This is a genomic window from Serratia sp. CY83965 (assembly GCF_052166375.1).
Lineage (GTDB): Bacteria > Pseudomonadota > Gammaproteobacteria > Enterobacterales > Enterobacteriaceae > Serratia > Serratia marcescens.
This window is the reverse complement of sequence record NZ_JBJNOV010000001.1, coordinates 1,352,105-1,408,077: the sequence shown is the minus strand read 5'-3', so window position 1 is coordinate 1,408,077 and position 55,973 is coordinate 1,352,105. Positions and strand designations below refer to the sequence as shown.

Below are 55,973 nucleotides of genomic sequence, written 5' to 3'. Positions count from 1 at the left end.
CTATCCCAGTCATCATCGCGCAAATATCGCAAACCGCCATGGGCGTGGTGGATACCATCATGGCCGGCGCTTACAGCGCCACCGACATGGCGGCGGTGGCGGTCGGCACCTCGATCTGGCTGCCGGCCATTTTGTTCGGCCACGGCCTGCTGCTGGCGCTGACCCCGGTGATCGCCCAGCTCAACGGCGCCGGCCGTCGCGATCGCATCGCCCATCAGGTGCGTCAGGGCTTCTGGCTGGCCTCCGGCGTGTCCGTGCTGTTGATCGTCGTGCTGTATAACTGCAAGTTCGTCATCGACATGATGCACAACATCGATCCGCAGTTGGCGGATAAAGCCGTCGGTTATCTGCACGCCATCATGTGGGGGGCGCCGGGTTACCTGTTCTTCCAGGTGATGCGCAACCAGTGTGAAGGGCTGTCCAAAACCAAGCCCGGCATGGTGATCGGCTTCCTCGGCCTGCTGGTGAATATCCCGATCAACTACATCTTTATCTACGGCAAGTTCGGCATGCCGGAGTTGGGTGGCGTCGGCTGCGGCGTCGCCACCGGCAGCGTCTACTGGATCATGTTCCTGATGATGCGCTGGTACGTGAAGCGCGCGCCGTCGCAGCGCGACATCAAGCGACAGGCAGGCGATCTCGGCAGCCCGGACTGGGCGGCGCTGAAGCGCCTGATCGGCATCGGCATGCCGGTGGCGCTGGCGCTGTTCTTCGAAGTCACCCTGTTCGCCGTGGTGGCGCTGCTGGTGTCGCCGCTCGGGATCGTCGCGGTCGCCGGCCACCAGATCGCGCTTAACTTCAGCGCGCTGATGTTCGTGTTGCCGCTGTCGCTGGGCGTCGGCGCCACCATCCGCGTCGGTTATCGTCTGGGGGAAGGTTCGGTCGAAGGCGCGCGCGTCGCCGCTTACTCCGCCATCGGCGTCGGTATCACCATGGCCGTTTGCACCGCGCTGTTTACCGCCACTTTCCGCGAACCGATCGCCCTGCTGTACAACGACAGCCCGGCGGTGGTGGCGATGGCCTCGCAGTTGATGCTGCTGGCGGCGCTGTACCAGATCTCGGATTCGGTCCAGGTGATCGGCAGCGGCGTGCTGCGCGGTTATAAAGATACCCGCGCGATCTTCTTCATCACCTTTATCGCTTATTGGGTGTTGGGCCTGCCGAGCGGCTATCTGCTGGCGTTAACCGATGCGGTGGTGCCGGCGATGGGGCCAAGCGGTTTCTGGATCGGCTTTATCATCGGCCTGACCTTCGCCGCCATCATGATGGCGCTGCGCATGCGCTGGCTGCAGAAACAGCCGACCGCCGTCATTCTGCAGCGATCCACGCGCTGAACCCGCGCCCGGCCGGTTTCCTCCCCGGCCGGGTCGCGGTTTGCGGAAAAAAACGCCGGACTGCGCACAACCTCAGCAATCGCGTGAAATACCGAATAAAATTGCGCTTTTCCCCTTGCCAGCACGCAGGTAGCTCGTTAATATTCGTCCCCGCTGTCAGCCATGACAGACAGGAAAAGATGCGTCCGTAGCTCAGTTGGTTAGAGCACCACCTTGACATGGTGGGGGTCGGTGGTTCGAGTCCACTCGGACGCACCAAATTCCAGAAGCAGTACAGTGCGTCCGTAGCTCAGTTGGTTAGAGCACCACCTTGACATGGTGGGGGTCGGTGGTTCGAGTCCACTCGGACGCACCAAATTTCAGAAGCAGCGCAGTGCGTCCGTAGCTCAGTTGGTTAGAGCACCACCTTGACATGGTGGGGGTCGGTGGTTCGAGTCCACTCGGACGCACCATATTGCTGATTCATCTCTTCCCCTATCGCGTTATACTTCCCGTTGTTTCGTCTCTGCCCGACCGTTCGATTTTTCATGTCGATTGCGCCGAACTACCGCCATCAGCCATCAGGAACGCCACATGACCACCTTCACCGCCAAAACCGCCTTTTTACCGCTCGACAATGGCCTTGCCCGCCGTGAAGGCGTGATGAGCGACGGTTCGCCGGCGGCGGAAGTGCGTTTCGAGGCCGGCGCCTTCGGCCAACTGCAAAAGCCCGCGCACGCGCGGCAAACCCGGGTGATATCCGGCGAATTCGAGTTCACCCTCGGCGGCGACACCCGGATAGTACGTGCCGGCGAGAGCCTGACCCTGCCGGCCAACGTCGCCAGCGGCTGCTTCTGCCTGAGCGCTGGCGTGCTGCTGGAAATCCCGCAAACGCGCTAAGCCATATTTACAGCAAGGTTATTTGCGCAACAAGCGGTGCGCAACGCGTTGCATTTGCGCCACATTTGCCCCCGTTTTGACATATCCGCCACACCGCCGCGGTTTTTTATTTTGTTTCCCGCCGCTTAGCCTTTATAATGCGCAACGTCTATCAGTTGAATGGTTTCAGCCCTTGATCTGCGAAAACGCAATAACAACACGATGTGATCTCACCCCGTTGCGCAGCATCTCCGCGCCCCCGCGCGGGCTGAATTTTTCCGCCCCACTTCAACTGTCGTCACCTATCCTTAACTATGTTTTTCACCACCAGGCACGGCTCAAATTCCCTATCGGCGTAAACAACGCCGGTCAAATTCGTTTTTTTATCCATCACAACTTGTAGAAAACTCCGCCATGAAAAAGACCAAAATTGTTTGTACCATCGGTCCAAAAACCGAATCGGAAGAAATGCTGACCAACCTGCTTAATGCGGGCATGAACGTGATGCGTCTCAACTTCTCTCACGGCGACTATGAAGAGCACGGCAACCGCATCAAGAACATGCGCGCCGTGATGGCGAAAACCGGTATCAACGCCGGCATCCTGCTGGATACCAAAGGCCCGGAAATTCGCACCATGAAACTGGAAGGCGGTAAAGACGCCTCGCTGGTCGCCGGCCAAACCTTCACCTTCACCACCGACCAGAGCGTGATCGGCAACAGCGATCGCGTAGCGGTCACCTACGCCGGCTTCGCCGCCGACCTGAAGATCGGCAACACCGTGCTGGTTGACGACGGCCTGATCGGCATGGAAGTCACCAACGTGACCGAGAACGAAGTCATTTGCAAGGTGCTGAACAACGGCGACCTGGGCGAGAACAAGGGCGTCAACCTGCCGGGCGTGTCCATCCAGCTGCCTGCGCTGGCCGAAAAAGACAAACGCGACCTGATCTTCGGCTGCGAGCAAGGCGTCGACTTCGTGGCGGCATCCTTCATCCGCAAACGCTCCGATGTGCTGGAGATCCGCGAGCACCTGAAAGCCCACGGCGGCGAGCAGATCCAGATCATCTCCAAGATCGAAAACCAGGAAGGCCTGAACAACTTCGACGAAATCCTCGAAGCGTCCGATGGCATCATGGTTGCCCGTGGCGATCTGGGCGTCGAGATCCCGGTAGAAGAAGTGATCTTCGCCCAGAAGATGATGATCGAGAAATGCAACCGCGCGCGTAAAGTGGTCATCACCGCCACCCAGATGCTCGATTCCATGATCAAAAACCCGCGCCCTACCCGCGCGGAAGCCGGCGACGTCGCCAACGCCATCCTGGACGGCACCGATGCCGTCATGCTGTCCGGCGAGAGCGCCAAGGGCAAATACCCGCTGGAAGCGGTCAACATCATGGCGACCATCTGCGAGCGCACCGATCGCGTGATGCCTAGCCGCATCGACTCCCTGAACGATCGCCGCAAGCTGCGCATCACCGAAGCGGTGTGCCGCGGCGCGGTTGAAACCGCCGAGAAACTGGACGCGCCGCTGATCGTGGTCGCCACCAGCGGCGGCAAATCGGCGAAATCCGTGCGTAAATACTTCCCGAACGCGGTGATCCTGGCGCTGACCACCAATGAAACTACCGCGCATCAGCTGGTGCTGAGCAAAGGCGTCATTCCGCAGATGGTCAAGGAAATCGCCTCTACCGACGACTTCTACCGCATCGGTAAAGAAGCCGCCCTGGCCAGCGGCCTGGCGCAGAAAGGCGACGTCGTGGTGATGGTTTCCGGCGCGCTGGTGCCAAGCGGCACCACCAACACGGCCTCGGTACACGTGCTGTAATATAAAACGTGACATAATTGTCTTGATCAAAACGCCGCTTTGCGGCGTTTTTTTTATCAGCAGTAAACTATTTTTCTCAAAACGCAACCGCGATCCGCTCATTATTTAGCTAATAAAGAATCGGAGTAGTCCCATGGAAGCCGGCTGTTTTCCCTCGTTTTTTTAACTAATTTGTAAAACCAGATGCAAGTTTGAGCGAACGATCAAAATAAAGCACCTCAACACTAAAAAATTATTCTCTTTCGAAAAAAGTTTGTGTAATACTTGTAACGCTACATGGAGATTAACTCAATCTAGAGGGTGTTATAATGAATCGTACTAAACTGGTACTGGGCGCGGTAATCCTGGGTTCCACTCTGCTGGCTGGCTGCTCTAGCAACGCTAAAATCGATCAACTGTCTTCTGACGTTCAGACTCTGAACGCTAAAGTTGATCAGCTGAGCAACGACGTGAACGCAATGCGTTCTGACGTTCAAGCTGCTAAAGACGACGCAGCACGCGCTAACCAGCGTCTGGACAACCAAGCTCACGCTTACAAAAAGTAAGATAGCTTTGGTTATTGAAAACGGCGCACATTGTGCGCCGTTTTTTTTTGTCTGTCCGTCAGCACTGGATGTTGCCTGCACGGCAGGCAAAAAAAAGAGGTTCAGCACGCTGAACCCCTCTTCGACCGCTCAATCCTGCAAACTTAGTTCACCGAACTGATTGGCGCTGCCTTGAATGGGCTCTTATTCGCCGCAGGAGCCGCTGCAGGCGTCAAACTCACCGCCGACGGGCTCTCCCCTACGTTGACCAGCACCGGCATGCCAGAACGGCGTACAACCGCGCTATCGAATACGGCGCGATCGGTTTGCCCATCGGCCGCAAAGGCTTTCTCCGCTTTAGACAACGCGATCGGCATGGTCTGCGGATCATCACTTTCTACCCGCGACAGCGGCTGGTGCACTTCCACATAGCGTTTGCCGTCCGGCTCGACGGAAATCTTCACCGGATCGTTGATCACTTGCACCCGCGTGCCGCGCGGCACCATGTTGAACAGCGCCTCGATGTCCGTCGGACGCAGACGAATGCAGCCGGAGCTGACGCGCATGCCGATACCGAAGTTGGCGTTGGTGCCGTGGATCAGGTATTCACCGCGCCCCATCGCCAGACGCAGGGCGAACAGCCCCATCGGGTTTTCAGGGCCGGCCGGCACCACCGCAGGCAACGTCACGCCCTGGGATTGATAGCGCTTGCGGATGTTGGCGGTGGGCGTCCAGGTCGGATTAGGGATCTTCTGGCTGATGGAGGTCACCTCCAGCGGCGTGTGCATCCCGGTCTGGCCGATGCCGATCGGATAGACGATCACTTTGTTCTCGCCTTTCGGGTAGTAATAAAGGCGCAGCTCGGCCAGGTTGACGATGATCCCTTCACGCTTGGTGTCAGGCAGCAGCATTTGGGTCGGAATGGTCAGCACCGTACCCGGCTTGGGCAGGAACGGGTCAGTGCCAGGGTTGGCTTCCAGCATGCCCAGCAGACCGATCTTGTAGTCAGCGGCGATGGCTTCCAGCGGGCGGCCGTCGTTTGGCACGGTATAAGTGGTGTTTTCGCCGATCAGACGGCTGTCCGGCGGCGGCAGCGGGTACTCGGTCGCACTGGCGGCCTGCGTGCCGGCCAATACGGTGGCGAAGACCATGCCCATTAAACTCAACGCACGTTTCATTATCATCCCTATATTTTTTATGACGGTTCGCCCACAAGGCTAACGAGCGCCTGGTGGTGGGTAAATCAGACAATACCTGATTAATACTAGCAACGCTGGTATCAAAGGCAATAAGTCCTCTAAAAATCAACACGTTATAACGTAATCGCCGTCATTGATTGTCAACGAAACGTCAACAGATAAGCTGCTGAAATATCACTGAATTGGGCGCGTTGTTCGGGGGAAAACCGTGAATTGTAAAGACTCATTGACAAAGCGAAGATATCAATGAGTCTTGAGGATGAGGGCGTTATAGGTCAGGCCATCTGCGCCGCTTTACTGCGAATGGCGCGGATCATCGCCTCCAGCCCCTGTGAGCGCGAAGGCGTCAGATGTTGGCTGAGCGCCAGCTCGGTGAAAAACGGCCGCACATCGAGATCGACGATCTGCTGCGGCGTCAATTGACGATAAAGAATGAACACCACCGCCAGCAGCCCTTTGACGATCGCCGCGTCGCTGTCGCCGTGAAACTCGACCTGCCCCTGCTCATCGCGGCGCATCACGATCCACACCTGGCTCTGACAGCCGGAGATCAGGTTGCCGGCCTGCCGCTCGGCCTCGTCCAGCGGCGGCAATTTGGCGCCGAGTTCAATCACGTACAGGTATTTCTCCTCCCAGTTCAGACAGCGGGAGAAATTACGCACCAATTTATCTTTGTCCGGCAAATTCGCCATGGGGATCCTTTTGTACGCCGGGGACGCGCCCCGGCCTAGCCTAATAGCTGATGAATGCGTTGCAGCCCGGCCACCAGCCGGTCCACCTCTTCGCGGGTATTATATAACGCCAGCGAAGCGCGGCACATGCTCGGCACCTGATAAAACGCCATCAGCGGCATCGCGCAGTGATGGCCGGTGCGAATGGCGATACCGTACTGATCGAGGAAGCTGCCGACGTCATAGGCGTGGTGTTCCCCCAAATTAAAGGCGATCACCCCAGCGCGATGCGCCGGACCATAGATTTTCAGCGTTGGCACCTGCTTGAGCGCCTCGAGCGCGTAATGCATCAGCGACTGTTCATAATCGTGGATCGCATTCAGGCTCAAAGCTTCGACGTAATCAAACGCCGCGCCCAGCCCCATGATGCCGGCGGTGTTCGGCGAACCGGCCTCGAAGCGCCACGGCGGATCGGCGAAGGTGGTGCCCGCCGTCAGGCTGACCTGCCGGATCATCGAGCCGCCCCCTTCCCACGGCGGCATCTGCTGCAACAACGCCTGGCGGCCATACAGCATGCCGATGCCGGAAGGGCCATACAGCTTATGGCCGGAAAACACGTAGAAATCGCAGTCCAGCGCCTGGACATCGACGCGCTGGTGCATCACCGCCTGCGCGCCGTCCACCAGCACCGTCAGATCCGGTGCCAGGGTTCTGGCGCGGGCGATGATGTCGCGCACCGGGTTGACGGTGCCCAGCACGTTGGAGACCTCGGTCAGCGCCAGCAGTTTGCAGGACGCGTCGACCAGTTCCGGCAACCGCGCCAGATCCAGCGTGCCGTCCGGCTGCAGCGGCCACACCCGCAGCTGCAACCCACGCTCTTGCGCCAGCATCTGCCACGGCACGATGTTGGCGTGGTGCTCCATCTCGGTGATGAGAATCGCATCGCCCGGCTGCAGCAGGTGGCGGCCAAAGCTGTTGGCCACCAGGTTGATGCCTTCGGTGGTGCCCTTGACGAACACCATCTCTTCCGCCGAGGCGGCATTGATAAAGCGCGCCGCCTGTTCCCGCACCGCTTCCATCTGCTGAGTCGCCTCGGCGCTCAGGGTATGGATGCCGCGATGCACCGCCGCATAACCGTGGCGGTAGAACTCCAGCTCACGGTCGATCACCGCCTGCGGTTTCTGCGCGCTGGCGGCGCTGTCGAGATAGGCCAGCGGTTGGCCGTTCACCTCACGCGCCAACAGCGGGAAATCGCCGCGTACGCGTTCAATCGGATAACTCATGCAGCCTCCCCCGGCAGGCGCTGGGCGATGCGAGCCAGCACCCGTTCCCGGATGGTGTCGTTGGCGATGCCTTCGGTCAGCTCGGCGGCGAAGGCGAAGATGATCATCTGCTGCGCCGCGTGCTTGTCGATGCCGCGCGACTGCAGATAGAACAGCTGCTCTTCATCAATGCGCCCCACGGTGGCGCCGTGGCTGCACTTGACGTCGTCTGCGTAGATCTCCAGCTGCGGCTTGGTATCCACTTCTGCCACCTTGCCCAACAGCAGGTTATGGTTGGTCATCTGGCCGTCGGTTTTGATCGCGTGCTTGGCCACTTTGATCATGCCGTTGAACACCGCCTTGCCGCGATCGCTGACCACGGTTTTATGCAGCTGCCGGCTTTCGCAATAGCCCTTGTTGTGCTCCAGATAGGTGCGGGTGTCGCAAATCTCTTTGCCCACCGGCAGCACCAGGCTGTTGATCACCAGATTCGCGCCTTCGCCGTTCAACTGCGCGCTGGTGTTGTGCCGCGTCAGGCCGGCGCCCAGCAGGAAGCTGTCGCTTTTCACCCGCGCGTCGCGGCCGATAACCAGATCGTTGTGGGCAAAGTGGTAGCTTGGCTGGCTCTCAAACGCCAGCTTGCAGTGCAACAGCCCGGCGTTGTCCGCCACATTGGCGGTCAGGCGCGCGCCGGTGAAGTGTGCGGCCTCGCCCAGGCTGACGTAGTGTTCGATCACTTCCGCCTCAGCCCCGCGCCCGATCTCCAGATGATGGCGGTGATGCACGGTGTTCACTTCCCCGGCTGCGCCGCGTCCGCTGCTGATGTGCAGCAGATACAGCGGGCGTGCAGGGATCTTGCCGGCCGGCAAGCGAATCAGGCTGGTTTCCTGCGCCAGGCTTTCGGTCAGGTGCAGAAAAATCTCCGGCTGGATCGGCTCCGGCAACGCCTGAGGCGTGCCATAGGCGGTCAACTCGAACTGGTAATCGCCCAAGTCGCCATCGCTCAGCGCGGCGCTGTAGCGGCCGTCGATAAACACCAGCCGACAGGCATCGATGCCGAGCGCCAGCGCATCGAGCTGCTCTGCACTCACCGGGGCGGGCTGCGGTTCGAGGAATTGCTGCTCCAGCAGGCTCTCCAGCGGCGTGTATTTCCAGTTTTCATGCTTGCGCGTCGGCCAGCCGAGGCGCAGCGCCTGCTGCCAGTGCGCCAGCGCATGCGGCGAACGCTCGCCGCCGCGGCCTTCGAACAGGCGATACAGCTGCTGCAGCGCGTTTGAATTACTGTTGGTCGGTAAGCCAGCCATAGCCCTGCTCCTCCAACTGTTTCACCAGCGAGAAATCACCGGATTTGACGATGCGCCCCTGCGACAGTACGTGTACGTAATCCGGCTGGATATAGTCCAGAATGCGCTGGTAGTGGGTGACGATGATAAAGGCGCGCTTGCCGTCCCGCAGCGAGTTGACACCGTTGGCGACGATCTTGAGCGCATCGATGTCCAGGCCGGAGTCGGTTTCATCGAGAATGCACAGATCCGGTTCCAGCGCCGCCATCTGCAGAATGTCGTTGCGTTTTTTCTCGCCGCCGGAGAAGCCGACGTTGACCGAACGGGTCAACAGATCGGCCGGCATGTCCAGCAGCGCGATTTTCTCTTCGATGAAATCGGCGAAGTCAAAGCGATCCAGTGGCTCCTGTTCGCGGTATTTGCGCACCGCGTTGACCGATGTCTGCAGGAAGAAGTGGTTGCTGACGCCGGGGATCTCCACCGGGTACTGGAAGGCCAGAAACACGCCCTCGCCCGCGCGATCTTCCGGATCCAGCTCCAGCAGATCCTTGCCTTTGAAGGTGACTTCCCCTTCGGTCACTTCATATTCTTCACGCCCGGCCAACGTGGCGGACAGCGTGCTCTTGCCCGAGCCGTTCGGCCCCATGATGGCGTGCACTTCGCCCGGTTTGATCTCCAGATCCAATCCCTTGAGGATCTCGTTGCCTTCCACGCTGACTTTCAAATTCTTGATGCTTAACATGCTGTGTCCTCAGATAGCGCCGACGGCGCTAAAAATGCGGCGATTAACCCACGCTGTGTTCCAGGCTGATGGCCAGAAGTTTTTGCGCCTCGACGGCGAACTCCAGCGGCAGCTCGGAGAAAACGTCCTTGCAGAAACCGTTGACGATCATCGAAATGGCGTCATCCTCGCTGATGCCGCGCTGCAGGCAGTAGAACAGCTGGTCATCGCCGATCTTCGAGGTGGTGGCTTCGTGCTCCAGCTGCGCGCTGTTGTTGCGCGCTTCAACGTAAGGGAACGTGTGGGCGCCGCTGTCCGGCCCGATCAGCATCGAGTCGCACTGGGTAAAATTACGGGCGTTTTCCGCCCCCGGCAGGATTTTCACCAGGCCGCGATAGGTGTTCTCGCTGTGGCCGGCGGAGATGCCTTTGGCGATGATGGTCGACTTGGTGTTTTTGCCGATGTGGATCATCTTGGTGCCGGTATCCGCCTGCTGATGGCCGCTGGTCAGCGCCACCGAGAAGAATTCGCCGATCGAGTTATCGCCCTGCAAAATCACGCTCGGGTATTTCCAGGTGATGGCCGAGCCGGTTTCCGACTGGGTCCAGGACATTTTCGAACCGGCGCCTTCGCACAGCGCGCGCTTGGTGACGAAGTTGAGGATACCGCCCTTGCTCTCGCCGCCGGAGAACCAGTTTTGCACCGTCGAGTATTTCACTTCGGCGTCTTTATGCAGGATCACTTCCACCACCGCCGCATGCAGCTGGTAGCTGTCGCGCACCGGGGCGGAACAGCCTTCGATATAGCTGACGTAGCTGCCTTCGTCGGCGATCAGGATAGTGCGCTCGAACTGGCCGGTTTTGGCGGCATTGATGCGGAAATAGGTCGACAGCTCCATCGGGCAGCGCACGCCTTTCGGCACATAGACGAAGGTGCCGTCGGAGGCTACCGCGGCGTTCAGCGCAGCGAAGAAGTTATCGTTGGACGGCACTACGCGCCCCAGGTACTGACGCACCAGATCCGGGTATTCCTGGATCGCTTCGCCGAACGAGCAGAAGATCACCCCGCTCTCCGCCAGTTTTTCACGGTAGGTGGTGGCGACCGAGACCGAGTCGAAGATGGCGTCCACCGCCACCTCGCTGCCCTCGCGCACCGGCACGCCGAGCTGGTTGAACGCCAGCTCCACTTCGCTGGTCAGGTAATCTTTTTCCGTCGCCGCGCCCGGTTGCTGCTCGGCGCCGGGTTGCGAACCGCAGGCATCGTCGCAGCTGCCGCAGGACGGCGCCGAATAGTAACTGTAGTCCTGGTAGTTCAGGCGTTCGTAATTGGCCTTCAGCCAGTGCGGCTCCTCCATCTGCAGCCAGGCGCGGTAGGCCTCGAGGCGGAATTCCAGCATCCACTCGGGTTCGTTGCGCTTGGCCGAGATGGCGCGCACCACCTCTTCGTTGATGCCTTTGGCCAACTCATCGGTTGCCAGCTGGGTGAAGAAACCTTCTTTGTAGCGACCTTCGCTGACCCAAGCCTGCACTTCATTAGGCATTTCTACATTGCTTCGTGTCATGTTGATTGCATCGCTCAAACGCCAAAGCTCTCGCCGCACCCGCAGGCATGCTGAGCTTTAGGGTTGTTGAATTTGAATATCTGATTCAGCCCTTCGCGGACGTAATCTACCGTGGTGCCATCGATGAACGGCATGGCCTTCAGCGGCACGTAGAGTTTGGCGCCGTCGCGCTCAAACAGCAGATCGTCATCGGCGGGTTCGCGGGTCAGATCCAGCACATAGGCAAAGCCGGCGCAGCCGGATTGTTTCACCCCTAGCTGCAGCCCTTTCACCTGCGGATCCTGCTGCATCAGTTTGGTTATTTGTCGTACGGCGCTGTCGCTGAGCGAAATGCCTTGCCAGACATTTTCATCCAGAGAAAAAGTGCCGACATTTTCCGTTTGCATAGGGTCTACCTCACACTCGTGTTTGGCCACAGCCAATCTGGGTTGCTTATATGTTAGTGATAACGATTATCACTTCAACCGTTTGTTTTGCGGGGGTATCCGCCGCGAGCGCGGTTTTTCGCTGCGGCGTGCGGCAAGCCAGCGGGACATCCGTGGCGGCTTGCGGCGTCTGGCGGCAAGGTGTACATGCTATCCCTATGAATTTGTTCTTTATCCTGCATCACCGTACCGCACTCCCCGGTGGCCCGTCAGCGTTACAGCGCCGCGGTGCATTGCCGATCTAAACATTCATAGAAAATACCTATTTCTGCATTCTGTCTGTCGTAAATGTGCGTTTATCGGCATTTCGTGGCGCAGCGCAAGCGCGCACCCTCAGGTTAAAGTTTAGTCGCTCAGGCTCAAGTTGGGTCGTCGGCAGCCTTTTACACCTCACGCAATGAAAAAACGCCACGCCGGGGATTGATCGGCAACGCGGCAGTTTATATGATAATGATTATCATTCAATTGTAATTTGAGCGCGAAGCCAATGACTCTTTCGATCAACGCATGGTTGCTGGGCAAGATTGATGACTACAAATTCAGCGTGCGCGACGCCACGGTGGACTTTTACATGGCCGAAGCGGCGCTACGGCGCCCGGAATGCAATATCGACCACCTGAAGCGGTACAACAGCGTCAGCCTTACCATGGCCAATCTGTGTCTGGAGAACGGTGACGACGACAGCTACCTGCACGCGCTCAGCAAGCTGCACAACCGGCTGATCGTCGAGATCAACAATCCGCAGCGTTGCCAGCTGTTTCGGGTGCAAAGTTACCACTTCGCGCGCCATACGCTGACGCTGATCTGCCAAAAATACGCAATGGAAGGCACCTGGGAGAAGGCGAACGCGTTTCAGAAGGACTTCGTCAAACGCGTGCCGTTTCAACTGTAAAGCGAAAGGCTCCGCAGGCCGAGCGCCTGCGGAAACCGGCGGGGATCAGTCGATGACCGCCGTGGTCAGACGCGAAGTGCAGCACAGCCGATCGCGCGCGTCGAAGATCTCGATTTGCCATACTTGATGACGGCGGCCAACGTGCAGCGCGCGGCACACCCCGCGCACCTGGCCATCGAACACCGCGCGCAGGTGGTTGGCGTTGATCTCCAGCCCCACCACTTTCTGCTCGCCCTCACTGCACAGGTAACCGGCCATCGATCCCATCGATTCCGCCAGCACCACCGACGCCCCGCCGTGCAACAGCCCGAACGGCTGCCGGGTGCGGCCATCGACCGGCATGGTGGCCTCGAGGAAATCCTCGCCCAGCTGGGTAAACTCGATGCCCACATGGCTGACCATGCAGCCGTCACCGGCGCGGTTCAGCTGCTCCAGCGACGTTTCACGTTTCCACAATTTCACTCAATCATCTCCAGAAGTGCCTGTAATGGGTGGCGCACGCCATTGCCCTCGATGCGTTTCACCTGGCTGCGGCAGGAATAGCCGGTCGCCAGGCAGCGCTGCCGCGGCAAACGCTGTAGCGTCGGATGCCATGATAGCTCATAAATGCCGAGCGAGTTTTGCAGGTTCTTGGCTTCATGGCCGTAAGTGCCCGCCATGCCGCAGCAGCCGACGCTGACGTTCTCCAGTTTGGCGCCGAAGCGGGCGAAGATCGCCGCCCACTGTTGGCCGCTGGCCGGCAGCGCGGTGGTTTCGGTGCAGTGGCCGAACAGATACCACGGCTCGCCGGTCGCCGGCTGTTCGGCGCGATCCGCGATCCGCTGCTGCAGCCATTCATGCACCAACTGCACCTGGAAATCGCCGCGCTCGGCGCCGAGGATCTCGCGGTATTCGTCGCGATAACACAGCACCAGCGCCGGATCGACGCCCACCAGCGGCATGCCGAGCTGCGCCACGCGGTTGAGAAAATCGGCGGTTTTGCGCGCGGTGCGGGCAAACCGCGTCAGGAAACCTTTCACATGCTGCGCCTTGCCGTTCGGCGAGAACGGCAGCAGCACCGGTTTATAGCCGAGCTTCTCCACCAGCCGGACAAAGTCCGCCACCACTTTGGCGTCGTAATAGCTGGTGAACGGATCCTGGACGATCAACACGTGTTCTGCGCGCTGCTCGGCGCTCAGCCCTTCCAACTGCTCCAGCGTCAGCGTGGTCGCGCGGTGGCCGGACAGCTGCTGACGCAGCGTCGGGCTGGACAACAGCGGCAGATCGACCATGCCGATGGCGTTGCGGCTCATCTCTCGCAGCCACGGCTGGCGGAAGAAGAAGTTGAACACCTTCGGCGCGCGGGCCATCAATGGGGTATAGCTCTCTACGCCGGCGACCATGTAGTCACTCACCGGGCGCAGATAGCGGGTGTGGTAGAGCTGCAGGAAGCGCGAACGGAACCCCGGCACGTCAATTTTGATCGGGCACTGGGTGGAACAGGCCTTGCAGGCCAGACAGCCAGACATCGCCTCTTTCACTTCGTGCGAAAAGTCGTACTCGCCCTTGCCGGCATGCCAGCTGTTGCGGGTTTTCTCGATTAGACCGCGCAAGCTGAGGCGCTGCTGCGGCAGCTGTTTCTCCAGAGCCAACGGATCGACGCCTTGCTCGGCCAACAGACGCAGCCACTCGCGCACCAGCGTCGCCCGCCCTTTCGGCGAATGAATGCGGTTGCCGCTGATCTTCATCGACGGGCACATCGGGCTGCGCACGTCGAAGTTGAAGCACAGGCCGTTGCCGTTACACTCCAGTGCGCCGCGGAACGAGGTGCGCACCTCGACCGGGATCTGGCGATCGAAGGTGCCGCGTTTGACCGCGTCCACCTGCATCATCGGCGCATCGACCGCCAGCGGCGAACAGATCTTGCCTGGGTTCAGGCGATTATCCGGATCGAACGCCGCCTTGATGCGGCGCAGCTCTTCATACAGCGTTTCCCCGAAGAATTCAGGGCTGTATTCCGCGCGGAACCCCTTGCCGTGCTCTCCCCACAGCAGGCCGCCGTATTTGGCGGTCAGCGCCACCACCCGATCGGAGATCTGCTTCATCAGCACTTCCTGCTGCGGGTCGCACATGTCAAGCGCCGGGCGCACGTGCAGCACCCCGGCGTCAACGTGGCCAAACATGCCATAGCTCAGATTGTGGTCATCGAGCAGTTGCCGAAATTCGACGATATAGTCCGCCAGATGTTGCGGCGGCACACAGGTGTCCTCGGCGAACGGAATCGGCTTGGCGCGCCCTTTGGCGTTGCCCAGCAGCCCGACCGCCTTCTTGCGCATGTTGTAAATGCGCTCGATGCCAGCCAGATCGCCGCAGATCTGGTAGCCGATCACGCCGCCCTGCCGCTGCGCGATCAATTCGTCCAGCCGCTGGCACAGGGCTTCCATCTGGCCGTCGATCAGCGCCCGATCGTCGCCGGCGAACTCGACGATGTTCAGCCCGAGCATCTCTTTATCCGGCACGTCGGCGATCAGTTCGTTCACCGAGTGCCAAACAATGTCTTCACGCGCCAGGTTCAGCACCTTGGAATCGATGGTTTCCACCGACAGCGCCTTGGCCTCGACCATAAAGGGCGCATTGCGCAGCGCAGAGTCAAAGGAGTCGTACTTCACGTTGACCAGGCGGCGCACTTTCGGCAGCGGCGTGATGTCCAGCCGCGCCTCGGTGATAAACGCCAGCGTGCCCTCGGCGCCGGTCAGAATGCGCGTCAAATCGAAGGTTTGCAGATCGTCGCTCAGCACGTGGCGCAGATCGTAACCGGTGAGGAAGCGGTTGAGCTTGGGGAATTTCTCCAGGATCAGCGCGCGCTGCTCGCGGCAGCGGTTGAGCACCGTGCGGTAGATGCGCCCTTCGGCGGTCTCTTCCTGAGCAATCGTTTCCGCCAGCGCTGTCGGCATGGCGCGGGTATCGATCATCTCGCCGCCCAGCAGCACCGCCCGCAGGCCCAACACGTGATCGGAGGTTTTGCCGTACACCAGCGAGCCCTGGCCGGAAGCATCGGTGTTGATCATGCCCCCCAGCGTGGCGCGGTTGCTGGTGGACAGTTCCGGCGAGAAGAAGTAGCCGAACGGCCGCAGGTATTGATTCAGCTGATCCTTGATCACGCCGGCTTCGACTTTCACCCAGCCTTGTTCGACGTTGATCTCCAGAATGCGGTTCATGTGGCGCGACATATCGACCACGATGCCGGTATTGAGCGACTGGCCGTTGGTGCCGGTGCCGCCGCCGCGCGGGCTGAAGGTCAGCGTATTGAAGCGCTCTTCTCCGGCCAGACGGGCGATCAGCGCCACATCGGCGGTGGAACGGGGGAACACCACCGCATCGGGCAGCAGCTGATAGATACTGTTGTCGGTGGCCATCGTCAGCCGGTCGGCATAGCTGGTGGCGGTATCGCCGTTAAATCCGTTTTGCTTCAGTGCTTCCAAAAAGTCGAGCACCCGTTGAACGAGGCCGGGCGCCTGAGAAATCTGTGGGATCATTCGCTTTTTTGACCCTGTCCGTCTATTTTTTATGCGCTGATGTACGCTGAATCGGGCCTTTAATTCAGACCCACCCTATTTTTTAGTGACACTAAAAACTAACATACTCGTTTAGTGAAGGCATTCACATTATTACCGCCCTGCGAGCGCCGCCACAGGCGGCCGCCCGGCGGTGATAAACCGACCGACAGGCACCCCGATTCGCCGGTGCCAGGGATTTAATTGACCAGGATGAGAACCCACTGATGCCACTCCCGCAATCGCGTTACGACTTACCGCGAATTATTTTCGGCGTGCTGTTTATCGCCATCATGATCGTTGCCTGTTTTTGGGTGATCCAACCGTTTATTCTCGGCTTCGCCTGGGCGGGCATGGTGGTGATCGCCACCTGGCCGTTGCTGCTCAAACTGCAAAAGCTGCTGTGGGGCCGCCGCTCGCTGGCGGTGTTGGTCATGACCCTGCTGCTGATCCTGCTGTTCATTCTGCCTATTTCCCTGCTGATCAGCAGCGTGGTGGATAACAGCGCGCCGCTGATCGCCTGGGCCAGTTCGCCCGGCAAGCTGCACATTCCCGATCTCGCCTGGCTGCAGTCCGTGCCGATGATCGGCGACAGGCTCTATGCCAGCTACCACACATTGGTTAACGCCGGCGGCGCTGCGCTGCTGGCGAAGGTGCAGCCGTACTTCGGCCAAACCGCCACCTGGTTCGTGGCGCAGGCGGCGCATATCGGTCGTCTGCTGCTGCACTGCGCGCTGATGCTGCTGTTCAGCGCCTTGTTGTATGCGCGCGGCGAGCAGGTGGCGCTGGGTATCCGTCACTTTGCGGTGCGCCTCGGTTCCAAACGCGGCGATGCGGCGGTGCTGCTGGGCGGCCAAGCGATCCGCGCCGTCGCGCTGGGCGTGGTGGTGACGGCGTTGGTGCAGTCGGTGCTGGGCGGCATCGGTCTGGCGGTAAGCGGCATTCCTGCCGCCACTCTGCTGACGATGCTGATCTTTATCTGCTGCGTGGCGCAATTGGGGCCGCTGTTGGTGCTGGTGCCGGCCATCATCTGGCTGTACTGGCACGGCGACACCACCTGGGGCACCGTGCTGCTGGTCTGGAGCTGCGTGGTGGCCACGCTGGATAACGTGCTGCGCCCGGTGCTGATCCGCATGGGCGCAGACCTGCCGCTGCTGCTGATCCTGTCCGGCGTTATCGGCGGTTTGCTGGCCTTCGGCATGATTGGCCTGTTCATCGGCCCGGTGGTGTTGGCGGTATCTTATCGCCTGTTGACCGCCTGGATGGATGAAGCGCCGGAGCCGACCTCCGCACCGGAGCAAGTCATCGAAGATCTGGAAAAACGCTAATTCCCCCCTTCCGCCCGCATCGTCGGGCGGAACTTTTCACGCCTGTCATTATTCCTACCTCATTCGAGTAATATCTCCGCCCAATATAATGCCGCCCTATATTGATTTCAGTACGGCGAATGAAAGGTGCAATGTAAATCCCTGTTTGTTGCAAACGGAAAAAAGAGATAACTACCGCAAATAAAATGTGATGCCGCTATCGATTAGGATGATTCTTAATGACTAGTCGCGTTCAAAAATCTAGTATTATGGCCATCTATTGCTTCAAATCACTGATTTTAAAGCAACCTTTCTGAACAATGTAATGCCATACATGTGAATTGCTGTGTGTAGTCTTTGCCCATCTCCTACGGTGGGCTTTTTTTTATTCTTTTTTCGTCGAATTGATTATTTTACGCGCCGTTATTTACATTCAGAAATAAAAAGGCCGCAGCGTTAACTGCGGCCTGACGTTAATGCCTCAGCGAGGCCGAGACATTATTTCTTTTTCGACAAATTGATCCAGGTCTGCACCACAGTGTCCGGGTTGAGCGACAGGCTGTCGATGCCCTGCTCCATCAGCCACTCGGCGAAGTCTTCATGGTCAGACGGGCCCTGGCCGCAGATGCCGACGTATTTGCCGTGGCGCTTGGCCGCCTGAATCGCCATCGACAGTAGCGCTTTCACCGCCTCGTTGCGCTCGTCGAACAGTTCCGACACCACGCCGGAATCGCGATCCAGCCCCAGCGCCAGCTGAGTCATGTCGTTGGAGCCGATGGAGAAGCCGTCGAAGTGCTCGAGGAACTGATCCGCCAACAGCGCATTGGACGGGATCTCGCACATCATGATCACTTTCAGCCCGTTTTCGCCGCGTTTCAGCCCCTGACGCGCCAACTCGGCCACCACCGCTTCCGCCTGCGCCACGGTGCGCACGAACGGCACCATGATTTCGACGTTGGTCAGCCCCATGTCGTTACGCACGCGTTTCACCGCCTCGCACTCCAGCGCGAAGCAATCGCGGAAGCTGTCGGCCACGTAACGGCCGGCGCCGCGGAAGCCCAGCATCGGGTTCTCTTCGTGCGGTTCATACTTATCGCCGCCCACCAGGTTGGCGTACTCGTTGGATTTGAAGTCGGACAGCCGCACGATCACACGCTTCGGCCAGAAGGCGGCGCCCAGCGTCGCGATCCCTTCTGTCAGGCGGCCAACGTAGAACTCGACCGGGTGGTCGTAACCCTGCATCAACGCGCGAATTTCGTTTTGCAGCGCCGGCGTCTGCTGATCGAACTCCAGCAGCGCGCGCGGGTGCACGCCAATCATGCGGTTGATGATAAATTCCAGCCGCGCCAGGCCCACGCCTTCATTCGGCAAACGCGCAAAGTCGAAAGCGCGATCCGGGTTGCCGACGTTCATCATGATCTTCAGCGGCAGATCCGGCAGCTCGGTCACTTCAGAGCTCTGCACGCTGAAATCCAGCATGTCGCTGTAAACGAAGCCGGTGTCGCCTTCCGCACAGGATACGGTGACTTTCTGGCCGTCTTTCAGCACGTCGGTGGCGTGGCCGCAGCCCACCACCGCCGGGATGCCCAGCTCACGGGCGATGATCGCCGCGTGACAGGTGCGCCCGCCGCGGTTGGTGACGATCGCGGCGGCTTTCTTCATGATCGGTTCCCAGTCTGGGTCGGTCATGTCGGTGACCAGCACGTCGCCCGGCTGGATGCGATCCATTTCGCTGATGTCGTGGATCACTTTCACCGGACCGGCGCCGATGCGGTGACCGATGGCGCGGCCTTCCACCAACACCGGACTGGTGCCGTTCAGCTGGTAGCGCTCCATGGTTTGTTCGTTGGAGCGTACGGTCTCCGGGCGCGCCTGCACGATCAGCAGCTTGCCGGTATGGCCGTCTTTCGCCCACTCGATATCCATCGGGCGGCCGTAATGTTTTTCGATCAGGATCGCCTGCTGCGCCAGCGCCTGCACTTCGTCATCCGTCAGCGAGAAACGGCTGCGCTGCGCTTCCGGCACGTCTTCAATGCGCACCTGCTTGCCGTGATCCTGCGACGGCGCGTATACCATGCGGATCTTTTTCGAACCCAGGTTGCGGCGCACGATCGCCGGCTTGCCGTTTTGCAGCGTCGGTTTGTGCACGTAGAACTCATCCGGGTTCACCGCGCCCTGCACCACCATTTCACCCAAGCCGAAAGCGGAGGTGATGAATACCACCTGATCAAAGCCGGACTCGGTGTCGATGGTGAACATGACGCCCGAGGAGGCCAGATCCGAGCGCACCATGCGCTGTACGCCGGCCGACAGCGCCACGCCGCGGTGATCGTAGCCCTGGTGCACGCGATAAGAGATGGCGCGGTCGTTGAACAGCGACGCGAACACGTGCTTGATCGCCACCATTACGGCGTCGATGCCCTGCACGTTGAGGAAGGTTTCCTGCTGGCCGGCGAAGGAGGCGTCCGGCATGTCTTCCGCCGTGGCGGAGGAGCGCACCGCAAAGGAAGCTTCCGGTTCGCCGTCGGCGAGCTGTTGGTAAGCCTGATGAATTTCACGCTCGAACTCGGCGTGGAACGGCGTGTCGATCACCCATTGGCGGATCTGGGCGCCGGCCTTGGCCAGTTGGGCAACGTCGTCAACGTCGGTCTGATCCAGTAGCTGATAGATGCGCTGGTTAACACCGCTTTGTTCGAGGAAATCGTTAAACGCCTGTGCGGTGGTGGCAAAACCGTTAGGCACGGCCACGCCCAAATCGGAAAGATTGGTGATCATTTCACCGAGGGAGGCATTTTTGCCGCCGACACGGTCAACGTCGTGCATGCCAAGCTGGTTGTACCAAAGCACATTACGCAAGTCTGGGCCATTGTTGGACATCGAGACAATCCTTATTGCTATCAGTAGGGTAAAGACGGATTTAATTCGCTTGCTTTACGGCGCCGCTAACACGGAGCCGAATCAGACTAGCACACTGATCCGGGGAAAATGGAAAGGTGAATCGATCAACCCACTGAAGAAAGTGGTTTTTAAGAGAATGTCCTAACCGGCTGATTTGCCTGGGAACCGTTCCCAATCGCACGAAAAGCTTAGTTCTCAACAAATTACGCTCTTTTTAAAATTCTGTTTTAATGACCACGCAAACGCTATCGTTTTTGGTGAAAATAGCGGCAAATTTACGTTTCGGCTCGAAAAGCGGCGCTGCGCCGCGATTTCTATCGCCGCCAACCCGCGCTTTTTTTCGCGCGCCGCCGCAAGACGCTTTACCGCCCCGCCGTCACAATTTTTTCCCTCGCCCCTTTACCCGCGGATCGTCTGCGGCTCATGATATTGACAGTGATGACAGCAGGAACACCGTTTTCAGGTAAGGAGCCTCGGGTGGAAAGAAGCGTTTTTTATATTTCGGATGGTACGGCGATCACCGCCGAAGTGCTGGGGCACGCGGTGCTGTCGCAGTTCCCGGTCACGGCGACCACTTACACCTTGCCGTTTGTCGAAACCGAGGCGCGCGCACGCGCAGTTCGCCAACAAATCGATGATATCTATAATGAAACCGGTGTGCGGCCGCTGGTGTTTTACTCCATCATCTCGCCGGAAGTGCGCGATGTGATCGTGCAAAGCCAAGGCTTCTGTCAGGATATAGTGCAGGCGCTGGTCGGCCCGCTGCAGGGTGAGCTGGACGTGGAGCCAACGCCGGTGCCGAACCGCACCCACGGTCTGACCGCCAGCAACCTCGGCAAGTACGACGCGCGCATTGCCGCCATCGACTATACCCTGGCGCATGACGACGGCATTTCGCTGCGCAATCTCGATCAGGCGCAGGTGATCCTGCTCGGCGTGTCGCGCTGCGGCAAAACCCCCACCAGCCTTTATCTGGCGATGCAGTTCGGCATCCGCGCCGCCAACTATCCGTTTATCGCCGACGATATGGACAATTTGCACCTGCCGGCCTCGCTGAAACCGTTTCAGCATAAATTATTCGGCCTGACCATCGATCCGGAACGCCTGGCGGCGATCCGCGAAGAACGGCGCGAAAACAGCCGTTACGCCTCACTGCGCCAGTGCCGCATGGAGCTCGCCGAGGTCGAGGCGCTGTTCCGCAAAAATCAGATCCGCTACCTCAATACCACCAACTATTCGGTCGAAGAGATCTCCACCAAAATCCTCGACATCCTTGGCATGAGCCGCCGCATGTTCTGATCTTTCCCTCGCGGGGCCCCGTGCCCCGCCGCCTGCCGTTTATTTCAGCAGCAGCTGATTTTTTTGTGCTTTTTTTCGCGGCTTTGATCAACAGAACACAATCTCTACGGTTGAATTCAGCGCTTTTTGCGTTATTGTGATCGCCATCACTTCCCGGCACTCCTGCCGCAGAGAAGAACAGTTTCCAGGGAACAACATGCACAAAACAGATGAACTGCGGACCGCGCGCATCGACAGCCTCGTCACGCCGCAAGCGTTGGCGGACAAGCTGCCGATCTCGGCGGCCATCGCCGATAACGTGACAGCGTCACGTAAACGCATTGAAAAAATCCTCACCGGTGAAGACCGCCGCCTGCTGGTGGTGATCGGCCCCTGCTCGATCCACGATCTCGACGCCGCCGTCGATTACGCCGGCCGGCTGAACGCCCTGCGCGAGCGCTACCAGGATCGCCTGGAGATCGTAATGCGCACCTATTTCGAAAAACCGCGCACCGTCGTCGGCTGGAAAGGCCTGATCTCCGATCCGGCGCTGGACGGTACCTTCCAGGTCAACCGCGGCATCGAAATGGCACGCCGCCTGCTGCTGGAAGTGAACCAGCTCGGCCTGCCGACCGCCACCGAATTCCTGGACATGGTCGTCGGCCAATACATCGCCGATCTGATCAGCTGGGGCGCCATCGGCGCACGCACCACCGAAAGCCAGATCCACCGTGAAATGGCCTCGGCGCTCTCCTGCCCGGTCGGCTTCAAAAACGGCACCGACGGCAACACCCGCATCGCCATCGACGCCATTCGCGCGGCGCGCGCCGGGCACATGTTCCTGTCGCCGGACAAACATGGCCAGATGACCATCTACCAGACCAGCGGCAACCCGTACGGCCACATCATCATGCGCGGCGGCAAAACGCCGAACTACCACGCCAGCGATATCGCCGCCGCCTGTGACAGCCTGCGTGAATTCGATCTGCCGGAGCACCTGGTGATCGACTTCAGCCACGGCAACTGCCAGAAAATGCACCGCCGCCAGTTGGAAGTGGCCGACAACGTCTGCCAGCAGATCCGCGCCGGCTCTGCCGCCATCACCGGCGTGATGGCGGAAAGCTTCCTGGTGGAAGGCACGCAGAAGATCGTCGCCGGCCAACCGTTGACCTATGGTCAGTCGATCACCGATCCTTGCCTGAGCTGGTCCGACAGCGAACAGTTGCTGGCGATGCTGGCGGATGCGGTCGATAGCCGTTTCTGACGCAACATAGACCGGGGCCTCGCCCCGGCTTTCTCCCTTCTGTCCCGCTCATCTATACTGATTGCAACGCTTTAGCACCCGCCGAAACGCACTGGGAGCCCCGGCATGATTCACTCTCTGTTATCCATTCCCTGCGTCACGCTGCAGGGCGAGCAAAAAACGCTGGGCGATTTCCCGGCGCGCGCTTACCTGGTGGTCAACACCGCCAGCAAGTGCGGCTTCACCCCGCAATACCGCGGGCTGGAAAATTTGTGGCGATACTATCGCGAGCGCGGCCTGATGGTGCTCGGCTTCCCCTGCAACCAGTTTGGTTCTCAGGAGCCGGGCAGTCCGCTGGAGATCGCCAATTTTTGCAGCCTCAACTACGGCGTCAGTTTCCCGCTGTTCAGCAAGATCGACGTTAACGGCCCCGGCGCCCACCCGCTGTTCAATGAGCTGAAACGCCTGGCGCCCGGCATTCTGGGCAGCCGCCGCATCAAATGGAATTTCACCAAGTTCCTGCTCACCGCCGACGGCCAGCGCGTGACGCGCTTTGCGCCGATCACCAAGCCCGAACGCCTGTTTGACCGCATCGAAACCCTGCTGAAATAACGCCCCTTTTTTACGGGCCGAGTGCGCTCGGCCCGCCGCCGGATGTCCGTTCGACAAAAAGGTTCCATCGGTAAGAAAATTTTCCTTGATGTAACCTTTCCTTCACATGATAATGATTCTCAGTTTGATATTAATTACCATTTAATGATCTGTTTTATAAGCACAATGATGATGGATACTGCCAACACGCCAACCCCCGCCGCCGCGGCCCCGACCGAGCACAGCGCAAACGCGCCGCCCAGCTACGACAGCGCACAGCTGCTCGGCGCCGACGGCATCGCGTTCATTACCCATCAGGGCCAGCGCTATCAGCTGCGGCAGACCAAAGCCGGGAAATTGATCCTGACCAAATAACCACAGAACCCTCAAACGCCAGCCACCCCGATCGTTTGATCCAGGCAGCCAGCAAATCTATTGATATGTTTTATTACATACGGAGAGTTGCACCATGCCTCTGACATTTTCCACCCGGCTGCGTTTTTCCGCGTTGAGTCTGGCGATTGCCTGCGCTCTGCCTACGGTGGCCTTGGCACAAAACACCAGCACAACAACTTCTTCCAACGCGGCAGCGGCCAAAAACGCCGACGAGACCATGACCGTGGTCGCCACCGGCAACCAACGCAGCAGCTTTGAAGCGCCGATGATGGTCACGGTCATCGAAGGCAACTCGCCGGAAAGTCAAACTGCAGGCACCGCCGCCGATATGCTGCGCCGCGTGCCGGGCATTACCGTCACGGGTTCCGGGCGCAGCAATGGGCAGGATCTCATGATGCGCGGTTACGACCGACGTGGCGTGCTGACGTTAGTTGACGGCATCCGCCAGGGGACCGATACCGGCCATATTAACGGCACTTTTTTGGATCCTGCGTTAGTGAAACGCATTGAAATCGTGCGCGGCCCCTCCGCGTTGCTGTACGGCAGCGGCGCGTTGGGTGGCGTAGTGTCTTATGAGACCGTCGATGCCGCCGATCTGCTGCTGCCGGGCCAGGATAGTGGGTTCCGCGTCTACGGCACCGCCGGCACCGGCGACCACAGCCTGGGCATGGGCGCCAGCGCCTACGGCAAGACCGATAACCTCGACGGCCTGCTGTCGTTCGGCACCCGCGACGTCGGCGATCTTCGTCAGGGCAACGGCTTCGATGCGCCTAACGACGAAACCATCAGCAACGTGCTGGCTAAAGGCACCTGGAAGATCGACGATAGCCAGTCGCTAAGCGGCAACCTGCGCTACTACAACAACAGCGCCCAGGAGCCGAAAAACCCGCAAACCCCAGCCAGCTCCAGTGGAAACTTAATGACCGATCGTTCGACGATTCAACGCGATGCGGCATTGAGTTACAAACTGAAGCCGATCGGCCAGGATTGGCTGGATGCGGAAGCGAAAGTGTATTATTCAGACGTGAAAATTAACGCTCACGCCAATGGCAGCGAGGATGAAGCGCGTAAACAAACCACGAAAGGCGCCAAACTCGAAAACCGCACGCGCCTGTTTGCGGATACTTTCGCTTCACATCTGCTGACCTACGGCACCGAGGCTTACAAACAGGAGCAAACGCCGGGCGGCGCTACCGAAAGTTTCCCGCACGCAAAAATCAACTTCGCTTCAGGCTGGCTGCAGGACGAAATCACGCTGCGCGATCTGCCCGTCACCCTGCTCGCCGGCACCCGCTATGACAATTACAAGGGCTCAAGCGACGGCTATGCCGATGTGGATGCGAACAAATGGTCCTCACGCGGCGCAGTCAGCATTACGCCTACCGACTGGCTGATGCTGTTCGGCTCCTATTCTCAGGCGTTCCGCGCGCCGACGATGGGTGAGATGTACAACGACTCCAAGCACTTCTCAATTCCAATGGGACCAACCACCATCACCAACTATTGGGTGCCTAACCCGAATTTGAAGCCGGAAACCAACGAGACCCAAGAGTACGGGTTTGGTCTGCGTTTCGATGATTTGATGCTGGCCGATGATAGCCTGCAGTTCAAAGCCAGCTATTTCGATACCAAAGCCAAGGACTACATCACCACCGATGTCACGATGGAACTGGGACGCGGTCCGCGCGGCCCTTACTGCATCAGTTGCACCACCTTCTCGACCAATGTCGATCGCGCCAAAATCTGGGGATGGGACGCTACGCTCAGCTATAAAACCCCCTGGTTCGGCTGGGATTTGGCTTACAACCGCACCCGTGGCAAAAATGAAGCGACCGGTGACTGGTTAAGCAGCATCAATCCGGACACCGTCACCAGCTCGCTGGACGTGCCGCTGGGCGAAACCGGTCTGTCTGCCGGCTGGGTCGCCACCTTCGCCGAACGCGCGACGCGCGTGGAGACAGGCACGGCCGAACAAGCCGGTTATGGCGTCAACGACTTCTATCTGAGCTACAAGGGACGCGACCGTCTGCAGGGCATGACCACCACCGTGGTGTTGGGTAACGCCTTCGACAAAGAATATTACTCGCCGCAGGGCATCCCGCAGGATGGCCGCAACGCCAAACTGCTGGTCAGCTACCAGTGGTAATCATTTGACTATCTGGCGGACAACCCGATTGTCCGCCGTTCGCATTACAGCGCAGGAGAATCCGGCATGAGCAACACCCTATACGAACGCTACCAACAGGCTAAAATCGATCACCCCGGCAAATACGCCCGCGATCTGGCGGCGATCCTTGGCGTCAGCGAAGCGGAGCTGACGCACGCCCGCGTCGGCCACGACGCCCGCCGCCTGCAGGCCGACGCGCGCACCCTGCTGACCGAGCTTGAGCAGGTCGGCGTCACCAAATCCATCACCCGCAACAGCTATGCGGTGCATGAGCAGATGGGCCGCTACCGCAACCAGCACCTTAACGGCCACGCCGGGCTGATCCTCAACCCGCGCGAGCTGGATCTGCGTCTGTTCCTCAACCACTGGACCAGCGTTTTCGCCATGAGCGAAACCAACAAACGCGGCGTGCGCCACAGCATCCAGTTCTTCGACCAACAGGGCGATGCGCTGCACAAGGTCTACACCACCGAGGAAACCGATCTGCCGGCCTGGATGGCGCTGGTGGAACGCCATCTGAGCGAAGAAAACCCGGCGCTGACGCTGCAGCCCGTCGAGGCGAACACCGTTGATGAAACAACGCAAGATCATGCCAAAATCGACGCTGAATGGCGCGCGATGACCGACGTTCACCAGTTCTTCCAGCTGCTGAGCCGCAATAAACTCACGCGCCAGCAGGCGTTCCGCGCCGTCGGCGACGATCTGGCCTATCAGGTGGACAACAGCGCGCTGTCGCAGCTGCTGGAAGCGGCGCAGCAGCAGCAAAACGAGATCATGATATTCGTCGGCAACCGCGGCTGCGTACAGATCTTCACCGGCCAGATCGAACGTTTGATGCCGCAGGAAGGCTGGATCAACGTGTTCAACCGCCGCTTCACGCTGCACCTGATCGAAGACGCCATCGCCGAAAGCTGGATCACCCGCAAACCGACCAAGGACGGCATCGTCACCAGCCTGGAGCTGTTCGCCGCCGACGGCACGCAGATCGCGCAGCTGTATGGCCAACGCACCGAAGGCCAGCCGGAGCAAACCCAGTGGCGCGAGCAGGTTGCCGCGCTCGCCGCCAAGGATATCGCCGCATGAAATCTTCCTTGATCCGCCGCCTGGCGCTGATGATGACGCTGGCGCTGCCGCTCACCGCGGCGGCGGCGCAGCGCATCGTCTCGATCGGCGGCGACGTGACGGAAATCGCCTTCGCGCTCGGCGCCGGCGACGACGTGATCGCCCGTGACAGCACCAGCTTGCACCCGGCGGCGGTGAAAACGCTGCCGGACGTCGGCTACATGCGCCAGCTGAATGCCGAAGGCATTTTGGCGCTCAAACCGACGCTGGTGCTGACGACCGAGCTGGCGCAACCGGCGCTGGTGCTCAAACAGCTGGCGGACAGCGGCGTCAAAGTGGTCAGCGTGCCGGGTGACACCACCCTGCAGGCGGTGCCGCAGAAAATCGCTACGATCGCCGCCGCGCTGCAACGCGTTGAGCAAGGCAAACAGCTGAGCGAGCGCTATCAACAGCAGCTGACAGCGGTCGACACCTCTCCGCTGCCGGTCAAGGTGCTGTTTGTGATGAGCCACGGCGGCATTACGCCGATGGCCGCCGGGCAACACACCGCCGCCGACGCGGTGATCGCCGCCGCCGGACTGAAAAACGCCATGCAGGGCTTTGACCGCTACCGTCCGCTGTCGCAGGAAGGCGTCATCGCCAGCGCGCCGGATCTGTTGCTGGTCACCACCGACGGCGTGCGCACCCTCGGCGGCGAACAGCAGCTGTGGACGCTGCCGGGCCTGGCGTTGACGCCGGCGGGCAAGCAGCGCCGCGTACTGATCGTCGATGACATGGCGCTGCTGGGCTTCGGTCTGGAAACGCCGGCGGCGCTGGCCAAGCTGCGCCACGCGGCGGAGCAAAAGTAATGCGCTGTCGCACCTCGCCTCAGTTGGCCATCATCGGTCTGCTGGTGCTGCTGACGCTGCTGGCGCTGGTCGCCGCCAACCTGGGCGCGCTGACGCTGTCGTTTCGCACCCTGTGGCGCGAACCTTTCAGCGACGCCGCCTGGCACATCTGGTTGAACATCCGCCTGCCGCGCGTGCTGCTGGCGGTGGTGATCGGCTGCGCGCTGGCGGTATCCGGCGCGGTGATGCAGGGACTGTTCCGCAACCCGCTGGCGGATCCGAGCCTGCTGGGTATCAGCAGCGGCGGCGCGCTGTTTGTCGCGCTGTTCATCGTGATGCCGCTGGCGTTGCCGGTGACGATCGCGCTGTACGGCCATATGCTGGCGGCGTTCCTCGGCAGCCTGCTGGTATCGTTGTTGATCTACGGCATCAGCCGCAGCGGGCACGGCAATCTGTCGCGGCTGCTGCTGGCGGGCATCGCCATCAACGCCCTGTGCATGGCGGCCATCGGCGTGCTCTCTTACGTCAGCAGCGATCAACAGCTGCGCCAGTTCTCGCTGTGGATGATGGGCAGCCTCAGCCAGTCGCAGTGGCCGACGCTGGCGGTTTCGGCCTCGCTGATCCTGCCTACGGCGCTGCTGACGCTGCTGCAGGCGCGCCGGCTGAACCTGTTGCAGTTGGGGGATGAAGAGGCCCACTATCTCGGGGTGAACGTCCAGCGCGCCAAGCTGCAGCTGCTGTTGCTGAGCGCGCTGCTGATCGGTGCGGCGGTGGCGATGAGCGGCGTGATCGGTTTCGTCGGTCTGGTGGTGCCCCATCTGGTGCGCATGCGTCTCGGCGGCGATCACCGCTGGCTGCTGCCCTGCTCCGCGCTGGGCGGCGCCTGCCTGTTGCTGGTCAGCGATACGCTGGCGCGCACGCTGGTGGCGCCGGCCGAAATGCCGGTGGGGTTGATGACCAGCCTGATCGGCGGTCCTTACTTCTTGTGGCTGGTGATGCGCCAGCGGGAGCGAACCGGTGGATAACGCCGCCTGCCTGACGGCCCGAGAGCTGCGCTACAGCCTCGGTACGCGCCGCCTGATCAACGACGTTTCACTCAGCCTCGCCAGCGGTGAGATGGTGGCGATTATCGGCCCTAACGGCGCCGGAAAATCGACGCTGTTGCGCTTGCTGACCGGCTATCTGACGCCGGACTGCGGCGAATGCCGGCTGCTCGACCGCCCGCTGGAACACTGGGCGCCGCAGCAGTTGGCCAAAGTCCGGGCCGTGATGCGCCAGTACAGCGATCTGGCGTTTCCCTTCAGCGTGGAAGAAGTGGTCAGCATGGGGCGGGCGCCGCACGGCAAACGCGACGAGCATCAGGCGCTCCAACAGGTGATGGAACAAACCGACTGCCTGGCGCTGGCGCAGCGCGACTACCGTCAGCTTTCCGGCGGCGAACAACAACGGGTGCAGCTGGCGCGGGTGTTGGCGCAGTTGTGGCAGCCGCAACCGTCCCCCGCCTGGCTGTTCCTCGACGAGCCGACCTCGGCGCTGGACCTGTATCACCAGCAGCACACCCTGCGCCTGCTGCGCTCGCTGACGCGCCAACAGCCGCTGGGCGTCTGCTGCGTGCTGCACGATCTCAATCTGGCCGCGCTGTACGCCGATCGGATCCTGCTGTTGCATCAGGGCCGCCTGGTGGCCAGCGGCACGCCGCAGGAAGTGCTGCAGGCCGACATTCTCACCCGCTGGTATCAGGCCGATCTCGGCGTGGTGCATCATCCCGAAGCGTCGCTGCCGCAGGTCTATCTACGTCAATAACATCAAGGGCGCCATGAGGCGCCCTTTTTCATCTCAGCTGGAACAGGAAATCTCCAGATGTTTGCCCCAGTCCGGCGGCAGCGCGGCGAGATCGTCATACTCCGGCGCATCGTCGAACGGCCTCAGCAGAGCCTGATGCAACCGCTGCAAACGGCCCACGTCGTCTTTCTCTGCGTCCTCAATCGCCTGCTGCGCCAGATAGTTGCGCAGGATCAAGCGCGGGTTCACCGCCTTCATCACCCGTTGCCGTTCCGCATCGCTGACCTGTTCCTGTTGCAAACGTTGACGATACTGCTGATACCAGGCGTCGAACGCCGCACGGTCGATAAACTCGTCGCGCAACGGCGACTGCACCTGCTGCTGTTCGGTCTCACTCAACAAGCGGAACGTGCGGGTATAGTCCCGCCCTTCCTGCGCCATCAGGCTCAACAAACCGGTGAGCACGTCATTATCCTGCGCCGTCGGCGTGAAGAAGCCGAGTTTGGCGCGCATCTGTTCACCGTAGGCGCGCATCAGCGCCGGCTCATACGCCGCCAGCGCCTGCTGCAGCTGTTCGGTGGTCATCAGCCCCGACAGGGTCTGCGCCAGGCGATGCAGGTTCCACAGCGCCACCGCCGGCTGATTGTCGAAGGCGTAACGTCCCTGGTGATCGGAGTGGTTGCAGATATAGCCGGGCTGGTAGTCGTCCAGGAAGCCATAAGGGCCGTAATCGATGGTGATGCCGAGAATCGACATATTGTCGGTGTTCATCACGCCGTGGGCGAAACCGACGGTTTGCCAATGGGCGATCAAACGCGCCGTGCGTTCGACCACGTCGGTAAACCACAGCAGGTAACGCTCAGCCTGATCCTGCAGCTGTGGCCAGTGATGGGCGATGACGAAATCCGCCAGTTGCCGCACTTGCTCCGGCTGTTTACGGTAATAAAAGTGTTCGAAGTGGCCGAAGCGCACATGGCTTTCCGCCACCCGCATCAGCATGGCGCCGCGTTCCGGCTGCTCGCGATATACCGGTTGTTGGCTAGTGACGATGGTCAACGCTCGGGTGGTGGGGATCCCCAGATGGTGCAGCGCCTCAGAGGCCAGAAACTCGCGGATCACCGAACGCAGCACCGCGCGGCCATCACCCATGCGCGAATACGGCGTCAGCCCGGCGCCCTTCAGGTGCCAGTCGCGGTGGCTGCCGTCCGCCAGGCGCTGTTCGCCCAGCAAAATGCCGCGGCCATCTCCCAGTTGCCCGGCCCACACGCCGAACTGGTGGCCACTGTACACCTGCGCCAGCGGCTGCATGCCCGGCAGCAGCGTTTCTCCCGCCCAAATCGGGGTTTTATCCTGAGTAAACCAGCTTTCATCCAGCCCCAGTTCACGCGCCAGCGGCTCGCTATGGTACAGCAGGCGCGCATCCTTAAGCGGCGTTGGATTCAGAGCGGTGTAGAAACCAGGTAACTGTTGGTAGTAAGCGTTATCGAACTGCGGCATAGGCCCTCCGTTTCAGCGTAGTGTAGAGCGTGAACGGGCGGATTAACACCGAAGGAATGCAGGGAGAACGCATCCGCCTGCCGTCAGGACGGATGCAGGGAGTTTGGCGCTTCCGCTTGGCGGGGGGAACGCGGTTTAACGCTGGCGGACAAACGCGGTTATCAGCCCAAAACGAGGTGAATAACGACGGCGGGATCACGGTAACCTCACTCCGCGCATTATTGACCTCATAGGGTGTAGTTTTTTATATCACTTCTTAATTATTGAACTCGCTGGGCATCGTCAGCAAAGCCTGCAGATTATCCACACCAACGCTGGGCCATAAAAAACCTTGCAGGCCTAAAACACCGGCGTATCTGAGTTTATTAAAATACTCTTTTTTCTCTATTCCTCCGACGATCACGCCTTTACATAACAGGTTGATATTCTTTAACAACGAGTCAATGACCACGTCATACCCCTGATGGGTAAACAGCTGCCAGTAAAAACGTTTGTCTATCTTTACGTAGTCAAACAAACCGTCGTACAACGCAGTCAACGTGGCCTTACCGGAACCGAAATCATCGAGCCACAGCGTAAACATTTCGCTTAATCGCCGCACGCTCGGGTTGTTCTTGCCGGCCGAAAGATTCGGAAAACTCTCACTGATTTCAAATGCAATAAAAGGATATTGCCCGATCCTTTGGCCCAACGCCGAATCGGAAAGAATAAGCTCAACGATGGTTTCTTCGATATTGATGGTCAACTGCACGTTGTTACCGGTAAACCAAGCCGCATGCTGCTCCGCAAGTTTCAGTTGCTCATTAAATAACTCAATCCTTTGTTCAGGCGCCAATAAATTAATCCCAATTTCGGCCGGCATGGCTAAATCACCATCTAGACTGTTGAAACGGCTCAACATTTCCACCGCCAACAGCCCGCCCTCCATTGAGTAAACAGGTTGAAAAACATAGCTACTAATAAAGTCAGCTTCGAGTTGGATGTTCATTTTAATGCCACAGGATGAATGGCTAGCGTATCATCGTATATCAATATATTTTATCGATCAATCCCTCTGGGATTAATCGGAAATATCAATGTAAATACCCATGAAATATCATTTAATTGATAGATTAAAGCTATACGACAATCGTGAAAGGCGCAAAGAAAAGCAGCCGGACTTATGCCATGGCGGGCGCCAAACGCGTTATGCAAAATGGTATTTGACTTAAGTTGAATGGATTTATGGCTAAATTTGACTTATCTCCTTTGTTTTATTTAAGAAAAATCCTAAATAAAGTAAAATAATCTTTCCTCCTTAACGCCAATTTTTCCTGCCGTTAACGACGACTGATTAAATTTAATAACGCATCAATTCCGCCCGTTATTCGCGGCATTGAAAACGTAAAAAAATGCCCACCTTGATTTTCAGAAAATCTGCGCTACCGCCATGCAAAACGTCGATTTCAGCAATAAAAAAAGGGATGAGCACGCTCATCCCTTCATCACCTGGCCTGCGCGCGCTAGCGGATCGTTTCGCTCAGCCATTGCCGCAGCTCGGCTAATTCGGCCGCCTGCTGAGGATAGTCCGCCATCAGTCGGTCACAGCAAGCGGCAACGGGCTCGCTTCGATACGCGCAGCCCACCAGCATTTCCGCCAACCGCTGCAGCGGGGCGGGATTCAGGCTGTCGGTGAATACCTGCGCGCGAACGATCGCCCCCTTCTCCACATCGAAGAACAGGTCTACACCGCCCCAGACAAAGCGCTCGTTGAGCAAGTGGCTGAACGCCGGCGCCTTGCCAAAATTCCATTCCCAGCTGCTCTGTTTGGCGAACTGCGCGGCAAAATCGGGCAGTTCGGGGAATACATCCGGCGAAATGATCTCCGGCTCGGCCGTCTCGCCATAGTGGGCGAAGAAGGCCTGAACGATCGCCTCACACACCAGCTCATGGCTGATGCCCGGCAAAAACTCCGCCAGATTGGCGACGCGCGAACGCACCGAGGTGATGCCCTTGGCCTGCAGTTTTTTGGGATCCGGATTGAGGTAGTCCGCCAGCCGTTCCAGATCGGCATTCAGCAGCAGCGTGCCATGGTGGAAACCGCGATCCTGCGTTTCTCGATAGGCCGATCCGGATATTTTTCGCGGCCCGTCGGCGGTTTCCATCACCAGATCGTTGCGCCCCGACGCGCCGGCTGTGACGCCCAACTGCCGCAGCGCTTGCAGAATGATGTCGGTCGAGACACTCTTGTCGTAGCCCGGTTTGCCGGCCATAAAGGTGAAGCAGGTATTGCCCAGATCGTGAAATACCGCCCCGCCGCCGCTGCTGCGCCGCGCCAACCGAATGCCGTCCTGCTCCATACGCCGGGTATTGCACTCTTTCCAGGGGTTTTGCGACTGGCCAATCACCACCGTTTCGGCATTGCGCCACAGGAAGAGAATCTTTTGCGTGGTCATTTCGCGGAAGATGCACTCTTCCACCGCCAGGTTGAACCAGGGATCGTAGGAGTCGGAGATCAGTAAACGCAGGCTGTTCATGGCAGGCACCGTTCAAAACACGAGATGCCGCCATGATACACCAAATCAACGGGTTAAGGCTAAATGCGTCGCGCCTGCCAGTACACCCGCTTCCAGTAGACGTTATCGAGCGAGGAGCGGATCACCCCGCGGCTGGTCGACGCGTGGATAAATTGGTCGTTGGTATCGTAAATGCCGACGTGCAGGCCGTTCTCACCGCCGCCGGTTTTGAAAAACACCAGATCGCCCGGCATCAGCTCATCGCGTGAAACCTTGGTGCCCAGGGAGGTCTGTTCTTCGGTCGAACGCGGCAGTTGCATATCGAAACGATCGCGGAACGTGCGGTAAACAAAGCCGGAACAATCTACGCCGCCGCGATCCAGACCACCGTAACGGTATGGCGTGCCGTACCACTGGCGCAACTGTTCGTTGAGCTGGGCCACCACCACGATAGAGTCCGCCAGGCGGCCGCTGGGCGGCGGCGCATGGCTGCTACACCCGGCGAGGATCAAACTGGCTAATAAAAACCACACACGCATCCGCATAATATCCCTTCATTGAACACGTCGCCGCATTATGCCATCCGGTACACCACCGCCTGCGAGGCAAAGCCGGCATCACGTAAGGAGAGCGCCATTTGGCGTTAATTTATCTCCCGCACGATGAAAAAGGCAAGCGCCATAAGGGAGATAATGGCGGGATCGCCGGTTTTGGCGCTATTCCGGCGATTTTGTCTCGGGTTTGCTGTTAATCAGCCAGACGCCGAACAGAATAAACAGCGTGCCCAACGTTTTCAGCAGCGTAGCGGACTCGTTAAACCACGGCAGGATCACCGCCGCCAGGTAAACCAGCGCATAGCTGACGCTCAGCAGAGGATAAGCGCGGTTTAACGGCAGATGGCGCAGCGCAAAGAACCAACACAGCATCGACAGCGCATAACCGAAGATGCCGCCGCCCACCGCCAGCAGCGGCAACCCGTTGTCGCCGATCAGCGCCAACGAGACGTCGGCGAACGACATCAGCGGGATCTGCACCATGCCCCACTTCATCAGCAACTGCGCCAGCGTCACCAGCAGTACGCTGGCGGCGCCCCAGGCATAGCCCTTCATGAATGCACGCTCATCAGCAGGATCCCCAGCATAATCGACGCCACGCCGCACCAGTGGCGAACGGTCGTCGGCTCATGAAACAGCCAGCGCGCCGCCAGCGTCACCATCACGAAGTTCAGACTGAGCATCGGGTAAGCCAGGCTGAGCGGCAGGCGTTGCAACACATTGAGCCACACCGCCATGCCCAGCCCCAACAGCAACACCGCCAGCGCCAACCAGCGCAGCGTCTGTTTCAGCCGCGCCTCGTCTGCCCGTTCCCAGCAGTGCGCCGCCTGTTTCTGGCACAGCTGCCCACCACAGGTGAGCAGGCTGACCACTATCACCAACAAAAAACCGATCATGGTTGCTGTTTATACCACATCAGCACCAGGCGGTTCATACGATCCACCTTGTCTGCGACCGGCAGCTCCTGCGGCAGCGCTTCATCACGGGACAGCTGCAACACCAGCGACACATTGCCCTGCTTGCGCGCCTGCGCCAGCCACTGCGGGAAGTCGGCATCGCTGATCAGGTGCCCCTTGGCGTCCGGGTACTCAAGACCATAGGCCACCTCGCCTTTCTGGCTGTACATCAGCACGTCGCTGCGCTTCAGTTCCCAGGCCAGACCGGCCGCCAATCCGACGCTGTCGCTCAACACATAGCGGCTGTCGCTCAGTTCGGCCATCGTGGCGCGGGCGAAGTTTTGCGGCAGTTTGGAATCGGTCACCTGTTGCGGAATGGCGTAACCGATCACCAGGCACAGCAGCACCGGGCAAGCCGCCGCCCAGCGCCATTGGCGGCCGTTATCACGCGCAGAAACCAATGCGAACAGCAGCCAGCCGCCGAAGGCGATCAGGCCGAGCACCACTTTCGGCCACTCCTGGGGAGTAAACAGATGCGCTTTCGGCAGCAGACCGGAGCTCAACACCACCAGCGCCACGATGCCAATCAGCCCGAACAGGCCGTTCAACCAGGCATTGGCCTTGAACAGCTTGGCGCGCAGCGTGGCGGCATAGTCTTCCGCATAGGCGGTCATCAGCAGCGCCAGCGGCGCCATGCACGGCAGAATGTAGGTCGGCAGCTTGCCTTTGGCGATGCTGAAGAAGATCAGCGGCATCAGCGCCCAGCTCAGCAGGAAGAACAGCTCCGGACGCTGTACGCGCTCGCGCCAACCTTTGAGCAGCGCGCCGGGCAGCAGCGCCAGCCAAGGCAGCACCGCCGCCAGCAGAACCGGCAGGTAATACCAGAACGGCGCTTTGTGTTGAGCATTATCTTCAGCGAAACGCTGAATATGCTCGACCCAGAAGAAATAATTCCAGAAATCGGGTTCGCGTTGCGCGATAGCCAGCGCCCACGGCAGGCTGAGCAGCGTAGCGGTCACGATCGCCACCGGGCCATAGCACAGCAGATCCTTGATGCGGCGTTGCTGAATGACGATCGGGATCACCGCGATCACCGGCACCGCCAGCGCCAGGAAGCCCTTGGTCATAAAGCCCATGCCACAGGCCAGGCCCAGCAATGCGTAAGCGCCCAGCTTGCCCTTGACCGAGGAGGCCTGCAGCGTCAGGTAATAGCTGACCATCGCCGCCGCCAGCCACAGCGAAATCATCGGATCCAACACGCTGTAAGTGCCGATGCTGAACACCAGCACCATCGACAGGAACATCAACATCGCCAGACTGGCGCGGCGCGCATTGCGCCACATCAGCATCGCCAGCGCGAACACCAGCAATGCGGTCATGCCGGTGCTGAACACCGAGCCGAAGCGCACCGCAAAGTTATTTTCGCCAAACAGCCACTGGCTGATGTTATTGAACCAGTAACCCGCTACCGGCTTCTCGAAATAACGCAGCCCCAGCAGATGCGGCACCACCCAATCGCCGCGTTGCAGCATTTCACGACTGATCTCGGCATAACGCGTTTCATCCGGCTGCCACAGCAGGCGGCCGTTTAGCGGGATCAGGTAAACCAGAGCAAAAAAAACGGCCAGCAGAATGGCCCAGGATCCTTTTAGCGCCTTCATGTAACGTCCTTCACATCGGTTTGACAGCCCAGCCAACCTTCGCGGCCGGGGAAAGGAGCGCGCTTGATGCGGCCCAACGGCAGTGACGCCAAATCTTGCGGTAACAGCGCGCTCAGCGGACAGAATTCGATGCCCTGCCGCTGTGCGCGTTGCAATAACTGTTCGAACATCGCCGCTTGCGACATGCCTTCCACTTCGGTGTGAATGGTGTACACCGGCACGCCGCGATCGTTCTCGATGGCGCGCAGAATATAGTCGTTGAAGTCGGCCATGCTGACTTCGCTGCCGATCACTTCGTCAAAGGTCGGCAACGTGACCGGGATCTGCACCGTACCGTGACGCCCATCGCTCAGCACCGGACGAAACGGATGGGTGCCGCGGCAATCGCTGTTGTAATGGAAGCCGAAGCGCTGCTTGACCTCCAGCACGCGCGTATCGGCGCGCCAGCCCGCCACGGCGGAGCATTTCACCGGCTGGCCGGTGCAGGCGCTCAGGGCGTCGACGCCCCGCTGCACCTGCTCGGTCAGCTGCGCCTCGCTCCACTTGCCGACCTTGGCCTGCCAGCCCTGGTGATCCCAGGCGTGCAGCCCGACTTCATGGCCGGCTTCGGCGGTGCGCTTCATCAGCGGCCCCAACGCGCGCGAAATATTGCGCCCCGGCCAGGCGGTGCCGGCCAGCAGAATATCCAGGCCGTACAGCGAGGCGGCGTTCGAACGCAGCATTTTCCACAGAAATTTCGGACGCAAAAGGCGCCAAAGATGGCGCCCCATGTTGTCCGGTCCCACGCTGAAGAAGAAGCTGGCCTGAATGTCGTACTTTTCGAACAGGTCCAGCAACTGCGGCACCCCTTCACGGGTGCCGCTGAAGGTATCTACATCAACCCGCAGACCGACTTTCTTCATGCACCGTTCCCTTCCTGAACGGTAGTGCGCAGGAAGTAGTCCAGCGTATCGGCGACGGTTTGCTTCATCTCGATGGTCGGCTGCCAGCCCAGCAGACGGTGAGCGTTTTTGATGCTCGGCGTGCGGTGCTCGACGTCCTGGTAACCTTTGCCGTAGTAGCTGCTGCTCTCTACGTCCTTGAAGCCGGCAAACGGCGGGAAGCGGTCGCGCAACGGGTGGTTGTTGAAGCTTTCCAGCAGCATTTCCGCCAGCTCGCGAATGCTCGCTTCGTTGGTCGGGTTGCCAATGTTGACGATCTGGCCGTCGCACAGGCCGTCGCGGTTCTCGATGATGCGGAACAGCGCTTCGATGCCGTCGTTGATGTCAGTGAAGCAACGTTTCTGCGCGCCGCCGTCCATCAGTTTGATCGGCGAACCTTCCACCAGATTGAGGATCAGCTGAGTGATGGCGCGAGAAGAACCGATGCGCGCAGCGTCCAGGTTATCCAGACGCGGCCCCATCCAGTTGAACGGACGGAACAGCGTGAACTTCAGGCCTTCTTTGGCGCCGTAAGCCCAGATCACCCGATCCAGCAGCTGTTTGGAGACCGAATAGATCCAGCGCTGCTTGTTGATTGGCCCGACGATCAGACGCGAATGGTCTTCGTCGAACTCTTTGTCGTCGCACATGCCATACACTTCTGAGGTGGACGGGAAGATGATGCGCTTGTTGTATTTCACGCAGTCGCGAACGATCTTCAGGTTCTCTTCGAAGTCCAGCTCGAACACGCGCAGCGGGTTACGGGTGTATTCGATCGGCGTCGCGATCGCCACCAGCGGCAGCACCACGTCGCATTTCTTGATGTGATACTCGATCCACTCGGAGTGGATGCTGATGTCGCCTTCCACAAAGTGGAAACGCGGGTTGTCGAGGAAGCGGCTGATGGCGTCAGAACCGATATCCAGACCGTAGATGTCGTAGCGGTCGTCGCGCAGCAGGCGCTCGGTCAGGTGGTTGCCGATGAAGCCGTTAACCCCGAGGATCAGCACGCGGGTGCGGCGTTTCATTACGGCGTTCGGCTTGGCGGCCAAACGCACGTCGGTGACGATGCCCATTTCCTGCGCCAGGCGGCTACCCTGCACGTACAGACCGCTGTCGTTCTGACCGGCGACGATCTCCAGCGCGCCTTCGCCACAGGCGATGACCAGCGGCGAGGTGCTCAGCACGGTGCCCGGCTGTTTATCGTGTTGGGTGTCCAGCACGCGAGAGCGCCAGACAATCAGTTTGCGCTGGCCGAGGTAGCTGAACGCGCCCGGGTACGGCTCCGTGACGGCACGCACCAGGTTATTGATCTTTTTAGCGGATTTGTGCCACAGGATCTCGCCGTCCGCCGCGGTGCGACGGCCGAAGTAGCTGGCCTGAGACTCATCCTGCCGGGTGAAGGTGGCGGTGCCGTTCTTCAGTTTCGGCAGTTGCTCTTTCAACACGACCTGCGCGGCTTCCAGCACTTTTTTGTGCAGCGTCAGCGCGGTATCGTTGTCTGCGATGGTCACTTTCTGCTGACCGACGATGTCGCCGGCGTCCGGGCGTTTCACCATTTTGTGCAGCGTGGCGCCGGTTTCGGTTTCGCCATTCACCAGCGCCCAGTTCACCGGCGCGCGGCCGCGGTAACGCGGCAGCAGCGAGCCGTGCAGGTTGAAACCGCCCTGCGGCGCCAGCGACAAGATCTCGTCGCTCAGCATGTGACGGTAATAGAACGAGAAGATCACGTCCGGCTGCAGTGCGCGAATGCGGTCAACCCACAGCGGGTGATTTACGTCTTCCGGCGCATAGACCGGCAGATCCAATTCGGCGCCCAAACGGGCCACAGAGGAGAAGAAGTTGTTCTCACCAGGGTCGTCGGTGTGCGTGAACACGGCCTGCACGTCATAACCCGCCTCAGTCAGCGCTTTCAGACCTGCGCAGCCAATATCATGGTAAGCAAATACAATAGCTTTCATCATTCTTCTTCCTGAGTATTGTGGTCATGCTGTGCACCGACCACTTTCTGAACAAAATAGCGAGGACGCGCACGCACGTCGGTATAGATGCGGCCGATGTATTCACCCAACAGCCCCATGCCGACAAACTGGGCGCCGATAAAGGTGAACAGGACGGCGAAAAGGGTGAACACGCCGCCGGCGGCCCATTCAGGGCCGAGCAGCAGACGCAGTGCAATCAGCACCAGCGCCAGCACAAACCCGGACAGCGCCACGATGCTGCCGACCACGCTGAGCAAACGCAGCGGCGTGGTGGTCAGGCAGGTGATCAGGTCATACATCAGGTTGATCAGCTTCATCAGGCTGTACTTGGAGTCGCCAAACTCGCGTTCGGCGTGACGCACGTCGATCTCGGTCGTGCGGCGGGCGAAGGTGTTCGCCAAAATCGGGATAAAGGTGCTGCGCTCATGGCAGTGCAGCATCGCCTCAACGATATGACGACGGTAGGCGCGCAGCATGCAGCCGTAGTCCCCCATCGACTTGCCGGTGGCGCGTTGAATCATCATGTTGATCACGCGCGAGGCGCTTTTGCGGAACCAGGAGTCCTGACGGTTGGCGCGCACGGTGCCCACCACGTCATAGCCCTCTTCCGCCACGCTGACCAAACGAGGGATCTCCTCCGGCGGGTTCTGCAGATCGGCGTCCAGCGTAATCACCAGATCGCCGGTCACCTGGTTGAAACCGGCCATGATCGCCGAGTGCTGGCCGTAGTTGCGGTTCAGCAAAACGGCGATCACGTGGCTGTCCGGCTTTTCCGCCGCCGCGGTCAGCATGTCAGCGGAGTTGTCGCTGCTGCCATCGTCGACGAGGATGATTTCATAAGGTTGAGATAACTGCTTACAGGCGGCAGTAGTACGCTCCAGCAACGCCGGCAGGCTTTCCTGCTCGTTGTATACCGGGATGACTACCGACACTTTTTTAATCGGTTCAACGCGAGACACGTAAAGACTCCACAACAGAAGACAAGGCATTGACCACGCGATCCACGTCGGCGTCGGTCATGTCAGGGAATAGCGGTAAGGTGCACAGCCGCGCCGAGTTCCATTCGGTATTCGGCAAAGAAAGCTGTGGATAACGCTCACGGTAGAATTTCTGGGTGTGCGCGGCGCGGAAATGCAGCCCGGTGCCGACGCCAACCTCTTTCAGGCGCTCCATCAGCTGGTCGCGATCGATGCCGCAACGCGCCGGATCGACGCGGACCATGAACAGGTGCCAGGCGTGGTCATGCGGATAATCCGGCACGCCCAACGGTTGGAACGGCGAGCCTTCCAACGCGCTCAGGTAGCGCTGTGCCAGCGCCTTACGCCGTGCGTTCAGCTCAGCGAAGCGTGACAGCTGCACCACGGCGATCGCCGCGTGAATGTCGGACAGGTTGTACTTGTAACCCGGCTCCACCACTTCGGCCTGCGGTTTGCGGCCTAGCTGCTGGCGATCGAAGGCATCGACGGCCAGACCATGGAACTTCAGACAACGCAGGCGATCCGCCAGCGCATCGTCATCGGTGGCTATCAGGCCGCCTTCGGCGCAGGTCACGTTTTTAATCGCATGGAAAGAGAAAATCGCCGTGCCGCGTGCGCCGACCCATTCGCCGTTGTAGCGCGTGCCGACCGCATGGGCGGCGTCTTCGATCAGCGGTAAGCGGTGGCGTTCGGCCACGGCGCGCAGCGCATCCATCTGCAGGGGAGCACCGGCATAATGCACCGGAACAATCGCTTTGGTATTGGGGGTGATGGCAGCTTCGACATCGGCGGCGCTGACCATTAGCGTATCACGGTCAACGTCGATCATCACCGGCGTGGCGCCCAGCAGCTCAATCATGTTGAGGGTGGAAACCCAGGTTTGCGAAGGGGTGATGACTTCGTCGCCGGGGCCGATGCCCAGCGCCATCAGCGTGATGTGCATGCCCGCCGTGGCGGAACTGACGGCGATGGCGTGCTTACAGCCGAAAGTGGAACAGAAGTCATTTTCCAGTTGCTGGTTTTGCGGCCCGGTGGTGATCCAGCCGGAACGCAGCACTTTCTCTACCGCGGCAATTTCTTCGTCGCCGATGGCCGGACGAGAGAAAGGCAAAAATTGATCCATAGTTAACCCCAAACGTATCGAACTGCTTTTGATGACACTGTAAATCCCTTTCGTTTAACGAATATTAAACGCCAGAGAAGAATCGTTTCCGTGGATTAACTGCCAATGTAAGGCCGCAAGCTTAACTAAACCTTAAGACGAGGATTGTCATCAGTAGGAGAACTGATGGATAGGCGCCGTCATCATTAATTTAATTTTATTATGAAAATCAAGTAATTATATTTATTAATAATTATTTACTTATTTTATTTTTGCCGAATCAAGCGTAGCACGTCATTGGCGTTTTTCAAGAAAACTCACGAGAAAATGAGAGGCAGCACAATAATAGCCGATGATTACCCGGCTATTTATATTCACTATGTTTAGTTTTCGTTTACATTTATGCCGCGGGACGAATTAAGCCGTGCGGGTCATGATCCAACGCTGGTTCCCCACCCATTGCAGGTGGAAATCCACTTCATAGATCTGCGACAACAGTGCGGGTGCCATCACCTCACGGGTGATGCCCTGCGCGACCAACTGCCCAGCGTGCAACAACCAAACCCGATCGGCCTGCTGCAGGGTATGATTCAGATCGTGCGCGCACACCAGCGCGCTTCGCCCACTTTGGCAGAATTCGCGCAGCAGGCGATCCAGCGCGACCTTTTGCGCCACATCCAGGCTATTGGTCGGTTCATCCAGCAGCAACAATCGGCTGTGCGGGTTGACGCTGGGCCACACCTGCAGCAATACCGCCGCCAGCCGCACCCGTTGCCATTCGCCACCGGAAAGCTGTGTCAGCATGCGTGACAGTTTATCCACCAGCTTCAACCGCTGGCACAGATAGAGGATGGTGTGCTCCACTTCGGTTTGCGCCGCGCCGGCAGGCCGGTGCAACGCCAAATACTGAAACACCGGCATCAGCGACACCGGCGGCTGTTGCTGGCTGAGATAACCGCGTCGGCGCGCCAGCTCGCTCCCCGGATAATCGGCTAACGCGCGTCCGTCCAGGCAGACTTCGCCCAGCCCCGGCAGCATGCCCGCCACCCGCGCCAGCAGGGTACTCTTCCCTGCGCCATTTGGGCCGATCAGGTGAACCTGCAACCCGCCGTCAATCTGTGCCGAAAAAGGCGCCAGGCGCCCCGCCACCCCAACCTCAACGAGTTGCAGCATCCGTATTATCCTGCCAGCGCTTGTTTCACCGCCGCCACCAGCGCCGGATCCTCAGGTGTGGTGTCAGGCGAGAAGCGCTGGATCACCGTGCCGTCGCGCGCGATAAGGAATTTCTCGAAGTTCCACAGAATGTCGCCGGGGTGCTTCGGCGCACGCCCCTTGCTGGTCATCCGCGCCAGGAACTCGCTGCCTTCCGGCGCGACAGCCTCCGGCTGTGCGGCAATCAACGCTTGATACAGCGGATGACGGTGTTCGCCGTTCACCTCAATCTTGGCAAACATGGGGAATTGCACGCCGAAGGTTCCGCGGCAAAACGCCAGGATCTCTTCGTTGCTGCCCGGCTCCTGGCCCAGGAATTCATTGGACGGGAACCCCAGGACTTCCAGCCCTCGTTCGCGATAGGTTTCGTACAGCGCTTCCAGCCCTTCGTACTGCTTGGTCAGGCCGCACTCCGAGGCCACGTTGACCACCAGCAGCACCTTGCCCTGATAGGCACCCAGCGTGGTCGTCTGATTTTCGATGGTTTGTAACGGCAGGTTGTCGATTGGCTTGCTCATCGGTTGTCATCCTTTGGTTTTTTAATGGCAGGTGAATGAAGAAAACTACCTTACGCCTTTTGTCCGGGTCAGTAACCAGATAAATAGCGGCGCCCCCAGCGTGGCGGTCACCACGCCGATCGGCAGCTCGGCCGCCAGCAGCGCAACGCGAGCGATCACATCGGCCACCAGCAACACCCCGGCCCCCGCCAGCGCGCAGGCCGGCAGCAGATAGCGCTGGTCTGTCAGGCCAGTGAGTCGCAAAATATGCGGGATCACCAGCCCAACGAAGCCGATCACCCCGGCGAGCGCCACGCTGACGCCAACCAGCCAGCCGATCGCCAGCACCAGCAGGTTACGCCACAAATGCAGCGACAGCCCGAGCTGGCGCGCCTGCACCTCGCCGAGCGCCATCAGATTGAGCGCTCGGCCCTGGCCACACAGCCACAGCAACACCGGCAGCAGCGCCAGCACCAGCCACTTTTGGCGCCAGTCGACGCCGCCGAAACCGCCCATCATCCAGTACATCAGCTGCCGCAGATCGAGGCTGGTGCTAAAATAGACCGCCCAGGTCATCAGCGCGCTGCACACGATGCCCAGCGCCACGCCGACCAGCAACAGCCTTGCATTGGTCAGACGTCGCCGGCGAGCGAAACCCAGCAGCAAGAAGGTCATCGCCAGCGCACCGGCTATCGCGGCGGCGCTCATCAGCGCCACCGGCAACAAACCGTGCCCCAACAACACCGTCAGCACCAACGCTACGCCGGCGCCGTTAGCGACGCCCAGCAGACCGGGCTCCGCCAGAGGATTTTCAAACAGCGCCTGCATCACCGCGCCCGTCACCGCCAGGGCGGCGCCGACCAGCATCACCGCCAGCGCGCGCGGCAAACGCAGTTGCCAAACGAACAGTTGCGCTCGATCGCTGAACCACGCTGACGGCCATATCCATTGGTCGCCGGCGCAAAGGCTGACCAGCAAAGCCACCGCCACGCCCAGCGCCAACAGACCGAGCTGGCGTTTATCGCGGTAGCGTTGATGTTGCAACAGTAAGGTGAAGGTACGGCTGGTTGGCATGGCGCGGCGGTTCCCTGCCGGCCGCTGTCGTGGCCGGATAATTGACGTTTGAGTCGAATATTAGGGGGTTAACGCCGCAAGGGGAAGTCTTGCGTGGATCGTGGCTCAGGAAAGCAGCGGCTGGCCTTGCCCGTCATCGCAGCAATGATGGCAAAACCAGCCGCCGATAAACTCAGGGATTAACGATGCGGGCCGGCGTTGCCCAGCGGATAAGGTTGGCCGCGGCCGTCATCGCGGCGGTCATGGTCACCGCGATCGTCATGCCGGCGGTCGTGGTCGCGACTATCGCGATCGCCGTGGAATGGATTGCCGCTGCGTTCCGGTTCACGATGCGCATAGCCACGCGGCGGCGAAGGTTGCCATCGTCCGCCGTCCCAGTACATACCGCGCGCATTGCGCTCACCCAGGCCGCGGCCCTGGTGCGCATGCCACCACTGCGGGGGACGCCAGTCGTAGCCATCCCAGTAATAGCCACGGCGGTCCTGATCCCCCAAATGCAGGGAAACGCCCGGCACGTTGATATCGACGGAGACATCGGCCTGTGCCGCCAGCGGCAGCAACAGCGGGAAACACACCAGCAACAGGATCTTTTTCATTTTGCCTTCTCACTCTATTTTTCTTGCTGCAGTGGTTATATCAGTGCGCTTATTTAGCGACTATCTCACCGGCGCCTATTTTCAGATCGTTTTCGACGGCCTTACACAATCCCGACACTGTTTGCCGCCGCCTTTAATTATTATTGCCTCTGCCAAGGCTTAACGAATAACTGACATCGCTTAAGCGGCACGACAATGATAATTAAACGGATCCCCACCGGAGGATAATAAGATGATTAAACGTATCGGTATGCTGCTGGCCGTGGTCGCCCTCGCCTCAACCCTTAGCGCCTGCTGCTGGGGCCCGCACGGCGGCGGCGGCCATCGCGGCGACGGCCCTGGCCATTATTACGGCCGTTATTGAAGCGGGAAATAAAAGCCACACATTATACGAAATAAGATATGAGAATATTCTGCAATTAAGGGAGATGATTTTCGCCGTGCCAACTTAACGGCTCAATGACGTCTTGTCTTATCGATTAGGAATAAACTGAATTTTGTCTCAGAAAAGAAAAAGGCCGCGCAAGCGGCCTTTTTTGATGTCACGTCACTCACCCTTTCGGGCTGGCGTTTTCTACCCGGCTTTTCAGCTTCTGCCCCGGACGGAAGGTCACCACGCGGCGCGCCGTAATCGGAATGTCTTCGCCGGTCTTCGGGTTACGCCCCGGACGTTGGTTCTTGTCACGCAGATCAAAGTTGCCAAAACCCGACAGTTTTACCTGTTCGCCATTCTCAAGGGCCCGACGGACCTCTTCAAAGAACAGTTCCACCAGGTCTTTGGCGTCCCGTTTGCTAAGCCCAAGCTTCTCAAACAGGTGTTCTGACATTTCAGCTTTAGTAAGCGCCATAGGTTCAATCCCTCAAGGATGCTTGGAATCGCTGTTTTAGAGCCTCTACGCATTTTGCAACGGTAGCGGCTATCTCCTCTTCTTCCAGTGTACGAGCGGTATCCTGCAATACCAGACTGATAGCCAGGCTCTTGTCACCTTCTGCCACGCCCTTGCCACGGTACACGTCAAACAAGTTTACGCCAACTACCTGATTTGCGCCAACTTTCTTACACTCGGCCAAAATATCTTCTGCGGGGACGTTTTCAGCCACCACAATGGCGATATCACGGCGGTTTGCCGGGAAGCGCGAAATCTCCCGCGCCTGAGGCACGGCGCGGCTCGCAAGCTTGTTCCACTCCAGTTCAAACACCACGGTGCGGCCGTTAAGATCCAGTTTACGTTCAAGTTCCGGGTGAACCACACCGATGAAACCAACGCGTTCGCCATGCAAATAAATCGCCGCACTTTGCCCTGGATGCAGAGCCGGATTGGCTTCCGCCCGGAACTGAATTTCGGATAATTTACCGGTCAGCTCGAGGACAGACTCCAGATCCCCTTTTAAATCATAGAAGTCGACGGGCTTGCGCGCCAGATCCCAATGTTCATCGTGCGTATGGCCGGCGATCACGCCCGCCAGCATGACATCCTGACGGATACCCAGATCTGCCGCACTATCAGGCACAAAGCGCAGACCGCTTTCGAACAGACGCAGACGCGTCTGCTGGCGGTTCTGGTTATACACCACCGCAGACAGCAGGCCGGTCCACAGCGACAGACGCATCGCCGACATTTCTACCGAAATCGGGCTTGGCAGGATCAGCGCTTCTTCATTCGGGTGCAACAACGCCTGCACCTTCGGATCGACGAAGCTGTAGGTGATCGCTTCCTGATAACCGTGATCGACCAGCATGGTCTTCACGCGCTTCAGCGTCAGATCGGCTTCGCGATGCTGGGTCATCACCAGATCGGCGCGGACCGGCACATCCGGGATGTTGTCGTAGCCGTAAACGCGCGCCACTTCTTCCACCAGATCCTCTTCGATCTCCATATCGAAACGCCAGCTCGGCGCGACCGCTTGCCAGCTGTCGCCCTGCTCGGTCACCTGGCAACCCAGGCGGCGCAGAATGTCGCTGACCTGCTCGCTCGGCACCACGTGGCCGATCAGGCGATCCAGTTTCTCGCGGCGCAGCGTGATGGTGGCGCGCTTCGGCAGTTCGTTCTCGTGGGTCACGTCGATAATCGGGCCGGCCTGGCCGCCGCAGATGTCGAGCAGCAGGCGCGTGGCGCGCTCCATCGCTTTGTACTGCAGCGCCGGATCGACGCCGCGCTCATAGCGGTGAGAAGCGTCGGTGTGCAGGCCGTGACGGCGCGCGCGGCCGGTGATCGACAGCGGGCTGAAGAAGGCGCACTCAAGCAGCACGTCCTGAGTTTCCCCGTTGACGCCGGAATGCTCGCCGCCGAAGATGCCGCCCATCGCCAACGCTTTTTGATGATCGGCGATCACTAAGGTATCGGCGTTCAGTTTGGCTTCGTTACCGTCCAGCAGCGTCAAGGTTTCCCCTTCTTCCGCCATGCGCACCACGATGCCGCCGTCGATGCGGCTCAGATCGAAAGCGTGCATCGGCTGGCCAAGCTCCAGCAGCACATAGTTGGTGACGTCAACTACCGCATCGATGGAGCGGATGCCACAGCGACGCAGCTTTTCACGCATCCACAGCGGGCTTGGCGCCTTGACGTCGATGCCTTTCACCACGCGGCCCAGATAACGCGGACACGCCTGCGGCGCGTCAACGCGGATCGGCAGCGTGGCGTCGATAGTGGCAGCCACCGGGCTCATATCCGGCTCGGTCAGCGCCACCTGGTTCAGTACGCCCACGTCGCGCGCAACGCCGATGATGCCCAGGCAGTCGGCGCGGTTCGGGGTAACGCTGATCTCGATGGTGTTGTCGTTCAGTTTCAGGTAGTCACGGATGTCGGTGCCGATCGGCGCATCCAGCGGCAGCTCGATGATGCCGTCATGATCGTCGGAAATGCCCAGCTCGGAGAATGAGCACAGCATGCCTTCCGAAGGCTCGCCGCGCAGCTTGGCGGCCTTGATTTTGAAATCGCCCGGCAGCACCGCGCCCACGGTGGCGACCGCCACTTTCAGGCCGGTACGGCAGTTCGGCGCGCCGCAGACGATGTCGAGCAAGCGATCGCCGCCGACGTTGACCTTGGTGACGCGCAGTTTGTCGGCGTTCGGGTGCTGACCGCACTCGACCACTTCACCCACCACAACGCCGTTAAACGCGCCGGCGACAGGATCCACGCCGTCCACTTCCAGGCCGGCCATGGTGATTTGATCGGATAATGCTTCGCTGCTGATGGCCGGGTTTACCCACTCGCGCAACCAGAGTTCACTGAATTTCATGTGATATTCCCGCCTTACTTAAACTGTTTGAGGAAACGCAGATCGTTTTCGAAGAATGCGCGCAGATCGGTGACGCCGTAACGCAGCATCGTCAGGCGCTCCATGCCCATGCCGAAGGCGAAGCCGGAGTAGACTTCCGGATCGATGCCCACGTTGCGCAGCACGTTTGGATGCACCATGCCGCAGCCCAGCACTTCCAGCCACTTGCCGTTCTTGCCCATCACGTCCACTTCAGCGGACGGCTCGGTGAACGGGAAGTAGGACGGACGGAAACGAACCTGCAGGTCTTCTTCAAAGAAGTTGTTCAGGAAATCGTGCAGCGTACCCTTCAGGTTGGTGAAGCTGATGTCTTTATCGACGATCAGCCCTTCCATCTGGTGGAACATCGGGGTGTGAGTCTGATCGTAGTCGTTACGGTAAACGCGGCCCGGCGCAATGATGCGGATCGGCGGCTGTTGGTTCTTCATGGTGCGGATCTGCACGCCGGAAGTCTGGGTGCGCAGCAGGCGCGTGGCGTCAAACCAGAAGGTATCGTGGTCGGCGCGCGCCGGGTGATGCCCTGGAATGTTCAGCGCGTCGAAGTTATGGTAATCGTCTTCAATCTCCGGGCCGGTGGCAACGGAAAAGCCCAACTCGCCGAAGAAGGTTTCGATACGGTCGATGGTGCGGGTCACCGGATGCAAACCGCCGTTCTCCATGCGACGGCCTGGCAGGGAGACGTCGATGGTTTCAGCCGCCAGGCGCGCGTTCAGCGCGGCGCTTTCCAGCGCGTTCTTACGCGCGTTCAGGGCGTCCTGCACTTCTTGCTTGGCCTGGTTGATCACCGCGCCGGCCGCCGGACGGTCTTCCGCCGGTACGTCACGCAGAGACTGCATCTGCAAGGTGAAATGACCTTTCTTGCCAAAATATTCGACGCGCACCAAATCTAACGCGGCAACATCCTGGGCATCTTCTACGGCTGCCTTGGCATTGGCAACCAGCTCTGCGAGATGTGGCATTGCTTTCCTCTTCCTCTGGCCGGGATGGCCCTAAGTAATTGTTATCTATTATTCGAACACGCCTTTGAGCAATCTTCAAAGACTTTTCAATGCGTTGTCGACCAGGCGACTCACCTGCGCGGCACAGGGCCGGCTAAGTGTCTGCCCCCTCGCCGCAGCAGTGTGCAAGGCGAGGCGATGGCCAAAAACAAAAAAGCCTCCACGAGGGAGGCTTAGGCGCTACTTTTCGTTTCTTTTCTTACGCGCGAAGCCTCCTGAAATCAGGCGCTAAAGTAAAAAAAGAAACGAAAAATAGCTGCGTGCATGATTGCGGTACCTTGTCGATGATTGTCCACCAGTGATATAGCGGCGGGCAATAAAAGTCAATATTTGTCGCTGAAAACAAAGATTAAAAGAGGGAGCAAGCTCCCTCTTCAACTGACTTACGCCAGAGCTGCTTTCGCTTTCTCAACCAGTGCGCCGAAGGCCACTTTGTCGAAGACTGCGATGTCAGCCAGGATCTTACGGTCAATTTCGATCGACGCTTTTTTCAAGCCGTTGATGAACTTGCTGTAAGACAGACCGTTCTGACGAGCAGCTGCGTTGATACGTGCAATCCACAGCTGACGGAACTGACGCTTACGTTGACGACGGTCACGGTAAGCGTACTGACCTGCTTTGATTACTGCCTGGAAGGCAACACGATATACGCGCGAACGGGCACCGTAGTAACCTTTCGCCTGCTTCATGATTTTCTTGTGACGTGCGCGTGCAATTACACCACGTTTTACGCGAGCCATATGCTCTCTCCTAAAGTCTTATTCTAAATTCAAAAAAAATGGCTTATGCGTACGGCAGGCACGCGGTAACCAGGACCAGATCGTTTTTAGACACCATGCCTTTCGGACGCAGGTGACGTTTACGCTTGGTTGCTTTTTTGGTCAGAATATGACGCAGGTTGGCATGTTTACGCTTAAAACCACCGCTGCCGGTTTTTTTGAAGCGCTTGGCTGCACCACGTACAGTTTTAATCTTTGGCATTTTAATTAAATCCACTTCGCATTGTTAAACAACGAATCAGTTGGGCGAATAAAACCCACACAGCGCAAGCGCCGCGCGGGTTCCATTACTTGTAAGCCTTACTGTTTCTTCTTAGGAGCGAGCACCATAATCATCTGGCGGCCTTCGATCTTCGTAGGGAAGGATTCGACCACTGCCAGATCCATATCTTCACACAGGTCTTTACGGACGCGGTTAAGCACTTCCATACCGATCTGCTGGTGCGCCATCTCACGCCCGCGGAAACGCAGGGTGATTTTGGCTTTATCGCCATCTTCCAGAAAGCGAATCAGGTTGCGTAGTTTGACCTGATAGTCGCCATCATCGGTGCCAGGACGGAATTTGATTTCCTTGACCTGAATAACTTTTTGCTTCTTCTTCTGTTCTTTCGTCGACTTGCTCTTCTCGTAGAGGAATTTGCCGTAATCCATGATTCGGCAAACTGGCGGTTCGGCATTTGGGCTGATTTCTACTAAATCAACGCCCGCTTCCTCAGCTTTTTCAAGAGCTTCATTCAGACTGACAATACCAATCTGCTCGCCATCGACGCCGGTTAGGCGAACTTCTTGCGCGCGAATTTCTCTGTTAATGCGATTAGGACGCGCCGGTTGAACTCGTTTTCCGCCTTTAATACTTTATTCCTCCAGTTGATGAAGACTACGGCTGCGAATCTCTTTCAGCAGCTTGTCTACGACTTCGTTTACGTCCAGGCTTCCCAGGTCTTTGCCACGGCGGGTACGAACGGCAACTTTGCCTGCTTCGACCTCTTTGTCGCCGCACACCAACATGTAAGGGACTCGACGTAAAGTATGTTCGCGAATTTTAAAGCCAATCTTCTCATTTCTCAAGTCCGCTTTCACGCGAATGCCTGCATCCTGCAGTTTTTTGGTCAATTGCTGGACATAATCAGACTGGCTGTCGGTGATATTCATCACCACCACCTGCACCGGAGCGATCCAGGTCGGGTAGAACCCGGCGTATTCTTCGGTCAGGATACCGATGAAGCGTTCCATGGAGCCCAAAATGGCGCGGTGAATCATTACCGGCACGACGCGATCGTTGTTTTCGCCAACGTACGATGCGCCCAAACGGCCCGGCAAGAAGAAATCGAGCTGCACGGTACCACATTGCCATGCGCGATCCAAACAATCATGCAGGGTAAATTCAATTTTCGGTCCGTAGAAAGCGCCCTCGCCCGGCTGGTATTCGAACGGAATGCCGTTCTCGGTCAGCGCGGCGGCCAGGTCTTCTTCCGCCCGGGTCCACATGTCGTCGGTGCCGATGCGTTTTTCCGGGCGAGTCGACAGCTTGACGGCGATCTTGTCGAAACCGAAAGTGCCGTACACGTCATACACCATGCGGATGCATTCGTTCACTTCGGCGCGCACCTGCTCTTCGGTACAGAAGATGTGGGCGTCATCCTGTGTGAAGCCGCGCACGCGCATCAGGCCGTGCAGGGAACCCGACGGCTCGTTGCGGTGGCAGCTGCCGAATTCGCCCATGCGCAGCGGCAAATCGCGGTACGACTTCAGGCCCTGGTTGAAGATCTGCACGTGGCCCGGGCAGTTCATCGGCTTGATGCAGTATTCGCGGTTTTCCGACGCGGTGGTGAACATGGCGTCCTTGTAGTTTTCCCAGTGGCCGGTTTTTTCCCACAGCACACGGTCCATCATGAACGGACCTTTCACTTCCTGGTACTGGTACTCTTTGAGCTTCATGCGCACGAAGGCTTCCAGCTCGCGGAAGATAGTCCAACCGTCGTTGTGCCAGAACACCATGCCCGGCGCTTCTTCCTGCATGTGATACAGGTCGAGCTGTTTGCCGATCTTGCGGTGATCGCGCTTGGCCGCTTCTTCCAGACGTTGCAGGTAGGCGTTCAGCTGCTTCTTGTCTGCCCAGGCGGTACCGTAGATACGCTGCAGCATTTTGTTTTTGCTGTCGCCGCGCCAGTAAGCGCCGGAGGTTTTCTGCAGCTTGAAATGGTGGCAGAAACGCATGTTCGGCACGTGCGGACCGCGGCACATGTCGACGTATTCTTCGTGGTGATACAGGCCAGGACGATCGTCATGGCTGATGTTCTCATCCAGGATCGCCACTTTGTAGATTTCGCCGCGCTCGGCGAAGGTGTCGCGGGCTTCTTGCCAGCTGACCTTCTTCTTGATGACGTCGTAATCCTTATCGGCCAACTCATGCATCCGCTTTTCCAGCAGATCCAGGTCTTCCTGCGTCAGGGTGCGGTCGATATCCACGTCATAATAGAAACCGTTGTCGATCACCGGACCGATCGCCATTTTGGTATCCGGCCACAGCTGCTTGATCGCATGACCCAGCAGGTGCGCGCAGGAGTGGCGCATGATTTCCAGACCGTCTTCGTCTTTGATGGTGATGATGGCCAGCTGCGCATCCGATTCGATCAGATCGCCGGCATCAACCAGTTCGCCGTTGACGCGGCCGGCGATACAGGCTTTCGCCAGGCCAGGGCCGATATCGCGCGCGACATCCATCGGGGAAACGGGGTGGTCGAAATGACGCTGACTACCGTCAGGAAGAGTAATAACAGGCATTAATAATTCCTTATCTACAGTGGTGACCCACACGACAGATCACATGCAGTACGAAAATTGGGTTTTGGGTTTGGTCAGCCAGGTTTCAGATCTCGCCCACAATTGCCAGATTGAAACCTCACTGGGTATACAGAATGGAACGCATACCTTCTCAGCCGCATTCGGCTAAGCGAATAGTATCACTAAAATTGTTCCGGATAAATAAAGCGCCGCCGCCCTCACACTTTCGCTTCATCCGGCGCAAAAACGCCTCTCATGTAGCTGAGAGTGGCCAACAGGCACAGGCCATAGCCCAGCAGTTCGCAGCCCTCTTCCACCATGTTTTTCACCACCCGGTTGTAGCCGTCCAGCATCAGCGTTTGCCACAGCGCGCTCATGCCGAACAGGCGTGAAAACACCAGAATGCACAGCAGGCCGGCGCACATCATGCCGTAACCGGGATGCGTCGCGAAATAGGCCAGGCCGCGCACCGTAGCCGCAATATGCCGTGCCGCATGCCACAGGCAGGCCAAGGCGACCGCCAGCGCGAACCACACCCAGGCGCCGTGCCACAACGCATCGAAAGCGAAGTCCATCTCGCGGATCAGCATGCAGAGAAAGAAACCGCCGACCAGCATCCAGGCGGAGCGGCGTTCCACCTGCCGCCGGGCCGCGGCGAAAAAACCGCCGGAGATGGCGAGCAGCAACAGTTCCTGCGCCGCTTCGGTCAGCGAGGTTTCATGCACGAAGTTATGCAACCAGTGCACATCGATAAACACCAGGCCGACCAATGCCGCCATGAAGGCGGCGGAAAGCGCGAATGCGCTGATTTTCCCCAGTAAAAGTTTCAGTTCGTCTTGCATAATCAATCTCGTTATCGTTTTAAAGCGCGCCTATGGTAGGCAGCTGAGCCTGTGGGGTGTAGCAATTGGTGCGCAACGTCGGCCTTTACCGGTCAACTGCGGCGAAAAAGGCCATAAAACACAAAAACTGCGCATTTTTTCTGAGCGCAGGTCATTTTGTCGCCGTTGTCGGTGATGCCGCCGCCTCGCGTGGCGCGCTCTGCCGCCAGCCGCTATCCTGAAAGCTGTCCGTTCCAATCGAGACTTATGCAGAACATGAACCGGTTACTTGCGGTCCTCGTCGTGGCATGCGCGGTATTGGCAATGCTGCATGGGCTGATGCATTTTGGCGTGCGTTCGGCGCCGCGGGCGATTGCGGTCAACGAAGCGCCGTTGGGATGTGAGGATGAACCTGAGCTCGCCGGCGAGTGCAACGGCAATGATGAAACGCCGGCCGACGGTTAATTAACGTTACGAGCTATCCCCATTGCCGCCAGGCGCGCGGCAGGCTAGGCTGTTTAGCTCATGGGCCGCCGCTTGGCGGCCTGAACGTTGCACAGGGAGTCTACTTTATGACGGGTATTTTGCAGTTATTCCAGGCCATCGGACTGGGTTTGGTGCTGCTGTTGCCGCTGGCCAACCCGCTGACCACGGTGGCGTTGCTGCTCGGCTTGTCCGGCAATATGACGCGCGAAGAGCGCAATCAGCAGTCGCTGATGGCCTCAGTTTATGTGTTCTGCATCATGACGGTGGCGTTTTACGCCGGGCAGGTGGTGATGAACACCTTCGGCATTTCGATCCCCGGCCTGCGCATCGCCGGCGGCCTGATCGTCGCCTTCATCGGTTTTCGCATGCTGTTCCCGCAGCAGAGCCCCGAAGACGCGCCGGAGGTGGAGAGCAAGTCGCACGAACTGCGCCACAAGACATCGGCCAACATCGCCTTCGTGCCGTTGGCCATGCCGAGCACCGCCGGGCCGGGCACCATCGCGATGATCATCAGCTCGGCGTCGAGCGTCAAAGCGAACTCGCTGGGTTTTGAACCCTGGGTGTTGGCCGTGGCGCCGGTCGCCATCTTCCTGACGGTCGCGGTGATCCTGTGGGCCTGCCTGCTCAGTTCCGGCGCCATCATGCGGTTGGTGGGGAAAAGCGGCATCGAGGCGATCTCGCGCCTGATGGGGTTCCTGCTGGTGTGCATGGGCGTACAGTTCATTATCAACGGCGTGCTGGAGATCATCTCCACCTATACGCCGGCCGCCTGATCATACAAAACGGGCGCGTTCGTCGCGCCCGTTGCCGTTATTTCCCCGCCGGCGCCTGCGCGCCCAAAATGCCCTTGCCTTCCGGCACTTCGGTAAAGCGACTGAGGATCTCGCTGTAGGTCTTGGCCGGATCCAGATCCGGGAACTGCGCCGGATAGATAAACTTCGCCAGATACTCCAGCCCCACGATGTTGTACGGGTGGTTGTAGAAGTTATGGTAGATGCCGTAGAACCGCCCTTCCTTCACCGCCGACACCTGTGAGAACCCCGGGCGCTGTTTCATGCGGTTGAAGGCCTCATCCACCTGTTGCTGCGTCACGCCATAGCCGAACGGCACCGCGGCATTGGTCTTGCTGGCCCACTGTGAGCCGGAAACGATGTAGGCATCCGGTTTCATGGCGATCACTTTTTCCAGCGCCACGTCGCCGGTCGCGCCCGGCAACAGCGCAGAGCCGATGTTGCGCGCGCCGACCGCCTCGACCAACGCGCCCCAGCCGACGTGCGCATGGGTGAAGCAGCAGGATTCCAGACCATTCAGACCGGCCTTGGCTTCGAAGAACACCAACGGTTTGGGCTCCACCGCCTGCGTTTTGGCCAGAATGGCCTGATAATGCTGCTGATAAAAATCGGTATATTGCTTGGCTTCGCTTTCGCGGTTGAGGGTTTCCCCCAACAGCGTCACGCTTTTCGGCGTGTTTTCCACCGGCTTGAGCATGGTATCGATAAACAACACCGGCACGTTCAGCGCCTTCAGCTTATCCAGCACGCCGGTTTGGCTCAGCGAAGGCTTGGAGCGCAGCTGGGCGATCATCAGATCGGGGCGTTTGGCGATCACGCTCTCCAGATTCACTTCGCCTTTATCGCTGAATCCCATGTCGATGATGTTTTTCGCCGCCGGCCATTTGCTCTGCAAGATATCCCAGGTCGCCGCGTCGCTTTTCTTCAGCAG

Annotated in this window: 53 protein-coding genes, 3 tRNA genes, 1 other RNA gene and 1 other annotated feature (2 of these 58 running past the window's edge); of the genes, 22 read left to right on the top strand and 35 right to left on the bottom strand. The window is 59.1% G+C overall.

Annotated features, from left to right (window positions below):
* The 7 genes from ACJ8PL_RS07140 to ACJ8PL_RS07110 all read left to right on the top strand — a co-directional run.
* Positions 1–1,334, top strand: the 3' portion of a protein-coding gene (locus ACJ8PL_RS07140; RefSeq protein ID WP_028128174.1) for an MATE family efflux transporter. It extends 43 nt beyond the left edge of the window; the window shows 1,334 of its 1,377 coding nt (coding positions 44–1,377); its start codon lies beyond the left edge, outside the window; it ends in the stop codon at positions 1,332–1,334.
* Between the two features lie 181 nt (positions 1,335–1,515).
* Positions 1,516–1,592: transfer RNA gene (locus ACJ8PL_RS07135), tRNA-Val, on the top strand.
* A gap of 20 nt (positions 1,593–1,612) precedes the next feature.
* A tRNA-Val gene (locus ACJ8PL_RS07130) sits at positions 1,613–1,689 on the top strand.
* A 20-nt stretch (positions 1,690–1,709) separates the two neighbouring features.
* Positions 1,710–1,786: transfer RNA gene (locus ACJ8PL_RS07125), tRNA-Val, on the top strand.
* 121 nt (positions 1,787–1,907) lie between these two features.
* Positions 1,908–2,213: a hypothetical protein gene (locus ACJ8PL_RS07120; RefSeq protein WP_016927932.1), complete on the top strand. Its 306-nt coding sequence runs from the start codon at positions 1,908–1,910 to the stop codon at positions 2,211–2,213.
* Between the two features lie 393 nt (positions 2,214–2,606).
* Positions 2,607–4,019: a pyruvate kinase PykF gene (pykF, locus tag ACJ8PL_RS07115; RefSeq protein WP_016927933.1), complete on the top strand. Its 1,413-nt coding sequence runs from the start codon at positions 2,607–2,609 to the stop codon at positions 4,017–4,019.
* A 308-nt stretch (positions 4,020–4,327) separates the two neighbouring features.
* The gene (locus ACJ8PL_RS07110; protein ID WP_004931354.1) at positions 4,328–4,564 is read left to right on the top strand and encodes a major outer membrane lipoprotein; all 237 of its coding nucleotides are present in this window, start codon (positions 4,328–4,330) and stop codon (positions 4,562–4,564) included.
* A gap of 143 nt (positions 4,565–4,707) precedes the next feature.
* On the opposite strand, the gene ACJ8PL_RS07105 is transcribed toward ACJ8PL_RS07110, so the two are convergent.
* From ACJ8PL_RS07105 to sufA, 7 genes are all read right to left on the bottom strand, one after another.
* Entirely contained in the window at positions 4,708–5,721 is a 1,014-nt protein-coding gene (locus ACJ8PL_RS07105) for a L,D-transpeptidase family protein (RefSeq protein WP_004931356.1), read from the bottom strand.
* 296 nt (positions 5,722–6,017) lie between these two features.
* Positions 6,018–6,434 (bottom strand): cysteine desulfuration protein SufE, encoded by a 417-nt coding sequence (gene sufE, locus ACJ8PL_RS07100; RefSeq protein WP_079451306.1) that lies wholly within the window; start codon positions 6,432–6,434, stop codon positions 6,018–6,020.
* Between the two features lie 35 nt (positions 6,435–6,469).
* Positions 6,470–7,696: a cysteine desulfurase SufS gene (sufS, locus tag ACJ8PL_RS07095; protein ID WP_033640497.1), complete on the bottom strand. Its 1,227-nt coding sequence runs from the start codon at positions 7,694–7,696 to the stop codon at positions 6,470–6,472.
* Positions 7,693–8,979 carry a Fe-S cluster assembly protein SufD gene (gene sufD, locus ACJ8PL_RS07090; protein ID WP_004931361.1) on the bottom strand — a complete coding sequence of 429 codons (1,287 nt, stop codon included), beginning with the start codon at positions 8,977–8,979 and terminating at the stop codon, positions 7,693–7,695. The genes sufS and sufD overlap by 4 nt, the downstream gene beginning before the upstream one ends.
* Positions 8,954–9,700 carry a Fe-S cluster assembly ATPase SufC gene (gene sufC, locus ACJ8PL_RS07085; RefSeq protein WP_016927936.1) on the bottom strand — a complete coding sequence of 249 codons (747 nt, stop codon included), beginning with the start codon at positions 9,698–9,700 and terminating at the stop codon, positions 8,954–8,956. Before sufC ends, sufD begins: the two co-directional genes overlap by 26 nt.
* Before the next feature lie 43 nt (positions 9,701–9,743).
* Entirely contained in the window at positions 9,744–11,240 is a 1,497-nt protein-coding gene (gene sufB / locus ACJ8PL_RS07080) for a Fe-S cluster assembly protein SufB (protein WP_025302644.1), read from the bottom strand.
* Positions 11,241–11,254: 14 nt separating this feature from the next.
* Positions 11,255–11,626, bottom strand: coding sequence for a Fe-S cluster assembly scaffold SufA (sufA, locus tag ACJ8PL_RS07075; RefSeq protein WP_004931368.1), 372 nt, complete (start codon positions 11,624–11,626; stop codon positions 11,255–11,257).
* 526 nt (positions 11,627–12,152) lie between these two features.
* Here sufA and ACJ8PL_RS07070 point away from each other — a divergent pair.
* Entirely contained in the window at positions 12,153–12,557 is a 405-nt protein-coding gene (locus tag ACJ8PL_RS07070) for a hypothetical protein (protein WP_004931369.1), read from the top strand.
* A 45-nt stretch (positions 12,558–12,602) separates the two neighbouring features.
* Here the strand turns inward: ACJ8PL_RS07070 and menI are convergent, their stop codons facing one another.
* A complete protein-coding gene (gene menI, locus ACJ8PL_RS07065) occupies positions 12,603–13,019 on the bottom strand; it encodes a 1,4-dihydroxy-2-naphthoyl-CoA hydrolase (RefSeq protein WP_016927938.1) in 417 nt (138 codons plus the stop codon).
* The gene (ydiJ, locus tag ACJ8PL_RS07060; protein WP_028128173.1) at positions 13,016–16,072 is read right to left on the bottom strand and encodes a D-2-hydroxyglutarate dehydrogenase YdiJ; all 3,057 of its coding nucleotides are present in this window, start codon (positions 16,070–16,072) and stop codon (positions 13,016–13,018) included. The genes menI and ydiJ overlap by 4 nt, the downstream gene beginning before the upstream one ends.
* Positions 16,073–16,317: 245 nt before the next feature.
* Here ydiJ and ydiK point away from each other — a divergent pair, with 245 nt between their 5' ends.
* The gene (gene ydiK, locus ACJ8PL_RS07055) at positions 16,318–17,418 is read left to right on the top strand and encodes an AI-2E family transporter YdiK (protein WP_016927940.1); all 1,101 of its coding nucleotides are present in this window, start codon (positions 16,318–16,320) and stop codon (positions 17,416–17,418) included.
* 258 nt (positions 17,419–17,676) lie between these two features.
* Positions 17,677–17,786: antisense sRNA RprA (rprA, locus tag ACJ8PL_RS07050), an RNA gene on the top strand.
* A gap of 109 nt (positions 17,787–17,895) precedes the next feature.
* Here rprA and ppsA read toward each other — a convergent pair.
* Positions 17,896–20,274, bottom strand: coding sequence for a phosphoenolpyruvate synthase (gene ppsA / locus ACJ8PL_RS07045; protein WP_028128172.1), 2,379 nt, complete (start codon positions 20,272–20,274; stop codon positions 17,896–17,898).
* Positions 20,275–20,733: 459 nt separating this feature from the next.
* Between ppsA and ppsR the strand changes: the two genes are divergently transcribed.
* From ppsR to ACJ8PL_RS07000, 9 genes are all read left to right on the top strand, one after another.
* Positions 20,734–21,594, top strand: coding sequence for a posphoenolpyruvate synthetase regulatory kinase/phosphorylase PpsR (gene ppsR, locus ACJ8PL_RS07040; protein WP_161544659.1), 861 nt, complete (start codon positions 20,734–20,736; stop codon positions 21,592–21,594).
* A 196-nt stretch (positions 21,595–21,790) separates the two neighbouring features.
* Positions 21,791–22,837: a 3-deoxy-7-phosphoheptulonate synthase gene (locus ACJ8PL_RS07035; protein WP_015377715.1), complete on the top strand. Its 1,047-nt coding sequence runs from the start codon at positions 21,791–21,793 to the stop codon at positions 22,835–22,837.
* 105 nt (positions 22,838–22,942) lie between these two features.
* Positions 22,943–23,428: a glutathione peroxidase gene (locus tag ACJ8PL_RS07030; protein WP_015377714.1), complete on the top strand. Its 486-nt coding sequence runs from the start codon at positions 22,943–22,945 to the stop codon at positions 23,426–23,428.
* Between the two features lie 171 nt (positions 23,429–23,599).
* On the top strand, positions 23,600–23,782 hold the full coding sequence (gene hemP, locus ACJ8PL_RS07025; RefSeq protein WP_016927944.1) for a hemin uptake protein HemP: 183 nt from the start codon (positions 23,600–23,602) through the stop codon (positions 23,780–23,782).
* A 94-nt stretch (positions 23,783–23,876) separates the two neighbouring features.
* A complete protein-coding gene (locus ACJ8PL_RS07020; RefSeq protein WP_016927945.1) occupies positions 23,877–25,949 on the top strand; it encodes a TonB-dependent hemoglobin/transferrin/lactoferrin family receptor in 2,073 nt (690 codons plus the stop codon).
* Between the two features lie 66 nt (positions 25,950–26,015).
* On the top strand, positions 26,016–27,053 hold the full coding sequence (locus ACJ8PL_RS07015) for a hemin-degrading factor (RefSeq protein WP_049300239.1): 1,038 nt from the start codon (positions 26,016–26,018) through the stop codon (positions 27,051–27,053).
* Entirely contained in the window at positions 27,050–27,880 is an 831-nt protein-coding gene (locus tag ACJ8PL_RS07010; RefSeq protein ID WP_116403861.1) for a heme/hemin ABC transporter substrate-binding protein, read from the top strand. Before ACJ8PL_RS07015 ends, ACJ8PL_RS07010 begins: the two co-directional genes overlap by 4 nt.
* Positions 27,880–28,884 carry a FecCD family ABC transporter permease gene (locus ACJ8PL_RS07005; RefSeq protein ID WP_016927948.1) on the top strand — a complete coding sequence of 335 codons (1,005 nt, stop codon included), beginning with the start codon at positions 27,880–27,882 and terminating at the stop codon, positions 28,882–28,884. Before ACJ8PL_RS07010 ends, ACJ8PL_RS07005 begins: the two co-directional genes overlap by 1 nt.
* On the top strand, positions 28,877–29,662 hold the full coding sequence (locus tag ACJ8PL_RS07000) for a heme ABC transporter ATP-binding protein (RefSeq protein WP_016927949.1): 786 nt from the start codon (positions 28,877–28,879) through the stop codon (positions 29,660–29,662). Before ACJ8PL_RS07005 ends, ACJ8PL_RS07000 begins: the two co-directional genes overlap by 8 nt.
* 33 nt (positions 29,663–29,695) lie before the next feature.
* Here the strand turns inward: ACJ8PL_RS07000 and ACJ8PL_RS06995 are convergent, their stop codons facing one another.
* The 15 genes from ACJ8PL_RS06995 to ACJ8PL_RS06925 form a co-directional block, all read right to left on the bottom strand.
* Positions 29,696–31,138 (bottom strand): protein adenylyltransferase SelO, encoded by a 1,443-nt coding sequence (locus tag ACJ8PL_RS06995; RefSeq protein ID WP_097102158.1) that lies wholly within the window; start codon positions 31,136–31,138, stop codon positions 29,696–29,698.
* A 256-nt stretch (positions 31,139–31,394) separates the two neighbouring features.
* Positions 31,395–32,126, bottom strand: coding sequence for an EAL domain-containing protein (locus ACJ8PL_RS06990; RefSeq protein WP_016927951.1), 732 nt, complete (start codon positions 32,124–32,126; stop codon positions 31,395–31,397).
* Positions 32,127–32,640: 514 nt separating this feature from the next.
* A complete protein-coding gene (locus tag ACJ8PL_RS06985; RefSeq protein WP_033640505.1) occupies positions 32,641–33,654 on the bottom strand; it encodes a lipoate--protein ligase A in 1,014 nt (337 codons plus the stop codon).
* 59 nt (positions 33,655–33,713) lie between these two features.
* Positions 33,714–34,178 (bottom strand): NlpC/P60 family protein, encoded by a 465-nt coding sequence (locus ACJ8PL_RS06980; protein ID WP_016927954.1) that lies wholly within the window; start codon positions 34,176–34,178, stop codon positions 33,714–33,716.
* Between the two features lie 171 nt (positions 34,179–34,349).
* Positions 34,350–34,742, bottom strand: a complete 393-nt coding sequence (gene arnF, locus ACJ8PL_RS06975) for a 4-amino-4-deoxy-L-arabinose-phosphoundecaprenol flippase subunit ArnF (RefSeq protein WP_016927955.1) — start codon at positions 34,740–34,742, stop codon at positions 34,350–34,352.
* A complete protein-coding gene (gene arnE / locus ACJ8PL_RS06970) occupies positions 34,739–35,083 on the bottom strand; it encodes a 4-amino-4-deoxy-L-arabinose-phosphoundecaprenol flippase subunit ArnE (protein WP_004931404.1) in 345 nt (114 codons plus the stop codon). The genes arnF and arnE overlap by 4 nt, the downstream gene beginning before the upstream one ends.
* Positions 35,080–36,744 carry a lipid IV(A) 4-amino-4-deoxy-L-arabinosyltransferase gene (gene arnT / locus ACJ8PL_RS06965; protein ID WP_016927956.1) on the bottom strand — a complete coding sequence of 555 codons (1,665 nt, stop codon included), beginning with the start codon at positions 36,742–36,744 and terminating at the stop codon, positions 35,080–35,082. The genes arnE and arnT overlap by 4 nt, the downstream gene beginning before the upstream one ends.
* On the bottom strand, positions 36,741–37,646 hold the full coding sequence (arnD, locus tag ACJ8PL_RS06960) for a 4-deoxy-4-formamido-L-arabinose-phosphoundecaprenol deformylase (protein WP_016927957.1): 906 nt from the start codon (positions 37,644–37,646) through the stop codon (positions 36,741–36,743). Before arnD ends, arnT begins: the two co-directional genes overlap by 4 nt.
* A complete protein-coding gene (gene arnA, locus ACJ8PL_RS06955) occupies positions 37,643–39,625 on the bottom strand; it encodes a bifunctional UDP-4-amino-4-deoxy-L-arabinose formyltransferase/UDP-glucuronic acid oxidase ArnA (RefSeq protein WP_274871097.1) in 1,983 nt (660 codons plus the stop codon). Before arnA ends, arnD begins: the two co-directional genes overlap by 4 nt.
* Positions 39,625–40,605 (bottom strand): undecaprenyl-phosphate 4-deoxy-4-formamido-L-arabinose transferase, encoded by a 981-nt coding sequence (gene arnC, locus ACJ8PL_RS06950; protein ID WP_015377702.1) that lies wholly within the window; start codon positions 40,603–40,605, stop codon positions 39,625–39,627. Before arnC ends, arnA begins: the two co-directional genes overlap by 1 nt.
* Positions 40,592–41,746 carry a UDP-4-amino-4-deoxy-L-arabinose aminotransferase gene (gene arnB / locus ACJ8PL_RS06945; RefSeq protein ID WP_033640509.1) on the bottom strand — a complete coding sequence of 385 codons (1,155 nt, stop codon included), beginning with the start codon at positions 41,744–41,746 and terminating at the stop codon, positions 40,592–40,594. Before arnB ends, arnC begins: the two co-directional genes overlap by 14 nt.
* Positions 41,747–42,142: 396 nt before the next feature.
* Positions 42,143–42,898: a vitamin B12 ABC transporter ATP-binding protein BtuD gene (btuD, locus tag ACJ8PL_RS06940; protein ID WP_016927960.1), complete on the bottom strand. Its 756-nt coding sequence runs from the start codon at positions 42,896–42,898 to the stop codon at positions 42,143–42,145.
* Positions 42,899–42,903: 5 nt separating this feature from the next.
* A complete protein-coding gene (locus ACJ8PL_RS06935) occupies positions 42,904–43,455 on the bottom strand; it encodes a glutathione peroxidase (protein ID WP_004931411.1) in 552 nt (183 codons plus the stop codon).
* Between the two features lie 45 nt (positions 43,456–43,500).
* Positions 43,501–44,508 carry a vitamin B12 ABC transporter permease BtuC gene (gene btuC, locus ACJ8PL_RS06930; protein ID WP_097102163.1) on the bottom strand — a complete coding sequence of 336 codons (1,008 nt, stop codon included), beginning with the start codon at positions 44,506–44,508 and terminating at the stop codon, positions 43,501–43,503.
* 179 nt (positions 44,509–44,687) lie between these two features.
* On the bottom strand, positions 44,688–45,104 hold the full coding sequence (locus tag ACJ8PL_RS06925; protein WP_261105370.1) for a DUF2502 domain-containing protein: 417 nt from the start codon (positions 45,102–45,104) through the stop codon (positions 44,688–44,690).
* Positions 45,105–45,336: 232 nt separating this feature from the next.
* On the opposite strand from ACJ8PL_RS06925, the gene ACJ8PL_RS06920 reads away from it, so the two are divergent.
* Positions 45,337–45,468, top strand: coding sequence for a hypothetical protein (locus tag ACJ8PL_RS06920; protein ID WP_016927963.1), 132 nt, complete (start codon positions 45,337–45,339; stop codon positions 45,466–45,468).
* A gap of 187 nt (positions 45,469–45,655) precedes the next feature.
* Here ACJ8PL_RS06920 and ihfA read toward each other — a convergent pair whose 3' ends face one another.
* The 9 genes from ihfA to ACJ8PL_RS06875 all read right to left on the bottom strand — a co-directional run bounded on the left by ihfA (position 45,656) and on the right by ACJ8PL_RS06875 (position 53,786).
* Positions 45,656–45,952: an integration host factor subunit alpha gene (gene ihfA / locus ACJ8PL_RS06915; protein ID WP_004931414.1), complete on the bottom strand. Its 297-nt coding sequence runs from the start codon at positions 45,950–45,952 to the stop codon at positions 45,656–45,658.
* Positions 45,953–45,956: 4 nt separating this feature from the next.
* Positions 45,957–48,344 carry a phenylalanine--tRNA ligase subunit beta gene (gene pheT, locus ACJ8PL_RS06910; RefSeq protein WP_016927965.1) on the bottom strand — a complete coding sequence of 796 codons (2,388 nt, stop codon included), beginning with the start codon at positions 48,342–48,344 and terminating at the stop codon, positions 45,957–45,959.
* Positions 48,345–48,358: 14 nt separating this feature from the next.
* A complete protein-coding gene (pheS, locus tag ACJ8PL_RS06905; RefSeq protein WP_004931416.1) occupies positions 48,359–49,342 on the bottom strand; it encodes a phenylalanine--tRNA ligase subunit alpha in 984 nt (327 codons plus the stop codon).
* 186 nt (positions 49,343–49,528) lie between these two features.
* Positions 49,529–49,651, bottom strand: a sequence feature (Phe leader region).
* Positions 49,603–49,647, bottom strand: a complete 45-nt coding sequence (pheM, locus tag ACJ8PL_RS06900; RefSeq protein ID WP_121626058.1) for a pheST operon leader peptide PheM — start codon at positions 49,645–49,647, stop codon at positions 49,603–49,605. Its footprint overlaps the feature before it by 45 nt.
* Before the next feature lie 113 nt (positions 49,652–49,764).
* Complete coding sequence (rplT, locus tag ACJ8PL_RS06895; RefSeq protein ID WP_004931417.1) at positions 49,765–50,121, bottom strand: 50S ribosomal protein L20; 357 nt, start codon at positions 50,119–50,121, stop codon at positions 49,765–49,767.
* A 43-nt stretch (positions 50,122–50,164) separates the two neighbouring features.
* On the bottom strand, positions 50,165–50,362 hold the full coding sequence (gene rpmI, locus ACJ8PL_RS06890) for a 50S ribosomal protein L35 (protein ID WP_004931418.1): 198 nt from the start codon (positions 50,360–50,362) through the stop codon (positions 50,165–50,167).
* 98 nt (positions 50,363–50,460) lie between these two features.
* Positions 50,461–51,012, bottom strand: coding sequence for a translation initiation factor IF-3 (gene infC, locus ACJ8PL_RS06885; RefSeq protein ID WP_048233542.1), 552 nt, complete (start codon positions 51,010–51,012; stop codon positions 50,461–50,463).
* Between the two features lie 3 nt (positions 51,013–51,015).
* Positions 51,016–52,944 (bottom strand): threonine--tRNA ligase, encoded by a 1,929-nt coding sequence (gene thrS, locus ACJ8PL_RS06880; RefSeq protein ID WP_025159696.1) that lies wholly within the window; start codon positions 52,942–52,944, stop codon positions 51,016–51,018.
* A 218-nt stretch (positions 52,945–53,162) separates the two neighbouring features.
* Positions 53,163–53,786 (bottom strand): hypothetical protein, encoded by a 624-nt coding sequence (locus tag ACJ8PL_RS06875; protein ID WP_049300234.1) that lies wholly within the window; start codon positions 53,784–53,786, stop codon positions 53,163–53,165.
* Positions 53,787–54,032: 246 nt separating this feature from the next.
* Between ACJ8PL_RS06875 and ACJ8PL_RS06870 the strand changes: the two genes are divergently transcribed.
* Positions 54,033–54,230 carry a hypothetical protein gene (locus ACJ8PL_RS06870; protein WP_050072186.1) on the top strand — a complete coding sequence of 66 codons (198 nt, stop codon included), beginning with the start codon at positions 54,033–54,035 and terminating at the stop codon, positions 54,228–54,230.
* Positions 54,231–54,337: 107 nt separating this feature from the next.
* Positions 54,338–55,024 carry a MarC family NAAT transporter gene (locus ACJ8PL_RS06865; protein ID WP_016927970.1) on the top strand — a complete coding sequence of 229 codons (687 nt, stop codon included), beginning with the start codon at positions 54,338–54,340 and terminating at the stop codon, positions 55,022–55,024.
* A 37-nt stretch (positions 55,025–55,061) separates the two neighbouring features.
* On the opposite strand, the gene ACJ8PL_RS06860 is transcribed toward ACJ8PL_RS06865, so the two are convergent.
* Positions 55,062–55,973: the 3' portion of an ABC transporter substrate-binding protein gene (locus ACJ8PL_RS06860; protein ID WP_028128169.1), read on the bottom strand. Its footprint extends 222 nt past the window's final position; only the last 912 of its 1,134 coding nucleotides appear in the window; its start codon lies beyond the right edge, outside the window; the stop codon is at positions 55,062–55,064.

What these genes read in the sequence shown, in the direction of transcription:
- arnF (WP_016927955.1), bottom strand. Translation starts at nt 34,742, where the DNA reads ATGAAGGGCTATGCCTGGGGCGCCGCCAGCGTACTGCTGGTGACGCTG.
- pheS (WP_004931416.1), bottom strand. Translation starts at nt 49,342, where the DNA reads ATGCCACATCTCGCAGAGCTGGTTGCCAATGCCAAGGCAGCCGTAGAA.
- sufD (WP_004931361.1), bottom strand. Translation starts at nt 8,979, where the DNA reads ATGGCTGGCTTACCGACCAACAGTAATTCAAACGCGCTGCAGCAGCTG.
- ACJ8PL_RS07010 (WP_116403861.1), top strand. Translation starts at nt 27,050, where the DNA reads ATGAAATCTTCCTTGATCCGCCGCCTGGCGCTGATGATGACGCTGGCG.
- ihfA (WP_004931414.1), bottom strand. Translation starts at nt 45,952, where the DNA reads ATGGCGCTTACTAAAGCTGAAATGTCAGAACACCTGTTTGAGAAGCTT.
- ACJ8PL_RS06920 (WP_016927963.1), top strand. Translation starts at nt 45,337, where the DNA reads ATGATTAAACGTATCGGTATGCTGCTGGCCGTGGTCGCCCTCGCCTCA.
- ACJ8PL_RS07005 (WP_016927948.1), top strand. Translation starts at nt 27,880, where the DNA reads ATGCGCTGTCGCACCTCGCCTCAGTTGGCCATCATCGGTCTGCTGGTG.
- thrS (WP_025159696.1), bottom strand. Translation starts at nt 52,944, where the DNA reads ATGCCTGTTATTACTCTTCCTGACGGTAGTCAGCGTCATTTCGACCAC.
- arnB (WP_033640509.1), bottom strand. Translation starts at nt 41,746, where the DNA reads ATGGATCAATTTTTGCCTTTCTCTCGTCCGGCCATCGGCGACGAAGAA.
- ACJ8PL_RS06995 (WP_097102158.1), bottom strand. Translation starts at nt 31,138, where the DNA reads ATGCCGCAGTTCGATAACGCTTACTACCAACAGTTACCTGGTTTCTAC.
- pykF (WP_016927933.1), top strand. Translation starts at nt 2,607, where the DNA reads ATGAAAAAGACCAAAATTGTTTGTACCATCGGTCCAAAAACCGAATCG.
- ACJ8PL_RS07120 (WP_016927932.1), top strand. Translation starts at nt 1,908, where the DNA reads ATGACCACCTTCACCGCCAAAACCGCCTTTTTACCGCTCGACAATGGC.
- ydiJ (WP_028128173.1), bottom strand. Translation starts at nt 16,072, where the DNA reads ATGATCCCACAGATTTCTCAGGCGCCCGGCCTCGTTCAACGGGTGCTC.
- arnE (WP_004931404.1), bottom strand. Translation starts at nt 35,083, where the DNA reads ATGATCGGTTTTTTGTTGGTGATAGTGGTCAGCCTGCTCACCTGTGGT.
- ACJ8PL_RS06980 (WP_016927954.1), bottom strand. Translation starts at nt 34,178, where the DNA reads ATGCGGATGCGTGTGTGGTTTTTATTAGCCAGTTTGATCCTCGCCGGG.
- sufC (WP_016927936.1), bottom strand. Translation starts at nt 9,700, where the DNA reads ATGTTAAGCATCAAGAATTTGAAAGTCAGCGTGGAAGGCAACGAGATC.
- btuD (WP_016927960.1), bottom strand. Translation starts at nt 42,898, where the DNA reads ATGCTGCAACTCGTTGAGGTTGGGGTGGCGGGGCGCCTGGCGCCTTTT.
- pheT (WP_016927965.1), bottom strand. Translation starts at nt 48,344, where the DNA reads ATGAAATTCAGTGAACTCTGGTTGCGCGAGTGGGTAAACCCGGCCATC.
- ACJ8PL_RS07105 (WP_004931356.1), bottom strand. Translation starts at nt 5,721, where the DNA reads ATGAAACGTGCGTTGAGTTTAATGGGCATGGTCTTCGCCACCGTATTG.
- ppsA (WP_028128172.1), bottom strand. Translation starts at nt 20,274, where the DNA reads ATGTCCAACAATGGCCCAGACTTGCGTAATGTGCTTTGGTACAACCAG.
- ACJ8PL_RS06925 (WP_261105370.1), bottom strand. Translation starts at nt 45,104, where the DNA reads ATGAAAAAGATCCTGTTGCTGGTGTGTTTCCCGCTGTTGCTGCCGCTG.
- arnA (WP_274871097.1), bottom strand. Translation starts at nt 39,625, where the DNA reads ATGAAAGCTATTGTATTTGCTTACCATGATATTGGCTGCGCAGGTCTG.
- ACJ8PL_RS07035 (WP_015377715.1), top strand. Translation starts at nt 21,791, where the DNA reads ATGCACAAAACAGATGAACTGCGGACCGCGCGCATCGACAGCCTCGTC.
- ACJ8PL_RS07015 (WP_049300239.1), top strand. Translation starts at nt 26,016, where the DNA reads ATGAGCAACACCCTATACGAACGCTACCAACAGGCTAAAATCGATCAC.
- arnT (WP_016927956.1), bottom strand. Translation starts at nt 36,744, where the DNA reads ATGAAGGCGCTAAAAGGATCCTGGGCCATTCTGCTGGCCGTTTTTTTT.
- sufA (WP_004931368.1), bottom strand. Translation starts at nt 11,626, where the DNA reads ATGCAAACGGAAAATGTCGGCACTTTTTCTCTGGATGAAAATGTCTGG.
- ACJ8PL_RS07030 (WP_015377714.1), top strand. Translation starts at nt 22,943, where the DNA reads ATGATTCACTCTCTGTTATCCATTCCCTGCGTCACGCTGCAGGGCGAG.
- ACJ8PL_RS07070 (WP_004931369.1), top strand. Translation starts at nt 12,153, where the DNA reads ATGACTCTTTCGATCAACGCATGGTTGCTGGGCAAGATTGATGACTAC.
- rpmI (WP_004931418.1), bottom strand. Translation starts at nt 50,362, where the DNA reads ATGCCAAAGATTAAAACTGTACGTGGTGCAGCCAAGCGCTTCAAAAAA.
- sufB (WP_025302644.1), bottom strand. Translation starts at nt 11,240, where the DNA reads ATGACACGAAGCAATGTAGAAATGCCTAATGAAGTGCAGGCTTGGGTC.
- ACJ8PL_RS06990 (WP_016927951.1), bottom strand. Translation starts at nt 32,126, where the DNA reads ATGAACATCCAACTCGAAGCTGACTTTATTAGTAGCTATGTTTTTCAA.
- ACJ8PL_RS06870 (WP_050072186.1), top strand. Translation starts at nt 54,033, where the DNA reads ATGCAGAACATGAACCGGTTACTTGCGGTCCTCGTCGTGGCATGCGCG.
- arnD (WP_016927957.1), bottom strand. Translation starts at nt 37,646, where the DNA reads ATGAAGAAAGTCGGTCTGCGGGTTGATGTAGATACCTTCAGCGGCACC.
- ppsR (WP_161544659.1), top strand. Translation starts at nt 20,734, where the DNA reads ATGACAGCAGGAACACCGTTTTCAGGTAAGGAGCCTCGGGTGGAAAGA.
- sufE (WP_079451306.1), bottom strand. Translation starts at nt 6,434, where the DNA reads ATGGCGAATTTGCCGGACAAAGATAAATTGGTGCGTAATTTCTCCCGC.
- ACJ8PL_RS06985 (WP_033640505.1), bottom strand. Translation starts at nt 33,654, where the DNA reads ATGAACAGCCTGCGTTTACTGATCTCCGACTCCTACGATCCCTGGTTC.
- ACJ8PL_RS06935 (WP_004931411.1), bottom strand. Translation starts at nt 43,455, where the DNA reads ATGAGCAAGCCAATCGACAACCTGCCGTTACAAACCATCGAAAATCAG.
- ACJ8PL_RS06875 (WP_049300234.1), bottom strand. Translation starts at nt 53,786, where the DNA reads ATGCAAGACGAACTGAAACTTTTACTGGGGAAAATCAGCGCATTCGCG.
- ACJ8PL_RS07110 (WP_004931354.1), top strand. Translation starts at nt 4,328, where the DNA reads ATGAATCGTACTAAACTGGTACTGGGCGCGGTAATCCTGGGTTCCACT.
- ydiK (WP_016927940.1), top strand. Translation starts at nt 16,318, where the DNA reads ATGCCACTCCCGCAATCGCGTTACGACTTACCGCGAATTATTTTCGGC.
- sufS (WP_033640497.1), bottom strand. Translation starts at nt 7,696, where the DNA reads ATGAGTTATCCGATTGAACGCGTACGCGGCGATTTCCCGCTGTTGGCG.
- btuC (WP_097102163.1), bottom strand. Translation starts at nt 44,508, where the DNA reads ATGCCAACCAGCCGTACCTTCACCTTACTGTTGCAACATCAACGCTAC.
- rplT (WP_004931417.1), bottom strand. Translation starts at nt 50,121, where the DNA reads ATGGCTCGCGTAAAACGTGGTGTAATTGCACGCGCACGTCACAAGAAA.
- ACJ8PL_RS06865 (WP_016927970.1), top strand. Translation starts at nt 54,338, where the DNA reads ATGACGGGTATTTTGCAGTTATTCCAGGCCATCGGACTGGGTTTGGTG.
- hemP (WP_016927944.1), top strand. Translation starts at nt 23,600, where the DNA reads ATGGATACTGCCAACACGCCAACCCCCGCCGCCGCGGCCCCGACCGAG.
- ACJ8PL_RS07020 (WP_016927945.1), top strand. Translation starts at nt 23,877, where the DNA reads ATGCCTCTGACATTTTCCACCCGGCTGCGTTTTTCCGCGTTGAGTCTG.